The sequence below is a fragment of the Cellulophaga sp. F20128 genome (assembly GCF_023015805.1).
Taxonomy (GTDB): domain Bacteria; phylum Bacteroidota; class Bacteroidia; order Flavobacteriales; family Flavobacteriaceae; genus Cellulophaga.
This window is the reverse complement of the sequence record NZ_JALKBA010000006.1, coordinates 1-57,671: the sequence shown is the minus strand read 5'-3', so window position 1 is coordinate 57,671 and position 57,671 is coordinate 1. Positions and strand designations below refer to the sequence as shown.

Sequence of the window (57,671 nt, the reverse complement as noted above, 5' to 3'; positions counted from 1 at the left end):
TTTGGGAGGTTATTTTTTATACGGATGCCAATAATGGGGGGACACCTCAAAACTGGGATGCCTCTAAAGTGGCTGCATCAGTTAAGGCTACTGTTATAAAAATGCCTGTAAAAATTGAAACATTTACCATGACTTTTGACGATTTGGCTTCCGGTTCAGGTGTATTAGGAATTTTATGGGAAGACGTTTATGTAGGAGTAAAATTTGAAGTGCCAACAGACAAAAAAGTAGCTGCCGCTATTACTAAAACTATGAACGGACCTACTGCTAGTGATTATTATGCTTCTGCAGTGTATTATGCGCAAGAAGGAAAAGATATTAACCAAGCTAAAGTTTGGATGGAAAAAGCGATGAGTATGACCGAAAAACCAGCCTTTTACCAGCTGAGACAATTGTCATTAATTTACGCTAAATCTGGTGATACGAAAAAAGCGATCAAGACTGCTAAAGAATCTTTAGAGGCTTCTAAAGAAGCTAAAAATGCAGATTACGTTAAAATGAATGAAGACTCTTTAAAAGAGTGGGGGGCAAAGTAATTGCTGCTAGAATTATAAAAGCCCGTAACCTACAATTGTAGGTTACGGGCTTTTTTTATAAATTAGGATTTAATGGTAGCACCATTTTTCATCATTCTATCAAAACTTTCTAAAAAGATAGAGATGCCAATAACCAAAGCACAACCAAAAGCATTGAGCCATAGGTAAGACATCCAATCTAACCACCAGCCTATAATTACAATCCCTTGCGTAATTACAGCAGCGACAAAAACGGCATTGCCTTTAACATATTTAAAAAAGAAGGCCAATAAAAAGATCCCCAAGACATTACCATAAAAAATGGAACCAATGATGTTTACCAACTGAATTAAATTATCAAACAAGCTGGCTACACTAGCAATGGTGATGGCCACAATCCCCCAAATTAAAGTCAAGATCTTAGATGCTTTTACATAATGCTCGTCGGTTTCATTATTCTTAAAGTTTCTTTTGTAGATATCCAATGCGCTTATAGTACCTAATGCATTTAGTTCTGAGGCTGTTGAGGACATAGCAGCCGACAGGATAACGGCTAATAATAACCCTATAATTCCTTGTGGTAAATAATTTAATATAAAATGAATAAAGACGTAATCTTTATCATTGGTCTCTATACTACCATCGGCTTGGGTAATCATTACTTTTGCCGCATCTCTCCCTAACTTTTCCTTTTCATTTAAAGAAATAATCTCTTTTTTGGCGCTTGCAAGAGCTGCGGCATCATTAGCATCTAATGCTTCTGAGAACCTTGTTTGTACAATTTGTTTTTGGTCAGATATTTTTAAGTGTTCCTCTTGCAATAGTTTATAATCATCAGCATAGCTAGAATTGCTTACAACGGCCGTTGCTGCAGGATTAAAATTTAAAGGAGAGCTGTTGTACTGATAAAATACAAAAACCATAACCCCAACCAAAAGAATAAAAAACTGCATGGGTATTTTAAGGATACCATTAAAAATTAAGCCCAGTTGACTTTCTCTTACGCTTTTACCGGAAAGATAGCGCTGTACCTGACTTTGGTCAGTTCCAAAATAAGACATAAACAAAAAGAACCCACCGGTAAGTCCGCTCCAAACGGTATATCTACTTTGAGTGTTGAATTCAAAATCTAAAATATTTAGCTTGTCACTAGCTCCAGCTACTTTTAGCGCCTTACTAAATGTAATATCCGACGGTAAGTATCCTAAAATAAAGAAAAAAGCAACAAACATACCAATCATGATAATAAACATCTGTTGTTTTTGTGTAACACTCACTGCCTTGGTGCCGCCAGATACTGTATAGATAATCACCAAGATACCAATAAGGATATTAAGTATTCTAAGGTCCCATCCCAAAACGGCAGATAGGATGATAGAGGGCGCATAAATTGTTATACCCGCCGCCAGGCCACGTTGAATTAGGAAAAGGAAGGCCGCTAATGTTCTTGTCTTTACATCGAACCTATTTTCTAAAAACTCATAAGCGGTATAGACTTTTAGCTTGTGATACAAAGGAACAAATACAATGCAAATAACAATCATGGCAAGTGGGAGTCCAAAATAAAATTGCACAAATCCCATCCCGTCATGGTAGGCCTGACCAGGAGTGGATAAAAATGTAATGGCACTCGCTTGAGTAGCCATTACAGACAGCCCAATGGTCCACCATTTGGATTGGTTTCCTCCTAAGACATAATCATTAACATTTTTGCTTCCCCTTGTTTTCCATACACCATAACCTACAATAAAAAGTAAAGTTCCAATAAGTAAGTACCAATCTAATGTTGCCATACTATCCGTAGATTTTCATTAGTATATAAAAAGAAAGAGTATAAATTGCATTCAAAACTAATACCCAATTGTATTCTTTTTTCCAAATAAATTTTTCTTCCATTTTTCTAATTTTTAATTACTGCTTTTTAAAGATAGCATGTTTGCAAACAGTTTGTAAGCGCCGGGAACCCCTGCTGGTAGCTCTCTAAAAAAACTTAGTCCCGTGTAGATATAATTTCCTTTGCCATAAGGGGCTACAATTAGGCTGCCAGTTTTAGCAGATTCTCCCTTGTCTGCCATAGATAGGATAGGGGTAAACTCTGTACTCCATTCATTTGGAAAATACAAACCGCGTTCTTGGACCCAATTTTCAAAATCCTTTGTTGTTATTTTATTGGGAAAATTTACAAGTGGATGATTGGTTGCCAAGATTGAAACCGTTGCATTTTCATCCGTAACTCTGTCTCTTGATAATTGCATAGGGTAGGGAGATAGGTTTTCTACACCTACACCATTTCTACCAGCCGTATTGTATTGAATAATTAAGTTGCCACCATTTTTTACATAATCCAATAAAAAACGTTGTTTAAACTTTAGATCGTTTACCACATTGTACGCACGAATACCAACAACAATGGCATCAAAATTCTGTAGCAACTCCTCATTAATAGCACTAGGATCAATCAAAGATACTTGATAGCCTATTTGCTCTAAACTTTCAGGAACATTGTCGCCGGCACCTACAATATAGCCTATTTTCTCTCCTTCTTTTTTAATGTTAAGTCGCACTACCTTGGTTTCCGAAGGTAAAAGAAGGGATTGGGTTGGTATGTGATCATAGGCAATTTCTACCAGTTCCTTAGTGAGTTCCTTACCATTCACCTTCACTATTGGAGCAATGTAATTTTCTGCTTCATTTTGTGGAGGAGATAATTCAAAAAGTATGGTTTTGGTGTCTCCTTTTTTAGAAATATGAAACGATTTTGTATCCTCTTTTACCTGCCATTCTTGGGAGTAGCACAATTGAACCTCGCCCTTAACATTATCTTTTAAGGCTTTAATTGTTACAGGGATTTCCTTTGTCTTGCTATCAGAAAAAATAATAACCTTGTCTTTAATACTAACACTAGCATCAGGCAGAATTTCAAAAGGCCGGTACAACTCTCCTTTATCGGGCTCTGAGTAATGATATACCACAGGCTTTTTAATATGTAAGGTATACTTGTTAATCTGCAATTCAAAAATTGCCTGGTAGGCGCCTGGTGTTTCTGGTTTGCCAATTAGTGTTTTATCTGCTACAGTATACATCCCTAAACTTCCTTTTTCCATTAGCCAGTACGGACTTGTATATCCTATATTATTTGGCACAGAAACCTCTAAGTTTAAATTTTGTTTTATATTATTTTCCAGGGATAGGTTGGGGCTTAACTTGGTATTTCCAATCTGAACAGATTTTAACACAATGGCATTAGTGCTTCTGTTTAACACTTCAATATTTACTTTAAATTTTCCGTTAGGAGTACTATTGGTGCTATTGGCATTTGCTTCTAAATACAAGCCGCTAATGGCAGTTATAATGGATTTTAATTCTTCAGATTTCTGTTCTTTCCAATGCTTGTCAGTCGATTTTTGTAATAGTTGGTACGCCTCAATTAATTGCGGTAAATGAACTGATGGTTCTTTGAAATTAAAATTGGTTTCCACTTCATTTAGTAGTTTGCCAATTGCTTTACCACCTTGTATTCTTGTCCATGTGGTATTAATGCCTTCAAAAATATTAGTATTGGTGGGCATGTCACCCTTTAACAATTCTATATATTCACTCTGACTTCCTCGAGTTGCTATTCTTCCAAAACCTTGACATAAATGTTGACTACTAGCTAGGGATGCAATTTCATTATTAGAAACACCTAACATAGGGTAATAGACGCCAACGTCTAGTTTTAGCAAGTTGCTTTTATCTGCTTTGTTAAACGCTTCTTCACTGGCATAGAACCAAGAAGAGGTGTTAAAAAACAAACGTTTGGGTTGCCAAGTGTCAGTATAAGTTAACTGTTCTGGGTAGGCAGTACTATTGTTTACCAAATCAAAAGCTTCTATACTAAGCATGGCAGACGATGTATGGTGGCCGTGGGTAGAACCTGGGTTTTCGTGATTAAATCTATTGATAATTACATCTGGTTTAAACTGTCTAATAATTTGAACCACATCACCCAACACTTCTTTTTTATTCCATATGGCTAAAGTTTCATCGGGGTGTTTAGAATATCCAAAGTCGTTTGCTCTCGTAAAAAACTGTTCTCCTCCATCTATATTCCGTGCTGCTAGCAATTCTTGTGTTCGTAAAACCCCTAGTTGTTCGCGAATTTCTGGACCAATTAAATTCTGCCCTCCATCTCCTCGCGTTAATGATAAATAGGCAGTTTTAGCTTTGACCTCATTCGATAAATAAGAAATTAATCGTGTGTTTTCATCATCTGGGTGAGCGGCTATATAGAGCGCAGAACCTAAAAAATTTAATTTTTGTATGGAATGATAGATCTCTGATGATGATTTTTTTTTAGGAACTTGTGCAGTTCCTAGATTGAAGCATACAATAGAAAGTATGCAACAAACCAATACATGGCGCATAAATTTTAGTTTAGGTTGATAACCAAATATAAGAAGATAAGTGGCTTTCTTGTCAATTTTAAAGGTTCTTTAACATCTTTTAAATGAAATCACCTTCACCAAAATCATCTGCCTCCTTATTGATGATTACAACCCCTTTTTGCAACAATAAGTTGTTGGGGTAGGTAAGTAACTCACCTTTATCATTTTTTAGATAGATATGGTAAGCTTTAATGTCTAAGATATCTACTTCTTCTGAGAAATCTCCATCCAATATTTTTATGCGGTCCCCTATTTTAAAGGGAAAGGCAAAGAAGAGAATAACACCAGCAGTAATATTACTTAAAATAGACCAAGACGCAAATAAAGCAACGCCTATTACAGCAAATACGGAGGAGAAAATTAGTCCTAGATCTTTAAAATCTACGCGCCAAATATAGCTAATAACAAATACGCCTATAGCAGTGAGTGCAATGGATGCATATTTAACGATTAATTTTGTTCTAACCTTGTTGATGTCTCCAATTTTACCAATTTTTCGTATGGCTTTGGCGGTACTATACCTCAAGATAAAAAAGGCGGCCAAACAAATGGAAGTATTAATAATTTGGTCTGTGTTGTCCTGTATAAAATCTCTCATAATCCTAAACTATCCCTTAATGGTAAATGTTTGTTGCTGTTTTGTTGCCAATAAGCTGTGTTTATCCTATTAATTTTAGTAGCTGTGGTTGTTAAAACCTTGGCATCTTGTCCGTAACCACTTTTGTAGGTTTCGGTCCAGCCCTCTATGGTATGTGGAAAAAGTGTGGTGTATTTAATAGTTAAGCTACGTTCTAACTCAGGGTAATCTAAGCGGTAGGCCGTTAGGTCTCCTTGATTGGTAATCGTTGCATTAGCGGTATAGGCCTTTAGTTCATTATGGCTAAATCGAAGATATTCCAAAGCTGGAATTATCTGTAGTTCTCCCGTTGGCATATCCGATGGGTGGATGCGAATTTTACTCCAAATTTCATTTTCTAAGGTATTCTTTTTTAATGAAAATTGCTGATCTCCTTCACTTTCAAAATAAGAAAAAGTAGCGATTTCAAAATCTTCCTTATTATTTATCTGAGCAAATACTTGTCCGCACCATTCCTGAACAGAATTAGTAACTTTTAAGGCATTACTATTGTCTGCCACAGGGTAAAAAGTACTGGTCATTACACTGTAGGGGTAAATCCCTGTTAAGAAACTTTTGGTGGCATTTAATTTTAGTACCGATACATTGTCTGGGCTAGCGGCATCTGCTTTTACTTGTTTGCTGGCCTTAAAGGGCTCAGTAACATAAATTAACATGGCAGTTCCGTTGCGTAACTCGCCGTATCTTGCCTGTTCTAAGGAATACGAGGTGACTTCTGCTTGGCCAGCATACCAATATTTTTTAAACTCGGTCGGAAGCGGTTTTGCCTTTGGTTTCGCTGTTTTAACTTTGTTGTCTTGTATCTGGGATTCGTGTTTACAGGAAAACGCACAAAGCAGTAGCGAGAAAAGCGCTGTTTTAAATAGTATATGTTTCATATTGACCTAAATTTAGTAGTAAAATTGATACTAGTATTTGGGTATAAAAGTAAGGTTATTTTGTTTATATATTTATGGCTTTTGAAGTTGTATTTTTTAAATTAATCACATAATATGTAAGTAAATTCTTTAAAAATTTGTTTAATTAACGTTTTTTTTGTAACTTTTTGAAACCTAAATTTAGTAAAGAAAATAAAATAATATTTGTTTTAAAAGTAATTATAACAAATTTGATAATATCAAACTTTCAATTTTTATTTTGGTTCTATCTAGAAGTTGAAAGTTGATTTATTTTAATATGACATCAATCACTTTTAATAAGCTCTAATTCTTTAAGAGAAAAGTTTACAGACGACCAAATTTAAGTCAAAAAAATTGAAATCTAATTTCGAAATAAAAACTTTTAGAATCAAGTTTATATACTAAAAAGGAGTAGAATAAAATTAATTTGGATTGAATGAAAGCGTAATTTAAACTTAAACGTTATGGATATATAACAATTATTTAGACGACCTTATTTAGTAAGCTATTTAGCTTTTCTAATAATTTTAACTTCCTGTAATGGAGATGAATCAGTTTATGAAAATGAATTTGAAAATTTTACAAGTATTGATTACAAGGAGATGATAAATAACCTAAAGAATGATATTGATTTGGTAATTTTTGAAAGTCAACCTGAAGGCGTTTCATTGGAAGATTATAAAATTAAACTTTTAAATGGGGAATTAACTTTATCTGAGGATCAAACAAATAAAATTTTATTTATATCTAATAAGCTAAATGAGTATGGTAAATTCTTAGCACAAAAAAATAATATAGCAATTGATGTAAATGATGATAATGCAACAATTGCATTAGGTGGTCTATATGCACCTGAAGATAATTTAGATGATAAGTTCTCCAAATTTAACCCAAAAAATAGAGATAATATTTACTCTAAAATAGATGGTGGGGACCTTCTAGTTTGTGCCGCTGTTGCCATAGGTGCAGATGCTCTATGGGCATTAGGAGGCTCGTCTGTTTCAACTTGGAGTGTAGCGGCTATGACAAAAGCATTCTCTGCAGTTGCAAAAAGGTTTTTAGGCCCAATTGGTGTTGCAATAGCGGTGATTTCTTTTGGGATTTGTTTGTCACAATCAACTTCATAAGCTATGTATTTATATATTACCTTATTTCCGCTAGTTGCTTATGTGCTTCATCTTAGGATTAAAAATATTATGAAGGCCCTTAAAGACAATAAAAAAATAAAAAGTGAAATACTATTATTTACATTTACCCTTTTAATCATAGCATTTATTATTTATTTTGTTGAATTAAATGGTTTGTAAACTTACATAACTCAGTATTTAACCACAAAGGATAAGATCTTATTTTTTTAGATTTAATTCTTATCTTTTGTGGTTATTTTATAATAGTAAAATTTCACTTATACGGCCCCGCATAAATGACCAATTAAATAGATGCTAAGGTTTTATACACCAAATGCGTGGGTAACCCAACAACATTGGGGTAGGAACCTTGTATTTCTTCAATAGCAATTAATCCTATCCATTCTTGAATCCCATATGCACCAGCCTTATCTAGTGGTTTGTAGTTAGCTACGTAGTGTTTAATTTCATCTAAATGCAATGCTTTAAATTTCACTTTGGTGATGTGACGCACTATTTTTTGAGTGTTTGTTGTTGTAAAACAAACAGAAGTAATTACCCGATGCCAAGAATTGGATAGTTTCTGCAACATAGCAATAGCTTCTGCTTCATCCTTGGGCTTGCCCAGTTGTTCGTTATTGTGCCAAACGATGGTGTCTGATGTAATTAAAATATCATTTTCTACCAGTTCATTTTTAAAAGGTGCTGCCTTTAATAGCGCCAGATAATTGGTAATTTCCTCTTCTTGTAAATGGTTAGGGAATAGTTCTTTAACTGGTTTTAAAACAATTTTAAAATCCAATTCCAGCTCTTTAAAATACTGCTGTCTTCTCGGGGAAGCAGAGGCTAAAATAATCGTATGGTCTTTCAGTGTGTCTTTAAGCATCTATTAATCGTTTTTAGCACTAAAATTATCAAACCATTTTCCCTGTACTTTTAAAACTTGTTCAATGACATCCCTCACGCAACCATCGCCTCCGTTTTTATGGGAAATATATTTACTTATATTTTTTACTTCTGCCACAGCATTTTGCGGGCAGGTTGGCATTCCAATAAGTTCCATTGGAGGTATGTCAGGCAAGTCATCACCCATATACAAAACGTTTTCTGCCGCAATATTTTTGTTGTTTAAATACTCATTGAGCTGTATGGTTTTATGGTGTGCTCCCAAATAGATGTCAGTAACGCCTAAACCTTTAAATCGTGCCCGTACACCTTCACTTGTTCCTCCTGAAATAATACAAACATTAAATCCTTTGTCTATCGCCGTTTTTAAAGCATAACCATCTTTTACGCTCATTTTACGCAATAATTCGCCACTTTCCGTAATTAAAATGGAGTTGTCTGTGAAAACGCCATCTACATCAAAGACAAATGTGGTAATAGTATGCAAGTATTCTTTATAACTTTTTTTCATAGGTGTTGGTAATTGATTTGCTAATTGCAGTATATATTTCTTTGTAGCTCGTATTTGTTAATTCTTTTAAATGGCGATCTATGGTGCCAATATCATTGCGTTTTGCAGGTCCAGTTTGCGCGTTGTAAGGCGATAGGGAATCCAGTTTTTGTGCTGTTTCTTTAAGTAAAGGGGATAAAATGGTAAATGGTACATTATTTTCCTTACATATTTGCTCAGCAATATAATACATATGATTTGTAAAATTGTTTGCAAAAACAGCAGCTAAATGCATGGACTTACGTTGCTCTGAGGTGATATGAAAGACCTTGTTCGATAGTTTTTCAGCTAGGTTCTGAAGTACAAGCAAATCGGACGTATTTTGGGCCTCAATACAAATGGGTACTTCTTTAAAGTTTATAGGTGTATCGTTGCTAAAGGTTTGTAAGGGGTAGAAAGAACCTTTTCTATTTTTGTTCGCCAATGCATGTATAGGAACGCTTCCTGAGGTATGAACCACTAATTTATTAGTAAAAGGCAACGCAGATGATATGGTATCAATAGAATCGTCTGAAGTAGCGATAATATAAACATCAGCTTCAATTAGTTTTGAGAGGTCTGTTGTGCTATTTAGCGCTTTAGGAAAAGCGTTTAATTTGTTCTGTGTTCTATTGTATAACTGAGAAACGGTAAAGCCATCAGCACTATTAAAGGCTTTGTATAAATGGGTCCCTATATTACCTAATCCAATAATAACTATGCTAATCATACTGCAAAAGTACAGTTTATCTGCTTAATTTTTTATTCTGCACAAGCAATTGTAATTGCATGGGTGTGTCCAGCATCAGTTGTGGAGGCAATAACAATAGACAAGTTGATTTTTAAAGTTGTAAAATCTTCAGAAGTTAGGGTAACGCTATGTGCATGACCGGCAGTACCTTGAATGTCATACGTTTTACTTGTACCAGCAACTACCTCTGCTTTAGAAACAGTTAGTACATGTCCGTGATTGCCACTAATTGTACTTTTTGTGCCATTTTCCAAGCAATTTCCCTTGGGGACCGTAGTTTCATCTACAGGCGTATCAGAATTAGAACAACTAAAAAATAAGCATAAAAAAAGGCTTACAATAAAAGTGCCGAGGCCATTTTTAAGTACAATGTTGTTATTCATAATTCTGTGTTTAACTAGTGTTTATTAACTGTTGTTTCTTAATTTTACAATGTTATTACATTTATCAGTTAATTATACGAAGTTATACAATATTACATGAAAAAGAAGGAACTAACAAGCAGGGAGGATGTATACGAATTGGTAGCCACTTTTTACACTAAAGTAAGGGGAGACAAAGTTTTAGGTCCAATTTTTAATGGAATCATTACGGATTGGGAGCATCATTTGCAGCATTTGACTGACTTTTGGAGCAACCAATTGTTTATTGAACGAGGCACCTATAAGGGAAACCCTATAGCAGTACATCAAGAAGTAGATAACTATACAAATAACACCATTAACGAATTGCATTTTGGTATTTGGATAAACCATTGGTTTGCCACTCTAGATGAGCTTTTTGAAGGAGATAATGCTAATATCGCTAAAAACAGAGCTAGAAACATGGGCACAAACATTCATCTTCATATTTTTCAGGCCAGGAATAAAGAAAATTAAAAAACTAAAATATTGTATTTTCATTAACATTTTTAATAAGCTATGTCTTGTAAAAAGTCGTAAAAAGGACGTATTTTTGCGAACCGGATTCACTAAGTTTCAGTCAGAATGATAAATTTAATCAAGAAGTTCTTTTTCTCTACACGTTTAATGTCTTTTCTTTTTATTGCCTTTGCTGTTGCCTTGGCTTTTGGGACCTTTATAGAAAGTTGGTACAGTACAGCAACCGCGAGAATTTGGATCTACAACACGCTGTGGTTTGAAGCCATTATGCTATTTTTTGTTATCAACTTTATGGGTAATATGTTTAAGTATAGGCTCTTTAGAAAAGAAAAATGGGCTGTTTTACTTTTACACTTGTCTTGGATTTTTATTATTGTTGGTGCATTTGTAACCCGGTATATTAGCTTTGAAGGAATGATGCCTATTCGGGAAGGAGCAACAGAAAATGTTTTTTATTCCGATAAAACCTATTTCACTGCCTTGGTTTATGGCGATGCAGACGGTACTAGGATGCAAAAAGAAATTCAAGAACCTATTTTGGTGACATCCGAAGGTATCATGTCTAGTTTTCCTGTGGCTAATGAATTTAAAGGACAAGATTTTAGCATTTCTTATGCTGGTTTTATTGACGGGGCAAAAGAAGGTTTAATTATAGGGGAAGAAGGCAACCGGTTTTTAAAAATTGTTGAATCTGGTGAAGGTGGTAGACACGATCATTATTTAGAAGAAGGCGTTGTACAAAGTATACACAATGTTTTGTTTGCATTAAACAGGCCTACAGACGGAGCAATTAATATTACCGCAACCGATTCTGTTTATTCCATTTCATCTCCTTTTGAAGGGACCTATATGCGTATGGCGGATATGTTAGAAGGTACGGTTCAAAAAGACACCATACAGAAATTACAATTGCGTTCCCTATACCAAATGGCAAACATGCAATTTGTAATGCCCGATTCTTTGGTGCAAGGAAAAAATGGAATTATACGTATTCCGGACGAAGAACGTACAGAAAATATGGCCGATGCATTAATCGTAGATGTTACGTCTAATGGAGAAACGGTACAGAAAAAATTATTGGGCTCTAGAGGAATGGCAGTTTATTCTGATGAGTTTAATGTAGGGGGATTAGATTTTGTGTTGAGTTATGGTTCTAAGGTGTACACCCTGCCTTTTGGTATTAAATTGAATGATTTTATAGCCGAAAAATATCCAGGCACAGAAAGTGGCTATGCTTCTTTTATGAGTAGGGTTACGGTTGAAGACGAAAAATCATTTGATTATGATATTTTCATGAATAATATACTAGATCACAAAGGATATCGCTTTTTTCAATCTGGTTTTGATCCTGATGAAAAGGGAACAACACTTTCAGTTAATCACGATTTTTGGGGAACTAATATAACGTATTTAGGGTATTTTATGCTGTACGCTGGTTTAATGGGGATTATGTTTTTTGGAAAAACGAGATTTAAAGATTTAGGGGCTTCTCTTGAAAAAGTGAAAGCTAAAAAAGCAAAAATGACAGCGCTGTTATTTTTAATGTTTTTGTTTGGTATACAAGCCCAGGAAGTGGCAGACAGCCACTTGCACAATGATATTCCTACACAAGACCAAATAGATTCTATTATTTTAGCCTCAGCGGTATCCAAAGAGCACGCTGCAGCATTTGGAAAATTGGTTATTCAAGATGATGGTGGGCGAATGAAACCTATCAATACCTTTACCTCTGAATTACTCCGGAAATTAAGCCTTAAAAATGGGTATTTAGGACTAAATCCAGATCAGGTATTTTTATCGATGATGTCTAGTCCAATTTTGTGGTCTAATACCAATATTATTGCCTTAGATAAAAAGGGACAGAACGATAGTATTCGTCACGTTATAGGCGTGCCATTGGATCGGAAAACTGCCAAATTGATTGAATTCTTTGATGAAGAAGGAAACTACAAACTGTCGCCTTTTTTAACGGAGGCTACGTCTACCAATAACCCAAATAAGTTTCAGCAAGATTACAAGGATGCAAACATTCGTTTAGGACTTTTAAACAGGGCTTTAAGTGGTGAAATTGTAAAAATATTTCCGCTGTTAGACAATGAAAATAACAAATGGATTTCAGCTTTAGAATATCGAGGAGGACAATATCCTGTATCGGATTCATTGTATGGTAATTTTATTAAAAATTCTATTCCCTATTACATGATGACCTTGCAAAAGGCCAAAGAATCGGGCGATTATACAGAAGCAGATAAATTATTGGCAGCCTTTAAGAAAAACCAGGAAAATCACGGAAAAGAAGTGTTGCCTTCCGATAGAAAAATTGAAACAGAAGTTATTTATAATAAGCTAGACATTTTTAATATTCTCTACAAGAGTTATGCTATTTTTGGAATATTATTATTCTTTGTACTTATTTTTCAGATTTTTAAAGATCGCAGTATCTGGCGAGTGGCCATTTATTTCTTAAAAGGAACTATATTCTTATTATTTATTTGGCATACTGCAGGACTTGTATTGCGCTGGTATATTTCAGGTCATGCACCTTGGAGTGATGCTTATGAAAGTATTATCTATGTAGCCTGGGCAACCTTAGGTATGGGCTTATTATTTGCTCGAAAAAGTAACCTAACCATTGCAGCGGCAACTTTTGTAACGGCTATGCTGTTATGGATTGCACATCAAAACTGGGTAGATCCATCCATTTCTAATTTAGTACCCGTATTGGATAGTTATTGGTTAATGATACACGTATCAATCATAGTTGGAAGCTACGGGCCTTTGACCGTTGGAATGATATTGGGCGTGACCTCGCTTATTCTTATTATTTTAACCAATAAGAAAAACAAAGCTCGTATGGATATTAATCTTAAGGAGTTAACAATCATCAATGAACTGGTATTAACAGTTGGTTTGGTTATGCTTACCATAGGGAATTTTCTAGGAGGTATGTGGGCCAATGAAAGTTGGGGTCGTTACTGGGGTTGGGATCCTAAAGAAACATGGGCTTTGGTTTCTATTATGGTCTATGCCTTTGTTATTCATATGCGTTTGGTGCCTGGCTTACGGAGCCGCTGGTTGTTTAACTTTTTTAGTGTAATAGCCTTTGCCAGTATTATGATGACTTATTTTGGTGTGAATTTTTATTTGGTAGGCTTGCATAGTTATGCGAGTGGAGCACAGGTAATTACTCCGGTATTTATATATTATACTATTATTGGTGTTTTTGTACTTGGTGCAGTTAGTTATTGGAGGTATAAGGTAAATTACTCCAAATAATTACTATTTGCCACCATTGGCCTTTAGATCTGCAAGGCATTGTGCATCTAGAGTGGGGATTGTTCCGCCGCTAATGGAATTAAGGAGCCCTTCACCGGTTTCAGCTGTCCAATACATAAGGCAATCTGCTACGGAGCAGTGTTTGCTGTGTTCCTTATCTTGATGTGTAGTTTGCATGGGTGACCCTAGGTTTACTAAGCCCAATAAGTGAGCAAATTCATGGTTTAGTACCGTAGACGTTAGTGTAGTTGTACTTGGAGCCAATGGTTGGCGACTAAACCGCTTTACCGTGTTTTCAAAAACTACAAAAGAAGTATTGCGATAGGCAATTCCTAAGACTGAGCCATTTTCTGTGTTTCCGGAATAGTCACCATCTAAAAATAACCCAAAAACAGCAATTTCTTTTCCAAAATTATATTTGGTACGTATGTTGTCTTCTATGGCTTTAATCTCCGATACAGTATAGGTTTCCTTATAGGGAACTGTAATTTCTTCGAGTATTAATTCAGACCCTTTGGGTTTATTTAGTCTTTCTGTAATAAAAGTTTTAAAATTAGTGATGGTCTCTTCTGTTGGTTTAAACCCTTTCACATAAAAGAGCTCATACACAATCTTATCGTAATTTTCATCAGATAGCAGGTCGTTTGCAGCGCTTCCGGTTTCTTGTTTATTTAATGTTTTGTCCACTGCGGTAAAGGATTCCTCCGTTTCGCTTAAAGTATCAGTACCGGTTGTAGAACAGGCACTTAAAAGAAGGGAGAATAGGTATATTAGGGTGAATTTTATGTTGTTCATAGTCCCGGTTTTTAAGGATATCATCTATACGTATAACGTTTACTTGCGATGAATAGTACAGTTTGGATTTATTACCGTAGAATACCTACTAAATTTGTAACTTTGAAGGGAGACATAAACCATTCTGAAACTTAAAAACGAAGTTGAAATGCAGAACAATAAGCCAGGAATTAATACCATTTGTACACATTTTGGAGAACTAGAAGATACACAATTTAAAGGGGCGGTTTCTCCGCTCTATATGAGTTCTTCCTATGCTTTTGATGGGGTAGATGTAAAAAGGTACCCTCGATATTTTAATACCCCTAACCAAGAGGCATTATCAAAAAAAATAGCTGCCCTTGAAAAGTGTGAGGCTGTTTTAATTTTTGGTAGTGGTATGGCCGCAATAAGTACAGCTTTATTTGCTTTTTTAAAAGCGGGGGATCATGTGGTTTTGCAAAAAACCTTATACGGTGGCACCTATAATTTGGTGCAAGAGGAGTTTGAAAAATTCGGGATCGAATTTTCGTTTACGGACGGATTGCAGTCTTCAGATTTTGAAAAAAAAATACGATCTAATACCAAGGTACTTTATATAGAAACACCATCCAATCCTTTATTGACCATAACAGACCTGAGTGCTATTTCAGCCTTGGCTAAAAAGCATAATTTGGTATCTATGATAGACAATACATTTGCTAGTCCGGTGAATCAAAATCCGGCAGATTTTGGCATTGATGTAATTATTCATAGCGCAACCAAATACATGGGGGGGCATTCAGACATCTGTGCAGGGGCTGTTGCATCTACAAAGGAACACATAAATAGAATTTTTCAACTGGCTAAGAATTTTGGAGGCAGTTTAAGTGATTATACGGTGTGGTTGCTAGAAAGGAGTATAAAAACAATGGGGATACGGGTAAAAGCCCAAAATGAAAATGCCCAACGAATGGCCGAATATTTATACAATCATAGCGATATTTATAAAGTGTATTATCCAGGGTTGCCTTCGCATCCCGATCATGAATTGGCAAAATCTCAAATGCGTGGTTTTGGAGGGATGTTATCTTTTGAATTAAATACCGACATAGATGCTATGGACTTTCAAAGAGCCTTGGAATTAATTAAACCTTCCATGAGCTTGGCGGGTGTAGAAAGCACTATGCTGTCACCTACGCAAACATCTCATTCGTTATTGAGTCCCCAAGAAAGAGAAAAACAAGGTATTAAAGATGGCTTAATCCGGTTTTCAATAGGAATAGAAGAAGTAGAAGACCTTATTAAGGATATTGAACAAGCTTTAGAAAAAGTAAAATAAAATAAGCAGTATGAAATTAGATATATTGGTATTTGGAGCACACCCTGACGATGCAGAATTAGGAGCAGGAGCAACGGTAGCGAAAGAAATTGCCAAAGGAAAAAAAGTTGGATTTGTAGACTTAACTAAAGGAGAACTAGGTACTAGAGGTTCTGCAGAAAAACGAGATAAAGAAGCCAAAGCAGCAGCTGCAATTTTAGGAGTAGTTGTGCGTGAAAATTTAGAATTTGCAGATGGTTTTTTTAAGAATGATACGAAGCATCAATTGGAAGTGATAAAAATGATTCGTAAATATAAACCAGAAATTGTATTGTGTAATGCAATAGAGGATAGGCATATAGATCACGGTAAGGGGAGTAAATTGGTGAGTGATGCTTGTTTTTTAAGTGGATTGATGAAAATTACAACGGCTATCAATGGTGTGGCCCAAGAAAAATGGCGTCCAAAGCTGGTGTATCATTATATTCAATGGAAAAATATTGAACCCGATTTTGTAGTTGATGTTACGGGATATATTGAAACAAAATTAAAGGCTGTATTGGCGTATGATTCTCAATTTTTTGATGCCAAAAGCGATGCCCCGCAAACGCCTATAAGTAGTCCTAATTTTATAGATAGTGTAACCTATAGAGCTAGAGATTTGGGTAGATTAATAGGGGTAGAGCATGCCGAAGGATTTACAGTAGAACGATATGTAGCTGTAGAAAGTCTAGATGATTTAATCTAATCGTATTAACCCGCAATTTGTTGGTGGTAATTGTCCTGGCCTTTAGGAATGGTAAAATAAAAGCTAGTTCCTTTGCCAATTTTACTTTTTGCCCATAAATTGCCACCGTTGTTTTCTAGCATTTCTTTACATAACGAAATGCCTAAACCTGTACCTTTTTCATTGTTTGTGCCAAAGGTTGTATAGGTTCCGTTTTGCGCAAATACTTTGTTTAAGGCCTCATCACTCATGCCTATTCCTGTATCTTTTATAGTGACTTCTATAAATTGGTACTTTACTTGGGCATCAACCGTTATAACACCCCCTTTTGGTGTAAATTTTAACGCATTGCTAATGATGTTTCGAATCACAATATCTATTTGGTCTGGATCAGAGAAAATGTGAAGCCTTTCTGGCATTTCATTGACTAAAATTATGGACTTGTTTTTCGCCGTTTCAGCAAGTAAGTTAATATTGTTTTCAACTAAAGAGTTTAGTTCAACTGTAGTAGAATTGGTTGTGGCACCATTCATTTGTGTTTGCCCCCAAGAGAGCAGGTTGTTTAAGGTAAATGAAATATGGTCAACATCTTTTATCAACTTCGGAACAAAATCTCTAAATTCAGAGATTGCAATGTCTCCAGATTTCATCATATTAAGTACATCTAGTAATGCACCAATAGGACCTCTTAAATCATGGGCAATGATAGAAAACAACTTGTCTTTTGTTTGGTTTATTTCTTCTAATTCTTCCTCTCTGTTTTGCAGGACCACCTGCTTTAATTGCAATTCTGTGTTTAGTTTTTTATGTGCTTTTCTACTTTTAGACATCATAAAGGTAATTACACTCCAAATAAGTAAAATAGCAATTATAATATACACGAAACTCTGTTTTTTTGCAAGCTCTAACTTGCTCACAACAGCAGATGTCTCTTTTTGGCTATCTCTGTCCATTTTGGTTTTTAACATGCGTAGGCTATGCCCGTTTTCTGTTTTAGAGAGAGAATCTGTTACTTGTTTATAAACCTCTAGGTATGTCAGCGCGTTTTCATAGTCATGCTTTCTCTTTCCAATTTTATACAGGATATTGGACGCAATTTCAACATTTGATATGGAATTAATGTTTTGAGCTTTTGTATAGGCTTCTACAGCATAAACCTCAGATATACTATCCTTTTCAAGACCGTAGTAAGCGTAAGATAAACCATTTAGTAGTTCTATTTTACCTCTATTGTTTTTAATTTTATTGTAGAGTAGTGCGCTTTGATCGTACCAGCGAATTGCCCAATCGTATTTTTGTTGTTTCAGATAAATATCGCCCTTAATTCTATAAGAGTGTGCAATCCACCGGATATTATTATACTCTTCAAAAATTGTGATACTCTTGTTAATATTGAACATGGCGTGCTCAAAATTTCCGATCTCACCATATACTGAGGCAAAATTGCTATACGTTTTAGCAGAATTTAGATCATTGGCAATACTATCATTTAATTTTATGGATTTTTTTAAAAAGACGAGGGCTTGCTCATAATCTTTTTGAGCCTTGTATAAATTAGCAATGTTTTCATTCATAACAGCCAACATTTTTAAGTTGCCTGCATCAGTAGCCAATTCTACAGCTTCCAAATAAATGGAAAGCGATTTTGCATAGTTGCCATTATAGTAATAAGAACGCGCAAAACTATTCATAATAGCCAATTGAATATTTGAACCAGATATATTTTTGCTTTCAGTTAAAGCCTTCTTGTAATAGCTAATAGCCTCTTTGTTATTCCCATGATCTGAATGATAATTGGCAAGCAATAGAAGCGCATTACTTTTCCCAGCTGTATACTTAATTTCTTCACTTAGATGTAATGCTTTGTTTGCGAAAAATAAAAGACTATCCGTTTTGAAGTACCTTAGATGTAACGCTTTTTCATTGAGAGCCTTGATGTATGTTGTATCTTTTGCGGTTTCTGATTTTTTTGAGTTTAACTCAAATGTAAATGACGAACTCGATGTTATAGACGCATGCAGTACAGCAGCTTGTGTGTAGATGCTTATAATAGTTACAATAGCTAAAATTTTCTTTAGGTAGATGATTCGCAATTTATGGGCGCTTATTGAGAGCATTGAATTTTTAATAATTTCTGTGAATTTAAATAGAGGCTTGATGAATTACTAAATAATGTTGTGAAACACCATATTTTATGTGTTTGATGGTGTTTTTTGTGTGTTTCATCGATGTTATTAAAGGATTATACCAAGTATTCATTCTCATAACGAACAGTGTACAGTTTTATTTGTGTTTAATATGAAAATATTATCTATTTTTTTTGATAGATAAAGTAAAAAAAATTACCTTTGCAACCGCTTACAAATGGTGGTTGTAGCTCAGCTGGTTAGAGCATCGGTTTGTGGTACCGAGGGTCGCCGGTTCGAACCCGGTCTTCCACCCAAAAAGCAAAGCCTTATCAATTTTGATAAGGCTTTTTTGTTTCCTAAATATTGGAAAAAAGAAAAAGCCTTCGCGTTAACGAAGGCTTTACTTTTTATTGGTATTACAATTCTTTATTCAGCTTTATCAACCACAAGCCTTTCTGCGCGATTTGCAATTTCCCAAGCGGTATAGAAAACTAGTCTTGATCTATTTTCTAACAAGTCGTAATTTATCTTATCTGGAGTGTCACCAGGTTGGTGGTAATCATCATGAGTTCCGTTAAAATAGAAAATAATAGGAATGTTATTTTTAGCAAAGTTGTAGTGATCACTTCTGTAGTAAAAACGGTTTGGATCGTTTTCATCATTGTAGGTGTAATCTAACTCTATGTTCATATACTTTGTATTTACTTCTTCTGATAAGTTGTGTAATTCACTACTTAATTTATCAGCGCCAATAAGGTATATGTAATTTCTGTCGCCCTCACGTTTAGGATCTATTCTACCAACCATATCAATATTTAAATTGGCTACGGTTTGCTCTAGAGGAAAGATAGGGTCTACATCCGTATAGTGTTGTGATCCTAATAGTCCTTTTTCTTCAGCAGTAACATGTAAAAACACTACAGAACGTTTTGGTCCATTCCCAGCTAATTCTGCAGTTCTAAATGCTTGCGCTATCTCTAATAAAGCAACTGTACCAGAACCATCATCATCTGCACCATTATTTATTTCGCCATCTTTATTTATGCCTATATGGTCTAGGTGAGAAGAGATTACCAAATATTCGTTTGGTTTTTCAGAACCTTTAATAACGGCAACTACATTTTCAGATTTTACATCCGTGTTTCCACTTACTAAATTTAGTTTTAAATCGGTTGCAATTGATTTAGGGGTATGTGTAGATGCAATATCTTTAACTAGGGTACTTGCTAAATTAGAACCAACTAATAAGGTTGCAAAACTATTAGGAGTTGCAGGCTTTAAAGAAACTCTTTCTCTACCACTTTTCTGCATTCGTGCAAAAAACTGTTGGAATCTAGGAAATAAATTTTCATCATAAAAAATAATGCCATTTGCTCCTTTTTCTTGAGCAAGTTCAGCGCGTTTGCCCAAGGCATCTGATTCTTTACTCCAATCCGATTGCTCGGTTGAACCAGATAATACATACGTACCATCGGCCTTTTTAGGCTCTCCTGTTTTTGCGAATACTATTTTACCCTTAACATCTAAGTTACTGTAATCAGAATAGGAACCTTCTTCGATGCCGTACCCCACATATACAATGGCATCATAATTGCCTATGGCTGCTGTAGTGGATACATAATCTTCTCCTAAAACATAATCTTTACCGTTAACAGTTAATGTGCCTGTTGGTAGTTTAGAAATTTCTAAAGGAACATCTTGGAAATAGTCTCCATCTGCCTTGGCAGCCTGTATTCCTAGTTTTTTATACTCATTTCTTAAGTATTCTATCGCTTTTTTCTGTCCTGGTTTTCCAGCCTCACGACCTTCAAATTCATCAGAAGCATAGATGTATAGGTGCGTTTTTAATTCCCCTTCTGTAATTGTTTGTGCATATGTAGTTGGATTTACTGCTACAGTTTTGCTAATTTTTGAGTCGCTTGTTGTCTTCTGTGTAGAATTACAGCTTACAGCCAATGCTAAGGCTATAAATGCTATTTTTTTCATATTAAATAATTTATTTGTTCTTGTCTTTGGAAAAGTACTAAAAAAATGGGAATTAATATACTACTAGGGTGTAGACTAAGGATAAATTATACATCTTTCAATTTTATTGAACTATTGTTTGAAATTGACATTTTAATCCGCTATTTATGTAATGATAAGAATTAATTTATGGCAATTAAATAGTGTGAAAAACCGATTATAAGGTTAAAATTGTAGTCTGTTTCCATTATATTTATCCTATAGCTTTAAAATGACGCAATAAAACACACAATTATCCTCTTTTTTAAATGTTTTTTATGTTGTTATTTTAAGGATTAATTAAACCTAAACTTTATGAAATTAAAAAATTCTACCACCATCATTTACACCGCGGTTTTTTTGCTGCTCTTTAGTGTGAAAATTATGGCTCAAAAAACCACCGACAGACCAAACATATTATTTATTTTTTCGGATGATCATACGTCGCAATCTTGGGGGATTTACGGCGGAATCTTAGAAGACTATGTTCAGAATACAAACATAAAACGAATCGCAAATGAAGGTGCTATTTTAGAAAATGTATTTTGCACCAACTCTATATGTACGCCTAGTAGAGCCAGTGTTTTAACCGGACAGTACAGCCACATGAATGAAGTGTATACCCTTAGCGAACCTTTACCTACTGGTCATCCTAATATAGCCAGAGAGCTTACTGAAAGTGGTTATCAAACCGCCTTAATTGGTAAGTGGCATTTAGTAAAACAGCCAGAGGGATTTGATTATTTTAATGTGCTACCGGGGCAAGGTAGATATTGGGATCCTATCTTAAAGGAAAAAGAAAATTGGGAAGATGGTTATAGTAGTGCCAAAGGAAAAGTATATAAAGGATTTTCTACGGATGTGATTACAGAGTTAACAATAAACCATCTTAAAGAAAGAGATAAGAGCAAGCCTTTTATGATGATGTGTAATTTTAAGGCAACCCATGAGCCTTTTGAATATCCTGAAAGATTAGCACATTTGTACAAAGACCAAGACCTACCAGAACCAGCTTCTTTATTCGATTTTGATAAAAGTGTGACAGGAAGAACTTTTAAAGGCCAAAAATTAGAGAATTTAGCCGAACGATGGAAACAAGCTACGGAGAATCCTGATAAATTTTGGACTTCATACCCTGGGTTGCCTTATCCTTTAGACGGATTAGATAGTATAGCAAAACGCAAAAAGATTTATCAAAAATTTGTAAAAGATTTTTTACGTTGTGGGGCTGCCATTGATGATAATATTGGTAAACTTTTAGATTATTTAGAAGAAGAAGGTATCGCTGACAATACGGTGGTTGTCTATACGGCCGATCAAGGTTATTTTTTAGGGGAACACGGTTTTTTTGATAAGCGGTTAATTTATGAAGAGTCATTACAAATGCCTTTTGTTATCCGATATCCCAAGGAAATTAAAGGAGGAAAACGAATTGATGATATTATTTTAAATATTGATTTTGCAGCGCTATTGGCTGACTATGCAGGTATTAAAAAGCCGAAATTTGTACAAGGCGAGAGTTTTAGAGAGAATTTAAAGGGAAATACTCCTCAAAACTGGAGAACGCAAATGTATTACAGATACTGGTTGCACACCCCAGACAGACCCGCACATTTTGGCATTCGAAATGAACGTTACAAATTAGCATTGTTTTATGGTCAGCCTTTAGGAAAGAAAGGTACGTCTATGGAAACGACAGCTCCTCAATGGGAATTTTATGATTTGGAAAAGGATCCTAAAGAAGGCTATAATGCAATTCATGAAGCAGAATATGCCCTCATCATTAAGAAAATGAAAAAAGAACTTGTTAAAGAGCGAAAAAAATATAAAGATTTAGATAAGGAATATCCAGAAATGCAAGCTATTATTGAATCAGAACTTTAGTACAGCTAACCAACCTCAAACGGTATAATTTACTACAAATAGTATGGCAAATAAGTATGTGCAACTCGATCGTAAAGATACTGTAATAGTAGCTTTACAGGATATGTTTGCGGGAGAAGAAGTAACTGTTAAGGGAGAGCTATTTTTTTTAAAGGAAGATATTAAAGCCAAACATAAATTTGCTTTGGTTGATTTTAAGATAGGGGATGAAATTTATATGTATGGTGTGCTTGTGGGCAAGGCAACAGCATTCATAGCCAAGGGATCTACCATAACAACCACAAATGTGGTCCATGCATCTACCTCCTATGAAGTGGAAAAAAGCGGATTTAATTGGAGCGCACCAGCCATAACAAAATATAAAGACAAAACTTTTAATGGGTACCATCGGGAAGACGGAAGTGTAGGTACAGCCAATTATTGGCTTGTTATTCCAATGGTTTTTTGTGAAAACAGAAACTTAGATGTCATTGAAAGCGCCATGTCTGAAGCCTTGGGGTATATTGTAAATAAGGATTTTAATGTAGATACACAGGCCTTAATTAATCACTACAAAAATGGGGCAAGCACCCAAGAATTATTAGACTTATCTATTGTACAAACCAAAGAAGAGGAACAAAAAAATAGAGTATTCCCTAATGTAGACGGTATTAAATTTTTAAGACACAATGGCGGTTGTGGGGGTACCAGAGATGATGCCACTACCTTATGCAATTTACTGGCAGGCTACATTACAAATGCCAATGTTGCGGGAGCAACCATTTTAAGTTTAGGTTGCCAAAATGCAGAAACTTCAATTTTACAAAAAGCCATTGCGCAAAGGGATCCTAATTTTTCGAAACCGATACATTATTTAGAGCAACAGCAAAGCAAAAACGAACGTTCTTTTATTGAAGATGCTGTTAAACTTACATTTACAGGTTTAATACAAGCCAATGAAATAACCCGGAAACCAGCCCCTTTATCAAAACTAATTTTAGGCTTGGAATGTGGTGCATCCGACGGGTTTTCTGGAATTTCAGCAAATCCTGCTTTGGGCTACGCTTCGGACCTATTAGTAGCCTTAGGAGGTTCCCCCGTATTATCAGAATTTCCGGAATTAAATGGGGTGGAACAAGAATTGTTAAATCGATGTGCTTCAAAGCCTTTAGCTGAAAAATTTTCAAGCTTAATGAGAGCCTATTCAAAAAAGGCCATTGCCGTTGGTTCGGGCTTTGATAAAAATCCGTCACCGGGGAATATAAAAGACGGCTTAATTACGGATGCTATGAAATCTGCTGGTGCAGCCAAAAAAGGAGGTACCTCTCCAATTGTAGATGTTTTGGATTATACAGAGAAAGTCGCCACGGGAGGTTTAAATCTACTTTGTACACCAGGTAATGATGTAGAGAGCACTACGGGCTTGGTGGGTTCTGGATGTACTGTGGTGGTCTTTACCACTGGTTTGGGTACACCCACTGGAAACCCTATTGCACCCGTAATTAAATTATCTAGTAATACGGCCCTGTTTAACAAGATGAATGATATTATAGATATCAATGCCGGTACTGTAATAAGTGGTGAAGATTCTATACAAAGTATGGGAGAGAAAGTGTTAGATCACCTTATAGACATCGCTAGTGGAAAAACAATGGCAAAAGCAGTTTTAAAAGGTAACAATGATTTTATTCCTTGGAAAAGAGGGGTATCACTATAAAAAAACAAATGAGTACAAACACCCCATACCCTTTGCTAAATAGGAAACAAGTAGTTGCAAAAAGCTATCCCATTAAAATTTTACAATATGGCGATGGAAATTTTCTTCGTGCCTTTATCGATTGGATGATCCAGGAGATGAACAAGACGGTAGCTTTCAATGCTGGCATTCTTATGCTTAAAGCGAGAAAAGGTGCAGGACAAATCCCCCTCTTTAAATCACAAGATTCATTGTATACGGTATGCCTGAACGGAATAAAAAAAGGAGCTGTACTAAGTAACAATGTCCTTATAGATGCTGTTCAAGATACACTAAGCCCTTATAGTGATTTTTCAACCTATTTTGAGCAAGCAAAAAATCCTGATTTGCGTTTTGTGTTCTCGAACACTACAGAAGCAGGAATTGTGTATACCAAAACCGATCAATTAACAGATACGCCACAAGAAAGCTTTCCAGGGAAACTAACCGCCCTTTTGTACAAGCGTTATCAGTTTTTCAATGGACAAGCAGATAAGGGGCTTATTGTTATTCCCTGTGAGTTGGTGGAGGACAATGGCAGCCAGTTGCAAAATATCGTTTTAAAACACGCCAAGAACTGGAAGTTAGAGGAAAATTTTATAGTGTGGATCACCACAGCTAATGTGTTTTGTAATACCTTGGTAGATCGAATTGTCCCGGGATATCCAGCGAATAGAAGTGCTGAAATCACTAAAGCATTGGGGTATAAGGATCAATTGCTTGTTGAAGGGGAACAGTTTCATTTGCTGGTGATAGAAGGACCAGATTTCGTTGAAAATGAATTTCCGGCGAAGGCGGCTGACTTAAATGTGATTTTTACAAAAAATTTGCAACCGTACCGGACACAAAAAGTGAAAATATTAAATGGCGCCCATACATCTTTGGTACCAGTAGGTTATTTGGCTGGTATAGACTATGTGCGACAAAGTGTTGAAAATAAAGTTGTTGGTGAGTTTTTAAGACAGGCTATGTTTCAGGAAATTTGCCCTACACTAGATTTACCACAAGCAGCCGTTCTAGATTTCGCTAATGACGTGTTAGACCGTTTTAAAAACCCATTTTTAGAACATAAACTTTTAAGTATTTCCTTAAACTCAATTTCAAAATACAAAACTAGGGTATTGCCTTCGGTGCTAGATTACCTAAAAAACACTGGAGAATTGCCCAAACGATTAACCTTTTCCTTGGCAGCTTTGATTCGTTTTTACAAAGGGGATAGAAACGGAGTCCCAATTCCATTACAAGATGATAGCTCTGTTTTGACCTTCTTTACGGAAGCTTGGTCTACATACGCAGGAACAGAGGAAAGCATGTTTGTTTTGGTTACTGCAGTATTGTCTAACACTAGTTTTTGGGGACAAGATTTAACAGAAGTTGAGGGATTAGCTGCCCAAGTAACTTCCTATTTGTTTCAGATTGAAAAAGAAGGAATTAACAATGCAATTTTACAGTTTTAACAGTGGCACTAGGAAGAATTAAATGTATGAAGAAAAGAATAGGTGTTGTACTACTTATAAGCGTGGTACTATGGAGTTGTTCTCCTAAAAAGAATAACAACAAAAATGAAGGAGTTGTCGGTAATCTCGCTACCATGTCGGTACAAGGTGAAGGAGCATGGTGGCTTGCGAGACACGAGGCAATTCTAAGTAATTTGAAGAAAAACCCAGAGCTAATTTTATTGGGAAATTCTATCTTTCATTCTTTAGATAACGAAGATCGTACTCCAGTATGGGAGCGGTACTTAAATAAATACAGCACCGTAAATATGGGCATTTCTGGGGATCGGACAGAAAACTTGATTTGGAGGTTAAACAATGGGTTACTAGAGGATATTAACCCAAAAGTAGCCGTCTTGTTAATTGGAACTAATAATACAGATGGCAATCATTATTTAACGATTAGTACTCCAGAAGAATTGGCAGATGGTATTTCTACAATATGTGAGATTGTAACTGAAAAACTGCCAAATACTAAAATTGTGATTATGGGCATTTTGCCCTATGGCTATAAACCAAACCATAGAAATACGGTGAATAAGGAAACAAACGCCCTTATTTCTAAATTTCCTAAAAAGAACAAAAACTTGACCTATATTGATATTAGTTCGACCTTTACAGATAGTCTTGGGAACGTTAAAAGAGTGTTGATGCCAGATTATCTACATCCTAACGCAGAAGGTCATATGCAGATGTTTACGGCTTTAGACAGCATCATTAGCGGTTTAATGGTTGCTAAGTAGTACAGGTCCCTTGTTAGTAATCACTATAAATACGACTTAGTGCACTAAAGTAAGGAAATTTATAAATTAGCCGACTGTTACAGCGGATTCCTAAGGATTGACAATTTATAATGGAAAAATATAGTGAAGCTTTTACGAATGCATTTGTAGGCACCATAAATTGGACGTGGAAGTCTATTGTTTTTGATGTGCCGTGGTATACCAATTACTTTTGGGGACTTATTCTTATTTCACTGTTTGTTTGGGGCTTAGAAATAGGATTTCCTTGGCGCAAACAACAGGCTATATTTCGCAAAGATTTTTGGTTGGATTTTTTCTATATGTTCTTTAATTTCTTTCTGTTTTCTATTGTAATCAGTGGTTTTTATAAAATTTTAGCTGTGTTCTTCACAGATATCAGCATTACAGCAAAAAGTCTAGCGTTGATCAATATTTCGGAATGGAATGCATGGTTGCAATTGTTGGTTTTCTTTATTGTCTTAGACTTTGTACAGTGGTTTACCCATGTGTTATTGCATAAATTTCCATTTTTATGGAATTTTCATAAAGTGCATCACAGTGTTAAAGAAATGGGATTTGCCGCACATTTACGGTACCATTGGATGGAGAATATCCTTTACAAACCTTTGAAAACATTTGGCGTTATGATCTTAGGCGGATTTGAACCAGAACAGGCATATATTGTTCACTTTTTTGCGATTGCCATCGGCCATTTTAACCATTCCAACATCAAAATAACATGGGGCCCTTTAAAATACATCTTAAATAACCCGGTGATGCACTTATACCATCATGCGTATACCTTGCCAGAAGGCAAATACGGTGTTAATTTTGGAATTAGTTTAAGCCTGTGGGACTATATATTTAAAACCAATTACATTCCAGAAGATAGTGGAACCATAGCGTTAGGGTTTGAAGGCGACGAACAATTTCCAAAAGATTTTGTACATCAAAATATATATGGCTTTGGCCGTTATAAAAAGGGGGAATAACAATATTTAGTGCAGCTCTGTAGTATCTTTTAAAACTTTATAGGAAATATTGATTTTTTTTACACCCCATTTTTTTGCTTTTTTTACATCAACACCCATATAAATGTCTATTCTGTTTCGCCATTTGGAATGCATTTTATCTTTCACCAAAAAAATACCAGTAAAGCCGGCTAATTTTACCTCTGTATTTCGTTCAAGTCCCAAAGCCAATAAGTCTCTAGAAACTGCAATGCATTGCATTCCAGGTTTAAGACTATCTCCCCAAGCGGCAATTTGTGGCTGTGATGATGTTTGGTAGGCCAAGGAGTTATAGGCCGTTGCTCTAACCTTTATTGTTTTCCAAATATAGGGGCTATTTTTCTCCTCCTTGTTTTTAGTAGTACAAGAGAAAAGAATGCAACAAAAGAGTATAAAAAATAGTTTTTTTATCATTAAATAACGTAAAGGTTGACAAATAAATATACGTTATTTTTTACAATGTGGTTAATCTGAAACAATTGGAAGAAAATAAACCCACAGCAATTACTGTGGGTTTGGGTGCAATAAAAATGCCGTTTTTAAAAAGTAACGGAAACTTTGGCTTTTATAAAGAATGGAGTTCCTGGTGTAAAATGAATTTCGTCTACCGCATTGTCTTCATCAAACAACCTTGTTTCAGTAGCAAACTGACTTTCGTTCCACTCCGTATCAAACATATTCTCTACTATAACTCCATAAGTCCAGTTTTTAGTATTGTAGTTGATATTAAAATCTGTTAAAAAATAGCCAGAAGCCACAATAGAATTGTCTTCATTAGCAGGTCTATCCTTCACATACCTGTAGCTTAAGGCACCAGAAAATTTGGATAAATTTTTAAAAGTAATACCTCCTACGGAAGTTAAAGACGGTGCTAACGGAATATAATTTTCTCCATCTGGGTCTTCTGTACTTCGGGCATGGGCGTAATTAAGATCACTAAACAAATAAAAATGATCGGATAGATTGTATCTAAATCCTACATCTATCCCATAACGTTGTGTTTTACCACTGGGTTCTACAATTCCTGCATCACCTACATAGACAAACTCCTGCTCTAAGAACAAACTCCATAAGGAGGCATTAATCAATAAGTTAGATGATGGTTTCAAAAGTACACCTAGATCATTACCAAAAGCAGCGGGTAATATTTCCCTGCCAGTATTGGCTGTAACCACCCGGGTATCATTAGAATGAAATCCAATACCAGATTTTAAGAATAACTGCACCTTATGAGAAGCTGCATAAATAAAATTTAACTTGGGACTAACAAAAGCTTTGTCTTCACTTTTACTGGTATAAACCTCAGGGATTTTATCAACATAATCATTCTTAAAATAATCGATGCGAACACCAGGGTTAATGGTCCATTTGTTTCTTTTGTAGGTAGCATTGATAAAACCATACATATTTACTTCATCAATATCTCCTAAGGCAAAGGTTTCAAGGGTTGTTTTTCTGTTTAGGGTATGTGATAGTTCTACATCAGTTATAGCATCATATCGAAACCCAGAACCGGCCTCTAGTTTTAATTGGGAGTTGTGATCACCAATATGAAAGCTGCGTGCATAAACAGATTCTGCTCCAAAAATACTACGCGCTTCCTTTTGTTTGATCTGATCACCGTTTATGGGGTCTTCCAAGAAGAAAGTAAAGTTAGAGAACAACTCAAAATTATAATTAGAAACATAGGCTTTAGAACTTAAGGACTCGTGCTTGTTATACTGCTTCGTATGATTAAACCATAGGTTAGACCTACTTGTTTTACCGCCCTCGGTATCGTCTATAGCTCCAAACCTGCCAATAAGACCTTGGTCCACAGCTCGCTGAGGTATTTGTCCGGAAGCGTCCCATTTGCTTTGAAAATGACTGGCAGTAATAGTGAATTCTTGGTCTTTATAATTGTTAAAATTGTAACGCCCCATTAGGTTTATCCTATTAAAATTTTGGGGTGATTCAAAAACACCATCCGTTAACACCAACTCAGACGCTAGGTAGGCATTGTTTTGATCTTCTTCCAGTAATTTTAACATGCTTACCGCACGTAAGCTGTTAAATTGACCCGCTTCTACAGAAATCAAGTTTTTGTCTAGTTTTTTCATTGTTTTTAGGTTCACGTATCCCGCGGTGTTAAAGTTGCCAATATTGGCATAATAGGGACCTTTTCCAAAATCTATATTGTCTACTGTTTCTGGAATTATAAAGTGCATATCGGCATACCCCTGTCCGTGCGCATGCGATACCATATTTACAGGCAAACCGTCTACGCTTATGGCAATGTCTGTACCATGATCAATATCGAAACCTCGTAAAAATATTTGTTCAGCCTTGCCACCACCGGCATGTTGACCAATAATTAGCCCAGGTACTTTACGCAATATTTCTTGTGAAGATTTCACCGGATTTGCCTTGACATCAACATTTAAAAAGGTACTCAGAGTATTTACTTTAGAAACCAAAACTACTTGATCTAAAGACACCTCCGTTTCTTGCATTTGTATTGATATGGTACTATTTAAATCGCGCTCTGAAATTGTAATTTGTTTGGTAGCATAACCAAGATTGTAAAAGAAGATGGTATCATTTTCTGAAATATCATCCAATTCAAAATAACCAGATACATTGGAGTAAGTGTAGCTACCTGTTGTTTTATTATAGACACCAACACCTTCTAATGGTGTGCTTTTATCTGAAATTATGGTGCCGTTTAATTCATGAGCCTGTAGGCTAATAAAAGTGGCAAGAAATAGATATAATAGGATATAATTTTTCATTTATTCGTTTTTTTATAAGCGTATGCCGCTATATACACTTTAGATATAAAGCATATCAGGATACTGAGAAATAAAGAATGTTAATGAGCTATAGGCATACATAAGCCTACATTATAATAGCATTCTTTTTTAAACTAATTGTTTTTCTGTTTTTTAAATTAAAAACAGCTGTTAGGCGTCTATGCTTTGTGGAGGTTTATCCAGAGATGTCAAATAACCGTTAGAGGTTTTATCTGGACTTCTATAAAAAAAGGAAATTGTTGGCGTAGTGTGTTTTATTACTGTAAAATAGAACTGATTTACAATGTGTTTATCAATAGAATTGTCATAAACGAATGTCGCTGTACCACTTGTATCAGAAGCTCCAAAAAGATCGTTAAAAAAGGTGATAAACTGGTGTTCGTGTGTGCCTTCACTTAAATGAGAATGAAGGGTTGTTGAATTTGTATGTGTATGCGAGTGATGATGGTTAATCGTCGTTGAGGTATCTATAACATGAGCAATGGCGTGTAGTCCACTTTGTATTTGGTTTTGCAGCGGATGAAGCACATACAATAAGCCAATGCCAATGGCTATGGATTTGATGATATGTAGTTTTATGCTTCTCATTTTTTGCTTTTCAGCTCTTAAATCTATTATTTATAAATGTGTAATTCTGCAGGAATCAAAACTATAAAAACTTATACATTCTTACCGTACTAACGAGAAAATCTTTCTTAGGGTTTTAAAAAAGTTTAAAAGAGTATCAATTTTAATGGGGGTTATTTCTAAAATAGGTTGTTAATAAGGGGTTTCGGCCATAAAAAGGATGCTGTAAAAGTCAGAAAAGGGGTCTAATAAACTTATCTTGCGCAATATTTTGAAAGCATTCGCAAATTATTTATAGCTGAAATGTCTGACAATATGGTGAGGCATTAACTTAAAAAACACAATGTTTAAATTAATTTTAAAAAGAACAATGATTACAATTATTGCTATAGTTTGTTTGCTCATAATTGCGTATTTTCTATTTACCAGTTTCTATCCAAGTTTTGGGGGTTCTATTTCCATAGAACGTCAACTTACATACCAACATTCAAAACAATTTGACAATGGAAAATTTAATAATACAAAACCAGTTCCAAAGGACCTGAGTTTTAAGGAAACCTTAAATGTTGCCTATGCATTTTTTACAACCAAAGTACCCAACGCTAGGCCAAAAGAAGATTTAAAAGTCACAAAAATAGACACTAGTAATTTGGCAAATTATTCGGGGAAAACGCGATTGGTTTGGTTTGGACATTCATCTTTTTTATTGCAAATAGAAGGGAAGACTATTTTGTTAGATCCAATGTTTGGCAAGGTCGCAGCCCCACATCCGTTGTTGGGGGGTAATCGGTTTAATACAGAATTTCCCATTGCAATAGCAGCCTTACCTCAAATTGATGCGGTAATCTTTTCACATGATCATTACGACCATCTAGACTATGAGACCATTGTAAAAATAAAGGATAAAGTGGGGCACTATTAAGTACCGTTGGGATTGGGAGTGCATTTAGAGGCTTGGGGCATATCTGCCACTAAAATAACAGAATTGGATTGGTGGCAAGAAACACAGTTTAAAGACATCACCCTAGTATGTACCCCTGCGCAACATTTTTCAGGAAGAAGTTTTAGTAGTGGTCAAAGTACGCTATGGAGTTCTTGGGTGATACAATCTAAGAACGATAATATCTATTTTAGCGGTGATAGTGGCTATGCACCACACTTTAAAGAAATTGGGGATGCCTATGGTCCTTTTGATATTGCCTTGCTAGAATGCGGACAATACAACCAAATGTGGTCAGATATTCACATGATGCCAGAAGAAACCGCACAGGCAGGCATTGATGTACAGGCAAAGAAAATAATGCCTATACATTGGGCGGGATTTAAATTGGCTTTGCATGAATGGACAGATCCTATAACTCGTGTACAGGCAAAAGCGAGCGAATTGAATCTAGAAGTAATTACCCCAGAAATTGGAGCAGAAATAGTTGTAAAAGACACAATAACTACCTTTTCTCCGTGGTGGAAAGGGCTGTAATTACGTTTTATAGGGATTAAAAGGATTCAGCACACTAAATGATATCGTGTGAATTTAAGAATTAGAAGAAATAGGGTATGGCAAAGACAGGAAGAGAAAAAAACACCTCTAATAAGGCAAAGCATTCTAAGTTAATGGCACAGAAGATTAATAAAAAGAAAAAAGAAGAAGCTTTACGGAAAGAACGCCTTAAAGCTATTATTAAAAAAGCACAAGAGAAAGGGGAGTGAAAGCATAAGGTAAAGGCTGTACGTCTAAAGTAGGGTGGTTTCCAAAGCACCTATAATAGAACAACGAGCTCTTCGCTAAAGGCCAAAGGTGGCTGCCTCAGCACAGCGCTCACCATCCATAGCAGCTGAAATTATACCACCAGCATAGCCTCCGCCTTCGCCACAAGGGAATAAACCTTTAATTTCTGGATGCTCTAATTTTTCATTTCGAGGAATATTTACTGGCGATGAGGTTCTAGATTCCACTCCTATAATATTCGCTTCAGCCGTATAATACCCATTCATTTTATCCCCAAAAGCTTTAAAACCGCCTCGCAATCTACTTCCTATTAGTTTTGGCAATAGGGAGTGTAGGGGAGCCGACTTTAGGCCAGGTTGGTAGGAGGTTTCATTTAAATTGGTTGATAACTTACCATCTACAAAATCGGTTAAACGTTGTGCTGGAGCAACTTGACTTCTTCCTCCAGCCGTAAAGGCCAAACGTTCCAAATCCTTTTGATACTCCAATCCCTTTAAAGCTCCAAAGTGGTTGTATTTGGGGATATCTTCATCAATATTAATTTCTACGACAATCCCAGAATTTGCAAAGAGGTTATTGCGCCTTGAAGGTGACATTCCGTTTACAACGACCTCTCCTGGAGCAGTTGCTGCCGGTACTATAAAACCGCCGGGACACATGCAAAAAGAATACACCCCTCTATCTTTTACCTGTTCTACCAAACTATAAGCAGCTGCAGGCAATAATTCATTACGATCCCCGCTGCAATGGTATTGTATACTGTCTATAATGTGTTGTGGATGTTCTATCCGTACCCCCATAGCAAACGATTTTGCCTGTAAGGCAATCTCTTTTTTATGCAATAGGTAATAAATATCTCTGGCAGAATGTCCAGTGGCCAGAATAACGCTGTTTACCGCCATTTCATTACCATTTTCCAAGACAATGGCTTTTAGGGTGTTGTTTTTGATGTCGAAATCGACCACCTTGGTATCAAAATGTACTTCACCACCATGTTTTATAATGTTTTCCCGAATGTTTTGCACCAATTTTGGTAGTTTGTTGGTGCCAATATGTGGGTGGGCATCTACTAAAATTTGTTCTGTGGCGCCGTGATACACCAAGTTTTCAAAAATCTTGCGTACATCCCCGCGTTTAAGACTCCGAGTGTATAGTTTCCCATCCGAATAGGTGCCGGCACCACCTTCACCAAAACAGTAATTAGAATCTTCGTTTACAATATGCTCTTGGTTAATGGCTTTTAAATCGCGCCTTCTATCTTGTACGTTTTTACCGCGTTCTAATACTATGGGTCTAAATCCTAATTCTAAGCAGCGTAAGGCGGCATACATACCGGCAGGACCAAATCCTATGATATGTATTTCTTTGGCATTGGAAACATCCTTATACTCAAACGAATATTTGTTGCTTTCTGGTGCAGGTTCTTTGATGTATACAGATACTTTATAGTTAAAATAAATGGTAGACTTACGGGCGTCAATAGATTTACGGGCTACTTTTACAGCTGTAATTTCTTCAATTGGAATGCCTAAATATTTTGCAGCTTTGCGTTTTAGAATTCCTTCTACCGGCTCTTCTAATAATGTTGTTCTAAGCTGAATGTTTCTTACCATACTGCAAAAATAGTCGATTTAATAGAACTTCTATTTTCTGTCTTTAAATAAATTACAATATCTTTAGCTACAGCTAGTATAAAGTTGCTTTTTATGTACGCAGTAGTAGATATAGAAACCACAGGATTGCGTGGTGATGATAATAAAATAACCGAAATTTCCATTTTTGTTTTTGATGGCGAAAAGGTGGTAAAGGAATTTACTTCCTTGGTAAACCCTGAGGTTTCTATTAATTATAGAATTTCTCAACTTACGGGGATTACGGACAATATGGTGCGTACCGCTCCTAAATTTTATGAAATAGCACAAGAAGTTTTAGAATATACGGAGGGTTGTATTTTTGTAGCCCACAATGTTAATTTCGATTATAATATTATAAAAGAAGAATTAACGTCTTTAGGAGCGGAGTTTAAACGCAAAAAACTTTGTACCGTTCGTTTGTCTAGAAAGTTAATTCAAGGCCAGCAAAGTTATAGTCTAGGTGCATTGTGTACGAGTTTAGGAATCACCATTCATGGCAGGCATAGGGCTAGGGGAGATGCAGAAGCTACTGTTATCTTACTTAAAAAATTGTTGGATTTAGACAAGGATGGTATTTTTGAATCTTTTTTAAATCCAAAATCTAGACAGGCAACCTTACCACCACTGCTGCCAAAAGCTGTTATTGATGCCTTACCAAATACTACAGGGGTGTATTATTTTAAAGATGTAAATGGTAAAATAATATATGTGGGTAAAGCAAAGGACATTAAACAACGGGTGCTAAGTCATATATACAGTAAAACAAACAAAGAACAAAAGCTTTGCTTTGAAACGGCAGACATTGTATATACAGAAACGGGTAGTGAACTCGTAGCCTTGTTATTAGAGTCTGATGAAATTAAAAAGCAGTACCCAAAACACAATAGAGCCCAAAAAAGAGTGCGTTACAGTTATGGTGTTGGTACTTATATAGATCGTAAAGGTATACTGCATATTGTGTATAATAAACTTACAGCATTGCAAAACCCTTTATTTAAATTTTACAATCAGACAGAATGCAGGGCCTTCTTAGAGAAATTATGCGAAGAATATGAGCTTTGCCCTAGGTATTGCAATTTGCAACAAATTACGGGGGCTTGTTTTCATTATCATATTAAAAGCTGTAAAGGTGTTTGCAGGGATTTAGAAAGCGTAAGCTCCTATAACGAAAGGGCTTTAGAGGCCTTACGCTTAACGTCTGGTAATATTACAACATACCTAATTAAAGACATTGGAAGGGATAAAGATGAACGAGCTATCGTTTTAATAGAAAATGGAATTTACCAAGGTTTTGGATATGTAAAGGCTAAAAAACGAATAGCAACCTTAGAAGAATACGCCGCTCATATTACTCCAAAACAAGACAATACGGATGTACAAAAAATCATTAAAAGTTATTTAAGGCAAAATAAAGATAATGAGAGCGTCAGTATTGAAAATTGAAATATATAACGTTGAGCATATATTTTAAATTATATGCAATTTTGAATATATTTGCAAATATATGCATAAAGACATATATTTGATAAAAACAACACTATGGTTGCAATAATTACTGGCGATATCATCAATTCTAGGTTAGAAGATGTGGCGCTTTGGATGCCTGTACTTAAACAAGAGTTAGATCAGATTGGGAGCCAACCAAAAGATTGGGAAATTTATAGGGGCGATAGTTTTCAAATAAAAACCACACCCAAACAAGCGCTAATCACAGTATTGCATATTAAGTCGGCCTTAAAGCAATTTAAAAATTTAGATGTTAGAATGGCCATTGGAATTGGAGAAGAAGACTACCAAGCAGAGAAAGTAACAGAATCTAATGGTACGGCCTATGTAAATTCAGGCGAATGTTTTGAAGGGTTAAAAAAACAAACCCTAGCTATAAAAACACCTTGGAACGACTTTAATGTGGTGATTAACTTATTACTAGATGTCGCCGGACTTACCATTAACAACTGGACGCCAAACTATGCACTCATCATAAAGGAAAGCTTAGCAAATCCAAACACTACACAAAAAGACCTCGCTAAAAAATTAGCTAAAAAGCAGAGCAATATAAGTGCCGGCTTAAAAAGAGCAGGTTTTGATGAAATAGAAAAAATACTAGATTACTACAACCAACAAATACAAAAGTTATGTTAGTACTTGCCCTAAAATTTATTCTAGCACACCTACTAGGAGATTTTGTTTTACAACCGAATAAATGGATAAAAGACAAACAAAAAAAGAAATATAAATCGCCCTATTTGTATTGGCATATGTTAATACATTTGTTGGCGTTATTGGTACTTTTAAAATTTAATTCCGCCTATTTTTTAGGTATTGGCGTGGTTGTCATATCGCATTTTTTTATCGATTTAGGAAAATTAATTATCCATAAAAAAAACAATGCAAGGGTGCTGTTTTTTACAGACCAACTACTGCATTTATTGGTATTATTTGGAGTAGTGTCTTATTACATACCTTTTAATTTTACGTTTGCTTCTCTTTTTTCTCCTGAAATTTTACTTTTTACAATTGCTATCCTACTGGTTACTAGTGTGTCATCAATTTTAATGAAAGTAATAGTTTCTCGGTGGAAATTGGAAAACAGTGATAAAAAATCATTAAAAAATGCTGGTGCCTACATCGGTGTACTGGAACGCTTGTTTATTTTTATGTTTATTGTTTTAGGACAGTGGAGTGGCATTGGGTTTTTATTAACTGCAAAATCTGTATTTCGATTTGGGGATTTATCAAAAGCAAACGACCGCAAGCTCACGGAATACATTTTAATAGGCACCCTCTTAAGTTTTGGCTTGGCCATAGGTATTGCCTTGTGCTATACCTATGTACGTACCTTATTGCCAGAAACGATGTAATAGACCCTTGTTATGGAACAAAAAAAAACAGCAACCTCTAAAGTAAATAGTCTTTTAAAAATAGATTATAAGAGCGATGATGATATTTGGTTAACCAATACCCAAACCTTACGGAAGTTAATAGGTGTATTGGGGGTTTTATTGCCCATTTCACTTTTTATTTTTCTTTGGGTGTCTTCAGGACATACAAGCCCTTTAGAATCTATAAGCCATTATTATTACACCCGGGCAAACCCAATTTTTATTATAGTAGTTAGTATTCTGGCAATATTTCTAATGGTTTATAAAGGGAAAGAACCTATAGATTTCTACGTTTCTTTTACCGCTGGTTTGTTTGCTATAGTACTACTGCTATTTCCTACTGATAATATTGCACTTACATGTTGTGATGCAGATGCCGCCTATAGTGTAACTTATATACAAGATAATACTTGGCGCGTACGGTTTCATTACTTTGCAGCCGCGGTATTTTTATTGAGTTTAAATTATATGGCATTTTTTATTTTTACCAGATCAGATAAACCCAAGGAAAAACGGACCAAAGAGAAAAATATCCGTAATATTATTTATAAATTTTGTGGTGTGGTGATGGTATTGGCGCTTTTAATTATTTTATTGGGTTTAGTAAATGTGATTCCTGAGGATGTATATCGAGATAACCACATAACCTTTTGGATGGAAACACTTGCTATAGAGTGTTTTGGGATATCTTGGTTGGTAAAGGGTGAAACCATATTTAAAGATTAAGAAAGACAAAACCCCTGAAAAAAAATAATCAATTTCAAGGGCTTTGATGGTAAAAATGGGCAATCAAAAATAAGTTGTACACCAATTATTCCATAGTATAGGAAACCATAAGCGGTACGTCGTTGTTAAGCTAGCCCATTTGCTACGCACAATCTAAAAGTCTTAGTTTTTCAAGTGCTTCAGACTTTGAGTTAACATCTAATTTTAAATAAATATTCTGAATGTGAAAATTTACGGCACTGGGGGTTACAAATAATTTATCGGCAATGGTTTTATAGGTTTCACCCTCACATAAATAATCTATAATTTGATTTTCCCTCTTAGAAAAAGCACTGTATGATTTTCTTTGAAACATAGCAATTACTTTTTTTGCAATATCATTGCTCATAGCAACACCTTCGTCCTTTATAGAGTTTAAAGCATCATACAATCGGTCTTTATTTATGGGTTTGGTTAAATAACCATTGGATCCATTTTTAAAAGCCCTTTTAATTAGTGTAAATTCGCTTTGAGCACTTACAACTAAAATTTTAATGTTTGCAGCTTTTTTCCGAAACAAACGAACACCTTCAACTCCTCCAAGTTCAGAAATAGAAACTTCAGAAATAATAATATCGGGCTGAATATTATCAAAGGCTTGTAAAGCCTCTTTGGCATTTTTAAATATGCCTTTTAAATCATAATCTACATACCTGCTAAAGTAATTGCGGTAGGTTTCGTGAAATTTTGGATCGTTGTCTATAACGATAATTTTTAAAATAGTAGGTTTCATAAGTAAATGGGGTTTTGTGACACACAATTGTTTTTAGCAATGTATGGACACGGTTAAAATTAGGGGTAAAATTTGGGGTTTAGTAATGCTTTCTCTTTAAAAATAAGGCATAACAAGGCTTGGCTCAATTATCAATAGAAATAATTAAGTAGGTTTTACCCACTATATGAACTAGAATTAAGGCACTAAAAGGTCACTACCAAAAAATCTTAGTATGTATAGAAAGGTATGTTTTGTCTTATTTTTTAATAAAAAGGAATCACTAATTTAAAAGAGAAATATTCCCTTGGATAATTGGAAATATTTTGTGGTGTGTACGTGAAGTTCGGTACCTTTTTTGTTCTTTTGTAGGGAGTAATTTTTTTTCATAAGATTGGGATTTTGGGGTGTTGATAAAACAGCGTTTTAGGCTATTTTTTTCTAATTTATTAATATGGTTTTTAAACTATTTATAATAAAGATATAAAAATAGAGTTACCAAACAAACATTATTTGTAGGAAAATTCCCCACAAATAGATTTATGAAACAAAATTTATTTATTTTTATATATTAATTCATTAGATATCAAATACTTACTACAAGTTTGTTTTTTGTTTTAAAGTGTAGTCCTAAAAATTGTAAAAAAGCATTTTTTAGATGAACTACATCATTGTGTTAAAATTAATAGCCCAAAAGACACGTATAAAGAACATTTATATACAGTATCTTTTAGGACTATCCGCAACCCCCGATGCGATTTACTTATGAAAACCAATTTTTCCTCCTGGCAGAGGTATTAAATCTTTAATCCTCGTAGATATTAGAAGCTGTTGCCGTTGTTGAAGGTCTAGCAACAGAAATCTTATCTACTTTTAGGATCCATTTTTCGTCTTGATATTTACCATCTAAATTTGTAGCATATGCAGACTCTGCATCTTTTATATAGTTGTAATCGGCTAAGTATACATAGTACAAACCATTTTCTTTATTGTAAAATTGTTTTGCTTGTACTCCCTGTTCCTTTAGGTTTTTCATGAAAGCGTCCAAATACTTTTTAGTTTTATAAACATTGGCAATAACATAATAACCTGCTTCTACACCGCTTTCCTCAGATTGATTGATAACCTTTAAAGGAAGTTTTAAGAATTTTTGATGCGCTATACCACTTACGGTCTTAGCCTTTGTAGGTACCGCCGTATTGTCTGCCACTTCCGTATTTTGAACCGCATTTGGTTCTTGCGTATTACTATTTGCCTTTACTTCATTTCTTAATATTCGTACAATGGTTTCAAACTTTTTTTCTAATTCTGAACTACGTGCGTTTTCAATAGAATCTTGTCTTAAAATAAGCTCGTCTAGAATAAGTCTATTTTCATATGCCAAAGCGGCAATATCTTCCTTATAGCTAGTTTCAGCAGCAGACATGTCTGTAACCTTCTCTTTTTTAGCTGATTTGTTGCTGCGTTTAGAATTTTTCTTCTTTGTATTTAAGGTGACACTATGGGATTCAAAATTTTCAACTATGTCATTGAACTTATCTTCTATTTTGTTTGTGGAAGGCACTGTCTTATGGCTATATGCAAAGTGTTCTGGACTATCTATACTAGTTTTCTTGGTGGTTGTGAAGTTATTTTTAGTTGTATTCGGTTTAGAAGTATTTAAGGCCGATATCTGGGTTTCATACTTTTCTATAATAGCATCTATTTGCGATTTATTCTCATTAGATGACTTTTTTTGATTAGCGATAAGTGCTAAAATCTGCTCTTCATAATTTTTAATGATTCCGTCTATTTTGCTGTCTTGAGACTTTTCAGTACTAGTGGCAAAAGCCGGACCATTATTTTTAAAGGTATAGGCCAATGATAACTCGTGGTTCCACCCTAAATCTGTATTATCTTGCATCACATCTTTTTCTAACAAATACCCTAAAGACATTTTGTTACTAAGGTTAAATCCAAGTCCCATAGACAAACCGTAATTATCATCTATGGTAGACTGTATCCAACCATATTGTGGTAAATCGATTAAAATAGATCCAACATAGGAAACACTTCCATTTTCATTTTGTCCAATTTGTACAAGTGGCATTAGTCTTGCGTCTTCAAACAAGCCTCTAGCCGATTCAAAGGTATGTGTATATTGTAACGAAGCCTTGATACTTTTTCCATTAAAATTGGTAGAAAAAGCATCTGTTGTTTGGTTGTATTTCACCAAATCTTTTGCATAAATACCAAAATCAAATTTCCCTAAGGTTAAGGTTACAGCAGGCTGTATTGCTATTTTACTTTCTTTGCGTGCATCTTGTAACTCCGTATCGTTATCCTCTGCAACAATTCTATTTTTATCTAATCCTTCATTAAAGTAGGTAACATTAGCACCAAAGGTTAGTTTGCTTTTTTCGCCTAACTTAACCGCAGTTGCATAATTGGCATTAAACCCAAATTCTTGTACAACACCTGCCCATTGACTATAAATACCGATACCAAAGGCAGTATTGTCATTAATTCTATTACTAAAACCTATAAAGTAGTTTTGAATGTTATCATCAAAAGTAGCGTACTGGTTTCTGTGTAAAATGTTCAAGTAAGATTTATCCTCCCTTACTAATGAAAATGTAGGATTAATCAAAAACCTGTTGAAAAATAACTGATTGTGGTAGGTGTTATTTGAACTTGTTTCTGATATTTTTGTCTCCTGTGCATCCATTGTTTGTACAAATGGCAGTACACATAAAGCAATTAGGATATAGGTTTTTTTTGAAACTGTAATTTTACTTTTCATAATAGTAAAAATTAAGGGGTGTTTACTGGGGGTAATGGTGTTCAAGAATTTTAAATTTATTCTTGGTTACAATACTAGGCACTAAAGGATTGTTGTTTCGCAAAGGACTTTTACAAGCCTTTAGTGCCTAGTTTGTTAGTTCTTATTTATCTTCAAAAACAGAAGTGGAATAATCAGTTTTAGCATCTTCATTAAATATTTCCAATGAATTAAACTCTTTTACAGTACTTCTTTTGGGATTGGTATAGGTAAACGCCACTCTTTGAACGTTACCTTTCCCACGGTTAGACATGACGTACCCCGTGCCTTTATCAGCCATTAAATCAATTGAAAAATCGTCTTCTATACTATTGATTTGACTACCCAAATTGGCAGCAAAGCCAACTTTCTTTGGTCCCACTTCAACCATATATACATCCAATCCACCATAACCCTTATGGCCATTTGAAGCAAAAAACAAGGAGGTTCCATTGACAATGTTAGGGTATAAATCGTTTTTCTCAGTATTTACTTTTTTACCTAGATTTTTGGCGACACCAATGGTTCCGTTGGTGCTAATTTCAGCGACATAAATGTCGAATTTACCAAAGGTTCCAGGCATATTGGAAGCAAAGAATAAGCGCTTACCATCGTCAGAAATTGTTGGATGCATGGCCGAATAATTTTTAGGTGTTAACGTAACCTCCTGGATGTTTTTCCATTCACCGTCTTTTTTATCTGCCTTGTATATTTTATGAACCAATTCTTTCTTGGAAAAAATACCATAGGCTGGCTTTACATAGTCACTTTTACTAAAATAAGCTGTTTGGCCATCTGTTGTAATGGCAACAGGAGTTTTATAGGCATTTTGGTGACTGTTCTTTTCAGCATAACTGGCTTCAACGATACTGTTATCTCCTTGAGAAAGCTTTTCCAAGGTAGAAAGGCTACCTTTTGGATTAAAGACATACTCTCCGTATTTACCGGTATAGGATGTATTGTTTGTTTGCTCTTTCTTCACTTTATAATCAGATGCCACAGCGGCAAGCCAATCGGTCGTAGTGGAGTTAGAAATATCTTGCACGCCCATTTTTTGTAGGGAAAACTGGTAGCGCTCTTGATAACTCGCAGTAAGCATACCATTTTGACTTTGATCTTTTAGTTTTTTATACCAATATAAGGCTGTTTCATATTTTTCTAATAAGAAATTGGCATTGCCTAAATCTTCAAAAATCTCTTTTTCTTGGTAGCCTAACTCTTTAAGTTTACTGTAATTGGCTGTCCTTTTTTGAATCTCTACAGGGTTTAATTCTACAGAGGAACTAGAACCATTTTGTGCAGGTAGGGCATAGCAAAAGAGTGTTGTAATACATCCAATGGCTATTTTGTAGGGTATAGCATTTTTCATAAGATTGGGGTTTTAAACATTATAGTACAAATATCAGCATACAACATGAACTCATTATTAACAATATTTCATAGGTTTTTACTTTTTTTTAATGCTTAACCTACTAGTACCTACTAGTTGGTTGTTTAAAATATTAGAATATATTTGTGGTGTGGGAATTGTAGACATAACCAAAGAATCTAACTTGCCAAAATATCGGCAGATAGTAGCTTCCATTGAAGCTGCTGTTGGGAGTGGTGCCTTAAAAAAAGGCGATAAATTACCTTCTCTAAACAGTATAAAAAATCAGCATTCCCTTTCTAGAGATACCGTATTAATGGCTTTTAACGAGTTAAAAACCCGTGGCATCATTCAGTCTATAGTAGGGAAGGGGTATTATGTGAGCAGCGAAGACGTACAAGTGACTCAAAAAATATTTTTGTTGTTTGATGAGTTTAATTCCTTTAAGGAAGACTTGTATAACTCTTTTTTAAATAGTTTGGGTCCTACGGTTCAGGTAGATCTTTTTTTTCATCATTTCAATCCCGAAATGTTTCGTAAGTTAATTTCTGACAGTGCAGGAAACTATAGCTTCTATGTGCTAATGCCAGCCAATCTTCCAGAAACCAAAAAAAGTATTGAGCAATTACCTGTAGACAAGGTATATATCCTAGACCAAAAGTATGTTTCCCTTTCAGAATATCCTGCTGTCTTTCAAAATTTTGAAAAAAATATCATAGAAGGACTCCAAAATGTTTTGTTGTTACTTTTGAAGTATACTAAGATTTTTCTTGTTTTTCCTCCAGCGAAACAACCCATAGGTATTCTTAAAGGTTTTGAATTATTCTGTACGCAAAATAATATGGCTTCGGAAGTTATTGCGACCATAGCCGAGCGAAAACCACAAAAGGGAGAGGTGTATATTGTCCTGGATGATAGGAGTTTGCTTCAAATCGTAAAAAAGATATCTGAAGAAAATTGGGTATTGGCAAAAGATTTTGGAGTTATTGCTTACAATGATACGCTATTGAAAGAAATTGTTGCAGGAGGAATTACGACCATATCAACAGATTTTAATGCTATGGGAGCAAGATTGGCGCAAATGATTATCGCAAACGAAAAGGGCCAAGTAGAGAACCCCAATAGGCTTATTATTCGGAAGTCAATATAAATATAATACGATTTAAATTAGTGAGACATTTACACAATGAATAAAAAATTAATAAAAAAGGTAAGGCGTAGTTTTAAAGAGCATTTTAAAACAAAGGCGCTTCAAGTGTTTTCGCCGGGTAGAATAAATCTAATAGGCGAGCATACTGATTACAATGAAGGTTTTGTTTTTCCTGCCGCCATTAATAAGGGTATTGCCTTATCTATTCAACAATCAGAGGCAAATAAGTGTCAAGTATTTGCCTTGGACAAGGAAGTGATGTACGAGTTTACCCTCTCGGAAAATGAACCTATTGTGAATGGGGGGTGGCGGAATTATATTTTAGGTGTCGTTTCAGAACTTGAAAAGTTAGGCCTCAAATTGGGAAACTTTAATGCTGTGTTTGCGGGTAATATACCGTCGGGTGCCGGTTTGTCATCTTCCGCCGCCTTAGAAAATGCATTTGTTTATGGATTAAATGAACTTTTTGCATTGAGACTCTCCAAGAAGGATATGATTTTAATATCTCAAAAGGCAGAGCATAATTTCGCCGGGGTTCAATGTGGAATTATGGATCAATATGCCAGTATGTTTGGTGTAAAAAATAGTGCATTATTGTTAGATTGCAGAACGGTAACTGCCAAAACATACCGCATAGATTTTAAAAAATACAAGTTGCTATTATTTAATACCAATGTAGCACATGAGCTTTCAGAAAGCGCTTATAACGACAGGCGTACGGTATGTGAATCAATTTCAAAGCACCTCAATATAAAGGCGTTACGAGATGCAACCCATAAAGACCTTGAAGGTATTCAAAAGGAGGTGTCGGCAGAAGATTTCCAAAAAGCACTTTATATTATTGAAGAAAACCAAAGGGTACACGCTTTTGCGAAGGCAATTAAAAAAAATAAATTAAAAAAATTAGGCAAGCTTATGTATGCCTCTCATGCTGGTCTAAGCGAGCAATATAAAGTAAGTTGCCCTGAATTAGACTTTTTGGTACATAGGGCCAAAGAAAATCCGAATGTCCTTGGGGCTAGAATGATGGGTGGCGGGTTTGGAGGCTGCACTATTAATTTGGTACTCAAGGGTGCTGCAGAAGAGTTTGAAAACGAAATAACTTCCAAGTTTTTAAATGAATTTGGAATGGAATGCACTGTGTATCAGGTAGAACTATCCAAAGGCACTCACATTATTAAATAAAACGAATACCAATGAATACGGACTTACAAGATTTTTCACATAATCGTTTTAATATTCTTACAGGAGAATGGATCCTTGTATCGCCACATAGGGCTAAACGACCTTGGCAGGGGCAAAAAGAAGCTGTTGTAAATGGGCAACGCCCATCTCATGACTCTAGTTGCTATTTGTGTGCGGGCAATACTAGAATTAACGGAGAAATTAATCCGGACTATCCAGATGTCTATGTTTTTACGAACGATTTTGCAGCCCTGCAGTCAGATTCAAAGACTTTTTCAGTGGATGACGGATTGTTTAAAGCAAAAAGCGAGCAAGGAATATGTAAGGTTATTTGTTTTAGTCCAGACCACTCAAAAAGTTTGGCAGGTATGGAGGTTTCAGATATAGATAAAGTAATACAAGTATGGCAAAAGGAATATGTTTCTTTAGGCGAGAATGACACTATTAATTACGTTCAGATTTTTGAAAATAAAGGGGCAGTTATGGGTTGTAGTAACCCGCATCCCCACGGCCAGATATGGAGTCAGTCTAATTTACCTAATGAAGTAGTTAAAAAGGATAAACATCAAAAAGAGTACTACGAAAAAAATAAAAGGAGTTTGTTGGGCGACTATTTAGCGCAAGAAATTAAGGCGGAAGAACGTATCATTTATAAAAATGATCATTTTGTAGTGCTTACCCCGTTTTGGGCGGTTTGGCCTTTTGAAACCATGATCGTACCTAAGAATAACCAGTCAGACATTGCTCAAATGAATTCTCAAGAAAGTATGGCATTTGCAGATGCCATATCTGCAATTACAAGGGCCTATGATGTATTGTTTGACTGTTCATTTCCGTATTCTAGTGGTATTCATCAGGCGCCAACAAATGGGGAGTCTAATGAACATTGGCATTGGCATATGAGTTTTTATCCACCCTTATTGCGCAGTGCAACCGTTAAAAAATTTATGGTGGGGTATGAGATGTTTGGTTCTCCACAGCGTGATATTACGGCAGAACAGGCGGCTGATAGGTTGAGAGAATTGATATAATATTATTATTTTTAGATGCAATTTAGGAACCAAGGAAGATGCATAGAAAAGGGAATGCTTTGATTTATTTTGGTTCCATTATAATTTTTAAAAAACACATATATTCATATACTATGAAAACTATAATAACTAGATTATTCCTTTTCGCTACTATGGTGATATTGGGATCATGTAACACTCAAAAAGAGTTGTTTGTAGCTAATACGGGCAGTGATACATCTGGTGATGGGTCTTTTAAAGCCCCTTTTGCTACCCTAGAACGGGCAAGAGAAGAAATTAAGATTCTTAAAAAGGAGAATGCTACTATTGGGTTTGTGGTTCAAATACGAGGAGGTACCTATTATAGAACAACCTCTTTTGAACTTAATGAGGAGGATTCGGGTACCCAAAAACATCCTATTATTTATAAGGGGTATAACAACGAAAACGTAAGTATACATGGTGGAGTTAAAATTGAAATTGCAAAGGCTGAAAAAATTAAAGATGCCGCAGTATTACAAAGGTTTGATCCATCAATAGCAGATAAAATTGTTGTTATTGATCTTTCAACTCTGAATTTAAATGATCTCGGTACTATGCGCCCTGTTGGTTTTTCTAGACCATATGGACCTGCTTGGGCAGAATTGTTTGTGAATAGCAAGCCCTTTCAATTGGCACGTTGGCCCAACAATGCAACTATTCCTATGGGAGAAGTATTGGATACTGGATCGGTACCTCGAGATGGTGATTTTGGGGGCAAGGGAGCCACCTTTAAATTTGATACCGATAGGCCTACACTTTGGAAAAATAAAAAGGATATTTGGATTTCGGGATATTTCTTTAGAGGTTGGGCAGAGGATGCCGTTGAATTGGCAGAAATAGATACCATAAATAAGGTATTTAAAACAAAGGGCCCTTCCATGTATGGATTTGGTTCGGGTTTAAAATTTCAACGTTGGTATGTATATAACATCCTAGAAGAAGTTGATGAGCCGGGAGAATATTATATAGATCGCACCACTAAAAAATTATACTTCTATCCTTCAGAGGATATTAAGGTTTTGGAATTATCGGTTTTAGAAAAACCGTTGGTTAGTATTAAAGGTGCTTCAAATATTGAGCTCAGCGGACTCCAATTTGAGTGTTCAAGAGGGATGGGTGTTTATATGGAACGCACTCAAAATAACCGTATTCAAGATTGTACGTTCAAAAACCTGGGTATTGTAGGTGTGTCTATTGGTAAAGGAATAGCACCTTTTAAAAATTTGTCGCACGAAGGGGATGGTGTAGCGGTTTCCGATAAAATAGGAAGTTATTTGCAGCATGTTTATGCAAATCCTGTTTTTAATAGGGAGGCAGGCAACAACAATGGCGTAATAAATTGTACAATTTACAATACGGGAGCTGGAGGAATTCATTTAAGTGGGGGTGACCGTTTAACCCTGGAGCCTGGGAACAATTATGTAGAAAATACTACAATTCACGATTTTAATCGCCTTGAAAAGTCGTACCGAGCAGGAATAGATATCAGTGGTGTTGGAAATAGAATTTCAAACTGTGAAGTATACAACGCCCCAAGTATGGCTATTCTTATGCGGGGTAATGATCATTTGTTTGAGTATAATGAAATTCACAATGTTTGTCAGGAAGTACATGATCAAGGTGCGTTGTACTACGGTCGTGATCCTTCGGAAAGAGGCCATATTGTGCGGTATAACTATTTTCATCACCTCAACAGTCCACATGCAACCTCTGCAGTTTACCATGATGATGGTGCTTGTGGAATGGAAGTTTATGGCAATATTTTTTACAAACCAGGAAATATACCTGTACTTATAGGAGGTGGACAGGATAACCCCTATACCAATAATATTTTTATAGATGCCGAATTGGGGATCCACATTGATAACCGAAATCAGGGCTGGTCTAAATTCCTACTTGATAAAGGTGGGATTTATGATCAACGCTTAAAAATGGTAAATTTAAAAACCCCTCCCTACAGCACAAGGTATCCTAATTTGGTAAACTATTGGGAAGATGAGCCGGCACTTCCTAAACGAAATCCTGTTTCAAAAAATATTTTTTATAAGGTAACAACACCCATTGATGGTTCTAAAGATTGGTTGCCATTTTTGGAAGACAACTGGATTACAGAAGAGGACCCAGGATTTGTAGATATAGAAAATGGTGATTTTATGCTCAAAGAAACAGCCAAAGCCTTTGAAAAGGTTCCTGGATTTAAAGCTATTCCCTTTGATAAGATTGGGGTGAATAAAAATAGAAAGTAGGGTTTTAAAACAGTAAAAGAAAACGCTGAAAATTCACCCAATAACTTAAGTTTGGTCAAGCGGTATATGTTATCGTTTTTATATAAAATAAATGAAAAAAAGATTCACATATACAACCCCAATAACGGCGCTCTTAATTTTAGTATTGATTTTAGGTTGTAAAAGTACATCTACGGCACAAGAGACCAATGATCTGGCTACATTAAAAGTAATGACATGGAACATTTGGGGGAAGCTTAATTTGGAACCACGCTACACAATAGCAGGTAAAACAGCCAGACAAAGAGTAATAGACATTATTAAGGATAGTAAAGCCGATATTATAACAATGACTGAGACTTATGGTTCTGCAAAAGCAATTTCAGAGGCATTAAATTACTACTATTATACGCCTTCACCTGATGCCAACCTAACTATTTTTAGCAGATATCCCTTAGAGAATTTTGGTAATATAGAAGGCTTATCTCCTTTTTCTTTTATTGTTGCTACTGCTATTTTACCGAGTAATCAAAAAGTACGAGTTTATAATATATGGCTCACCAGTGGTGGTAGACATATTGTAGCGATCAAAGATGAAAATCTTTCTGATGCAGCATTTAATAACGGAGATGAAAATCGTTATGAGCATATTCAGCAACTGCTTCAACATAAAGATTTTAAAAAAGATTTTGCGAATAGAGATCAAATACCAGTAATCGTTGCAGGAGATTTTAACTGTGTTTCTCATTTAGATTTTACCAAGGAGACAAAAAAGGATGGATTGAATTTTGATAGACTGTTAGCAAACAAAACTGCTATAGCAATGGCCAATGCAGGTTTTACGGATACTTATAGGGCAACGAACACTCAAATAACCAAAGAAACTTTAGGGTATACGTGGACCACAGTAGGGCTAGAATACACCTATGAATCAGGTATGGGCTTTGTTCCTATTACAACAGCAACACATCCTGAACCGGAATACCGAAACCCTTTTGCCAGAATTGATTTTATTTACAGTATAGGAAAAAGTATAATACCTATAAATTCAAAAACTATTATGCATCACAAAGCCAATTTAAATAGAAGTTTTCCTGAATTTCCATCGGATCATGGTGCAGTATTAACGACTTTCAAATTGAACGGAAATCAATTCAATTTAAAGTTAAAAAAATAAAAGAGACCAATGAAAAAAGTAATTTTAAGTGCAATATTGTTCATTTCCTTTTTGAATAACCACTGGATTAGCGCACAAGAAAAGCAACCCTTAAAAGTGATTAGTTATAACATTTGGAATGGTTTTGATTGGGGTAAAGATATGGATCGTAAAAGTCAATTTATAGCGTGGGTAAATTTTCAAAAACCAGATGTATTTGCTTTACAGGAATTGTGTGGTTATACGCAAGAAAAATTGCTAGCAGATGCTAAAAAATGGGGACATAATTATGCGGAAATTCTTAAAACCTCTGGTTATCCAGTGGGCATTACATCCAAAAAGCCCATAGAAGTAAAAGAAAAAATATTGGAAGGGATGCATCACGGAGCATTGCATTGTAAAGTTGATGGTATTGATATTTTTGTGATTCATTTTTCACCATTTAGCCATCAAAAAAGGCAAAGTGAAGCAAAAATTGTAGCAGACAAATTAGCCGAAGTTTCTAAAGAACAAAACAAATATTTGGTTTTAGGCGATTTTAATGCCTTGTCACCTTTTGATGCCCATTTGTATAAAGATAAAACGTGGCTTTTAGATGATCTGAGAGCTTCTGAAAAAGAACACGATCACGTTCAGAACTTACTAAATGACGAGTTAGAATACGGTGTAATTGGTTCTCTTTTAGGGATTCCTCTAATTGATGTTACTCAAAAGTTTACGGTTACATGGGAAGATAGGTTAAGTTGTCCAACCCAGGTTTTTGCAGAAGAAAAAGGAAAAGGACCCCATAAAAATTCTACACGAATAGACTATATTTTAAGTTCTCCTTTTTTAGCAAAAAAGTGTGTAAATGCTAAAGTCTTAAACACAGAAGAAACCTATTATTTATCAGACCATTATCCGGTCTTGGCAGAATTTGAAAGATAGATTTAAAAAACTAAACGAAGCCTAGTTCTTAAAATTACTGAATTAGAATTTATTTCTAAAGACTTATTAATCAATTTGAATAGCAATGTATTTAACTGAAGTAGTAGTCAATGAAATTTAAAATAAAGACCTTTAATTTTTAGATACTATTAATATTCCATTTGCAAACGACAATAGGTTTTAGGCGTATACCCCGTAAATTTTTTAAAGGTAGTCGCAAAATATTGAGATGAACTAAACCCAAGATCAAAAGCCACTTTGGTAACGGCCCTATTTTTTAGTAAATCTATTTTACCTTGTTCTATCTTAGACCTATTAATATATTCCTTAGGTGGCATACCGGTTTGTAACTTAAACCACGCTTTAAAATATCCTGTAGACATTCCCGACAAATTTGCCATTTCATCAACATAAATAATCCGATGCAAGTTTTGCTGTATATAGTTGTCCAGTTGATTTAATTTTATGGTAGGCGCTGTTTGTTGTGGCTTTTTGGAAAGCATAACCGTTTCCAATAGTAATTGTTTTATTAATTGATCTGCCATAATTTCGGAATAGATAGAATCCCATTTTTCAAAATGGCTAACTAATTTTTCTAAAATAAATTTAAGTTGAAACGCTCCATTAAAAATTACAGCTGATTTTTTTTGTAATGCTTCAAGGAGATAATCGGAATGTTTTTTTGGCAAATTACAAAGTTTGCCTGTAGAATTGTTCAATAGTATTTGAATCCAAAATAATTCTCCTTTATCTTCTGGAAACTCTCCGGTGCTGTGCATGGTATCTGGCGGCACTACAAAAATATCGTTCCCATTTAATTCATATAATTGACCACCAACCTTATAATGCTGTTGTCCTTTCATACAAAAACAAATTTCCAAAGTCTCTTCATGACGGTGACTATCAAGGCCAGGTTTCACCTCTTTATATTTGTAGTGACCAAAGGATAAACCTCTTCTTATCCCGTATTCCTGAAGATTAAAAACCTTTCTTTCTTGTGTTGAAGTTTCCATAGTAAAATGTATAAAAAAGTAATATAATACAAAAACGATAGACTTTTAATTAAAATAACAGCAAATTTGAAAACTATAAAATGTTTCAATGGATAACAGTCAATTAAGATTTAAACAAGATGGATATTTAAAAGTAGGAGCCCTACTGTCCATGGATGAAGTTGGTGCGCTACGCACTATTTACGATACACTTTTGCAGGATAAGGTAAATACTGCTCATTTACGTAGCGATTTGGCTGGTGTAGATACCCAAACAAATAAAAAGGAGGAACGCATTACACAAATAATGCGACCCAGTAGTATAGTTCCAGAATTGCTACATAATAGTGCTTACCAAAAAGTAGAAAGATGGGCAAAGGAGCTTTTAGGGGAAGATATGGAACTAGATTTCGACATGATGATCAATAAGGCACCAAAGAATAATACCGCAACCCCATGGCACCAAGATGCGGCCTATTGGATAGCAATGCCCGATAAGCGATCGGTAAGTTGTTGGATAGCCCTAGATGAAGTTTTTGAGGAAAATGGATGTATGTGGTTTATTTCTAGGGAAGACCAACAGGTTCTTCCTCATAAAAACCTTCCAAACGGTGGGGCATTGTATTGTGAAACGGAAACTAGTACGGCGCAAAGTGTTCCGCTCCATCCTGGTGGCTGTACATTTCATGATGGTTTTACCTTGCATTTTAGTCAAGGGAATAGTACAGAAACACAACGCAGGGCTTTGATCTTAAATTTTAGACCCAAAGCGATGATAGCTTATGAACGAGAGCAAGGAGTAGATCATACCGGGGAAAGAAAACAAAGGAATAAATAGAAATCTATAATAGCTAAACAAATGTGCCAATGAAAATAAGTTAATGAAAAAATTAGGGAAATGCACTAACATTTCCCTAATACCTAGAAAACTAGGGTAATATATTGAACTAAAATTAATTCATTTAAAATTATGAAAAAAATAACCAATTCCATTTATTTAAAACCAATAAATGACAATAAAAAATATTTACTTTTAATAAAATTTTGCTTCCTCTTTATATCAAGCTCAATTGTATCTGCTAATGTCTTTAATAGAACACATATAGATAATGAGAGAAATATTTATATGCAATTTGCTCTTCAAGGGACTGTTACTACCGAAAACGGAACTCCCTTGCTAGGGGCAAGTATAATCGAAAAAGGCACCTCTAATGGTACACAAACCGATTTTGATGGAAGGTTTTCTTTGGAAACAAGAACTGGAAATTCAACTCTTATTGTATCCTATGTTGGGTATGTGACCCAAGAAATTGTAGTTAATAATAAAACAAGTATTAAAATTCAATTAATAGAAAATACCAACGCATTAGATGAAGTAGTGCTAGTTGGTTATGGTACTAAAAAATTAACAAGTGTTACAACAGCAGTATCATCTGTAAATATAGAGGAACTTGGCAATGTTACTACCCAAAATATTGCATCTGCTCTTCAAGGAAGAGTTCCTGGTTTATTTATAAGAGATGCTGGGTATAACAAAGGCTTGTCTGTATTGGTTAGAGGTGCTACAACTATTGGAAATAATAGTCCTTTATATATTGTTGATGGTATACCGCAAGACTTATTAAAAGTAGACCCCAATGATATTGAGGCAGTTTCAGTTTTGAAAGGTGGTGCGGCTTCTGCTATTTATGGGGCTAGAGCAGCAGCAGGTGTCATTTTGGTAACTACTAAATCTGGTGCTAACAAAAAGGCAACTTTTAACTTTGAAACATTTACGAGCTGGGGAGAATTAACAACTGTACAAAAAGGAGCAAACTCCTTAGATTCAGCAGATATTATGAATGTAGCGTCCATTAATTCAAATGGTAATCCTGCTTTTACTGCTGCAGATATTGCTAAGTTTAGTGGTGCATATGATCCAAACTATGCCAATACCAATTGGCAAGATGAAATACTTAAAACAGAAGTAACTAATCGTTATTTTTTAAGTGCAACTGCTGGAGGTGAAAAGACTTCATATTATTTCTCTTTAGGGCACAGAGCATCTGATGGAATAATGAAAACGGGTATAGATAGAAAACAATATAATTTAAGAACTAATTTAAAAACTGAATTAAGAGATAATATTGATTTAGGTGTAAATTTAAGTTACAACATTACAAATAATACTTCTCCTAGCTTAAGTATAGATGCCATTTATAACCATATGAATGTTATTGCTCCGTGGGCAGGGGTTCGAGAGAGTTTAGAACCAGGAGCAAAATATAATCATTTTGCAAATTCGGGGACATACGCAAGAGGATTTTGGAATCCTTTATGGGAATTAGAAGCAGGAACCTCAAATACTAAAACGAAAACATTTACAGCAAATACGAGTCTTACATGGGAAATTATTAACGGCTTAAAGGCTATTGGTCGTTATTCACTAATCTCTAATACAAGCAGGGGTGTATCAAGTACATTCAAAGGTTCTACAACAGGTGGTGCACCATGGGTGTCAGATGTGAACAGCCAAAGTCAAACATGGAGCGATAACAATCAGTACAATGCTCAAACTTTATTAACATATGATAAAACCTTCGGAATACATAACTTAAGTGTCTTGGCAGGTTGGGATGTACAGTTTAATAAAGATTCATGGATTTCAGGATCAAGAAGAAATTTTCAATTTGATAATTTATTAACAGAATTGAGTGCTCCAAATTCTGGTGACAATGATGATATCACTGGTTTAGGTAGTAATACTGGTGAAAGTGCATTGCAATCTGCTTTAGGTAGGTTTAACTACGATTTTGATGAAAAGTACTTTCTTGAGCTTTCGGCTAGATATGATGGTTCATCTAATTTTGCACCTGAGACAAGATATGGATTTTTCCCTTCTGCCTCTGCAGCATGGATGATAAGTAAAGAAGACTTCTTTACTTCAAACGCTATAGATAATCTTAAATTTAGAGCCTCTATTGGGCAGATTGGTAACAACAGAGTAAATGGTAGCTATTTTTCAAATATTTCGTTTGGCTCCTATTATTTCGGTGCCGGAGATATTGTTGGTTCAACCGCATCAGAAGGAGGAATACCATTTAGAAATTTGAAGTGGGAAACTACTACTACTACGAATTTTGGTGTAGATTTCTCAGTAGACAATGGAATTATTGCTGGATCATTAGATTATTATATTAAAAATACTGACGATATATTATTAGGAAGTCCAGTTCCTGGAACGGTAGGAACTTATAGATCTGGGCCGGCAATAAATGCAGGTTCTGTTAAAAATAATGGTGTAGAATTGGTTATAAGCCATCGTAATACACTTTCCAATGGTTTAAATTATGGTGTTTCATTTAATGGTACCTATAACAAAAATGAGATTACTGAATTAACTGATGCTTTCTCTGAGTTTAATACCTCTTACAGAGTTGGTGATGCGCTAGGAACGGTGTATGGTTATCAAGCAGATGGGTTGTTAACATCGCAAACAGAGGTGGATGCTTATAAAGCAGCAATAACATCGGGAATTAGTGGGTCTACCGCAATGGGAGACATTAAGTATATAGATCAAAATGGTGATAATAAGTTAGATTTTGAGGATAGAATTGCAATTGCAGAAACCATTCCTAAAATTACATATGGTATGAACTTAAATGCGAATTGGAAAAATTTTGATTTCCAAATGTTCTTCCAAGGAACAGGTAAGTCTAGGGAACATAAAATTAACGATTTATTTGGTAATTTTAGTTGGATTCCGGAAGAAGCTGGTGATGCTTGGAGTGCTGATAATGTAGATGGATCCTATCCAAGGTTGTTTCTTTTTGGACAACAAACATATAACCAGAACTTTAGTACTACCTCTAGCTTTTGGACATTTAATTCATCTTATTTAAGATTAAAGAATTTACAATTAGGATATACTATTCCTATTAAAGAGAATAATTACATTAATAAAGCAAGAATCTATTTTGCTGGCACAAATTTATTGACTTGGTCCGATTTTAGACCTGGTTTTGATCCAGAATCTCAAGGTTTAGATATTCCACCTGTGAAGACATTTTCGTTGGGTGTAAATATTAACTTTTAAAAAAATAATACTATGAAAATTTATATAAAAATTATATGCTTACTAATTGTTTCTTTTGGCATCTTTCAAAGTTGTTCAGAGGAAGACATTACTAAACTACCTGTTACGGCTTTATCAGAAGATGCTTTTTGGACTAGCGAGAGTGATGTTTCTCAAGCTGCAAATGCGCTTTATGGTTCATTGAATAATGTAGGGCAGATTGAATGGGATGCTTTAACAGACATCATGTTTAGCCAATATGGTACTTCATCAATTGCTACAGGTGGGCTTAGCGCTGGAACTGGCCTTGTTAATGATTTATGGACGGGGCAATATGGGACAATTAGAGACGCCAACTGGTTTTTACAAAATATTGATAAAGCACCTTTAACTAAATCAGAACAAGCTAAGTACAAAGGGCAAGTTCGTTTTTTTAGAGCTTGGGCCCATTATAAATTACTATATCAATTTGGTCCTATTCCAGTGGTAACTACTGTCTTAGAAGTTAACGAAGGTCAAGTAGAGCCTAGTACTCGAGCCCAAGCCTTGAGTGCTGTCTTAACCGATTTGGATTTGGCAATTACAGAATTATCTGCTGCAGATTATACGCCTGAATATGGTAGAATTACCAAATGGGCTGCTATGGCTCTAAAATCTAGAATTTTGTTATATGAAGGAACTTTAGCGGAAGATAACACCTTATTATCAGAAAGCGCAAATATAGCTTCACAAATAATGGGAGGCGGTTTTAGTTTACATAATAACTATACCGAATTATTTAGACCTGAAGGAGACGGTAGCAATGAAATAATATTGGCTAGAGTTAATGCTGATTTGGAAGGACGTTATCATGCCCTAAACCAATGGTTATCACCCATAAGTTTTCATGCATCTTGGTCTACTATTACACCTACGATGGCGCTAGTTGAAAAATACCCAGACATTAACGGAGAAGATATTTCAACTAGTCCTTTATACAATCCAGCTACCCCCTTTGTGGATAGAGACCCACGTTTAAATCAAACTATTTTTGATTGGAATGAGGATGTTGATTACGAGGGCGCAATGTTTGTAAATAATGGTACTTGGTTAAACTTGAGAAAGTTTATTAACCCTGCAGAAACAACAGAACAAAGAAGTCATAACGATTTTATTGTTTTTAGACTAGGAGAAGTACACTTAAACTATGTTGAAGCTTTGAATGAGGTTAATGGCCCATCTCAAGAATTGTTAGACATTATTAATGATTTAAGAACTAGGGGTGGTCAAGGTGCTGGTATTGGAGGTGCAGATATAGTGGTGCCGCCAATTGCTCTTGCTGGCTTAACAAAAGATACGTTTCGAGAAATTGTCCGACGTGAAAGAATTATTGAATTAGCTGCAGAAGGTATTCTTTATTACGATTACCACAGGTGGAGATTGTTGGAAACAACAATGAACCAACCGGCAGTAGGAATTATTCCATTAGATGTTAGATCGTTTACAGCACCTAGAGATTATACATGGCCTTATCCAGATTTTGAACAAATTAATAACCCCAAATTAATACCTCATTCTGGATGGTAATAATTTAATAACATAAGTAAAACCTCGCTTCAAAGAGTTAGTTTAGTTAGTTTTTTGAGTTGCGAGGTTTTTCCTCTTACTCGTTTTATGGTTTTTAGATTAAAAAAAGGAATAATAGTATGGAACTAAAGTTTATATACCCTAGATGGGGGAGTGCTGAGATGCCTTGGCCCGTTTTTTTAAAAAAGGTAAAAGAAGCTGGTTATGATGGGGTAGAAATAGATCTTCCTCTAGACAAATTCAGAAAGAAAGAAATCTGTGCTATGCTGACAGATTTCGAATTGGAATTTGTAGCCCAACATTGGGAAACCAAGGAGGTGGACTTTAAAAAGCATAAGGAGGTCTATAAAAAGCATTTGTATAATTTAGCAGAGGCCAAGCCTATTTT

The 57,671-nt window shown here is 35.3% G+C and carries 44 protein-coding genes, 1 tRNA gene and 2 pseudogenes (1 of these 47 running past the window's edge); 28 read left to right on the top strand and 19 right to left on the bottom strand.

Annotated elements, in window-relative coordinates:
• On the top strand, positions 1–536 hold the 3' portion of the coding sequence (locus MWU65_RS07860) for a DUF2911 domain-containing protein (protein ID WP_247076739.1). 310 nt of this gene lie to the left of the window's left edge; the window shows 536 of its 846 coding nt (coding positions 311–846); its start codon lies off the left edge, out of view; the stop codon is at positions 534–536.
• Positions 537–598: 62 nt separating this feature from the next.
• Here MWU65_RS07860 and MWU65_RS07855 read toward each other — a convergent pair whose 3' ends face one another.
• The 4 genes from MWU65_RS07855 to MWU65_RS07840 form a co-directional block, all read right to left on the bottom strand.
• The gene (locus tag MWU65_RS07855) at positions 599–2,308 is read right to left on the bottom strand and encodes a sodium:solute symporter (protein WP_247076737.1); all 1,710 of its coding nucleotides are present in this window, start codon (positions 2,306–2,308) and stop codon (positions 599–601) included.
• A 114-nt stretch (positions 2,309–2,422) separates the two neighbouring features.
• Positions 2,423–4,921, bottom strand: a complete 2,499-nt coding sequence (locus tag MWU65_RS07850; RefSeq protein ID WP_247076735.1) for a PIG-L family deacetylase — start codon at positions 4,919–4,921, stop codon at positions 2,423–2,425.
• 79 nt (positions 4,922–5,000) lie between these two features.
• On the bottom strand, positions 5,001–5,540 hold the full coding sequence (locus MWU65_RS07845) for a mechanosensitive ion channel domain-containing protein (RefSeq protein ID WP_247076733.1): 540 nt from the start codon (positions 5,538–5,540) through the stop codon (positions 5,001–5,003).
• On the bottom strand, positions 5,537–6,457 hold the full coding sequence (locus MWU65_RS07840; RefSeq protein ID WP_247076731.1) for a septum formation inhibitor Maf: 921 nt from the start codon (positions 6,455–6,457) through the stop codon (positions 5,537–5,539). Before MWU65_RS07840 ends, MWU65_RS07845 begins: the two co-directional genes overlap by 4 nt.
• Positions 6,458–7,080: 623 nt before the next feature.
• On the opposite strand from MWU65_RS07840, the gene MWU65_RS07835 reads away from it, so the two are divergent.
• On the top strand, positions 7,081–7,605 hold the full coding sequence (locus MWU65_RS07835; protein ID WP_247076729.1) for a hypothetical protein: 525 nt from the start codon (positions 7,081–7,083) through the stop codon (positions 7,603–7,605).
• 304 nt (positions 7,606–7,909) lie between these two features.
• Here MWU65_RS07835 and MWU65_RS07830 read toward each other — a convergent pair whose 3' ends face one another.
• The 4 genes from MWU65_RS07830 to MWU65_RS07815 are packed head-to-tail and all read right to left on the bottom strand — an operon-like array spanning position 7,910 to position 10,174.
• Complete coding sequence (locus MWU65_RS07830) at positions 7,910–8,491, bottom strand: Maf family nucleotide pyrophosphatase (protein ID WP_247076727.1); 582 nt, start codon at positions 8,489–8,491, stop codon at positions 7,910–7,912.
• 3 nt (positions 8,492–8,494) lie between these two features.
• On the bottom strand, positions 8,495–9,022 hold the full coding sequence (locus MWU65_RS07825; protein ID WP_247076725.1) for an HAD hydrolase family protein: 528 nt from the start codon (positions 9,020–9,022) through the stop codon (positions 8,495–8,497).
• Complete coding sequence (locus MWU65_RS07820; protein ID WP_247076723.1) at positions 9,006–9,770, bottom strand: Rossmann-like and DUF2520 domain-containing protein; 765 nt, start codon at positions 9,768–9,770, stop codon at positions 9,006–9,008. Before MWU65_RS07820 ends, MWU65_RS07825 begins: the two co-directional genes overlap by 17 nt.
• Before the next feature lie 32 nt (positions 9,771–9,802).
• Complete coding sequence (locus MWU65_RS07815; protein ID WP_247076721.1) at positions 9,803–10,174, bottom strand: hypothetical protein; 372 nt, start codon at positions 10,172–10,174, stop codon at positions 9,803–9,805.
• Between the two features lie 96 nt (positions 10,175–10,270).
• On the opposite strand from MWU65_RS07815, the gene MWU65_RS07810 reads away from it, so the two are divergent.
• A complete protein-coding gene (locus tag MWU65_RS07810; protein ID WP_247076720.1) occupies positions 10,271–10,669 on the top strand; it encodes a group III truncated hemoglobin in 399 nt (132 codons plus the stop codon).
• 108 nt (positions 10,670–10,777) lie between these two features.
• A complete protein-coding gene (gene ccsA, locus MWU65_RS07805) occupies positions 10,778–13,948 on the top strand; it encodes a cytochrome c biogenesis protein CcsA (protein WP_247076718.1) in 3,171 nt (1,056 codons plus the stop codon).
• 3 nt (positions 13,949–13,951) lie between these two features.
• Here the strand turns inward: ccsA and MWU65_RS07800 are convergent, their stop codons facing one another.
• The gene (locus tag MWU65_RS07800; protein WP_247076716.1) at positions 13,952–14,743 is read right to left on the bottom strand and encodes a membrane metalloprotease; all 792 of its coding nucleotides are present in this window, start codon (positions 14,741–14,743) and stop codon (positions 13,952–13,954) included.
• A 148-nt stretch (positions 14,744–14,891) separates the two neighbouring features.
• Here MWU65_RS07800 and MWU65_RS07795 point away from each other — a divergent pair, with 148 nt between their 5' ends.
• Both MWU65_RS07795 and bshB1 read left to right on the top strand, forming a co-directional pair.
• On the top strand, positions 14,892–16,043 hold the full coding sequence (locus tag MWU65_RS07795) for a PLP-dependent aspartate aminotransferase family protein (RefSeq protein ID WP_247076714.1): 1,152 nt from the start codon (positions 14,892–14,894) through the stop codon (positions 16,041–16,043).
• Positions 16,044–16,053: 10 nt separating this feature from the next.
• On the top strand, positions 16,054–16,770 hold the full coding sequence (gene bshB1 / locus MWU65_RS07790) for a bacillithiol biosynthesis deacetylase BshB1 (protein WP_247076712.1): 717 nt from the start codon (positions 16,054–16,056) through the stop codon (positions 16,768–16,770).
• A 5-nt stretch (positions 16,771–16,775) separates the two neighbouring features.
• Here the strand turns inward: bshB1 and MWU65_RS07785 are convergent, their stop codons facing one another.
• The gene (locus MWU65_RS07785) at positions 16,776–18,866 is read right to left on the bottom strand and encodes a HAMP domain-containing sensor histidine kinase (RefSeq protein ID WP_247076710.1); all 2,091 of its coding nucleotides are present in this window, start codon (positions 18,864–18,866) and stop codon (positions 16,776–16,778) included.
• A 249-nt stretch (positions 18,867–19,115) separates the two neighbouring features.
• On the opposite strand from MWU65_RS07785, the gene MWU65_RS07780 reads away from it, so the two are divergent.
• Positions 19,116–19,191: transfer RNA gene (locus MWU65_RS07780), tRNA-His, on the top strand.
• A gap of 113 nt (positions 19,192–19,304) precedes the next feature.
• Here the strand turns inward: MWU65_RS07780 and MWU65_RS07775 are convergent.
• Positions 19,305–20,864 (bottom strand): M28 family peptidase, encoded by a 1,560-nt coding sequence (locus tag MWU65_RS07775; protein ID WP_247076708.1) that lies wholly within the window; start codon positions 20,862–20,864, stop codon positions 19,305–19,307.
• A gap of 333 nt (positions 20,865–21,197) precedes the next feature.
• On the opposite strand from MWU65_RS07775, the gene MWU65_RS07770 reads away from it, so the two are divergent.
• The 5 genes from MWU65_RS07770 to MWU65_RS07750 all read left to right on the top strand — a co-directional run bounded on the left by MWU65_RS07770 (position 21,198) and on the right by MWU65_RS07750 (position 27,711).
• Complete coding sequence (locus tag MWU65_RS07770) at positions 21,198–22,766, top strand: sulfatase (RefSeq protein WP_247076706.1); 1,569 nt, start codon at positions 21,198–21,200, stop codon at positions 22,764–22,766.
• Positions 22,767–22,809: 43 nt separating this feature from the next.
• Positions 22,810–24,462, top strand: a complete 1,653-nt coding sequence (locus tag MWU65_RS07765) for an altronate dehydratase family protein (RefSeq protein WP_247076704.1) — start codon at positions 22,810–22,812, stop codon at positions 24,460–24,462.
• Between the two features lie 8 nt (positions 24,463–24,470).
• Positions 24,471–25,937, top strand: coding sequence for a tagaturonate reductase (locus tag MWU65_RS07760; protein WP_247076702.1), 1,467 nt, complete (start codon positions 24,471–24,473; stop codon positions 25,935–25,937).
• A 26-nt stretch (positions 25,938–25,963) separates the two neighbouring features.
• A complete protein-coding gene (locus MWU65_RS07755; protein ID WP_247076700.1) occupies positions 25,964–26,719 on the top strand; it encodes a GDSL-type esterase/lipase family protein in 756 nt (251 codons plus the stop codon).
• A gap of 110 nt (positions 26,720–26,829) precedes the next feature.
• The gene (locus MWU65_RS07750) at positions 26,830–27,711 is read left to right on the top strand and encodes a sterol desaturase family protein (protein WP_247076698.1); all 882 of its coding nucleotides are present in this window, start codon (positions 26,830–26,832) and stop codon (positions 27,709–27,711) included.
• Positions 27,712–27,717: 6 nt separating this feature from the next.
• On the opposite strand, the gene MWU65_RS07745 is transcribed toward MWU65_RS07750, so the two are convergent.
• From MWU65_RS07745 to MWU65_RS07735, 3 genes are all read right to left on the bottom strand, one after another.
• A complete protein-coding gene (locus MWU65_RS07745; RefSeq protein ID WP_247076696.1) occupies positions 27,718–28,143 on the bottom strand; it encodes a 3D domain-containing protein in 426 nt (141 codons plus the stop codon).
• Positions 28,144–28,268: 125 nt separating this feature from the next.
• Complete coding sequence (locus tag MWU65_RS07740) at positions 28,269–30,500, bottom strand: TonB-dependent receptor plug domain-containing protein (protein ID WP_247076694.1); 2,232 nt, start codon at positions 30,498–30,500, stop codon at positions 28,269–28,271.
• 171 nt (positions 30,501–30,671) lie between these two features.
• Positions 30,672–31,109 (bottom strand): hypothetical protein, encoded by a 438-nt coding sequence (locus MWU65_RS07735; RefSeq protein ID WP_247076692.1) that lies wholly within the window; start codon positions 31,107–31,109, stop codon positions 30,672–30,674.
• 322 nt (positions 31,110–31,431) lie between these two features.
• On the opposite strand from MWU65_RS07735, the pseudogene MWU65_RS07730 reads away from it, so the two are divergent.
• A pseudogene (locus MWU65_RS07730) lies at positions 31,432–32,565 on the top strand (MBL fold metallo-hydrolase).
• A 77-nt stretch (positions 32,566–32,642) separates the two neighbouring features.
• Positions 32,643–32,795 carry a hypothetical protein gene (locus MWU65_RS07725; protein WP_247076690.1) on the top strand — a complete coding sequence of 51 codons (153 nt, stop codon included), beginning with the start codon at positions 32,643–32,645 and terminating at the stop codon, positions 32,793–32,795.
• Positions 32,796–32,870: 75 nt separating this feature from the next.
• Here MWU65_RS07725 and MWU65_RS07720 read toward each other — a convergent pair whose 3' ends face one another.
• Positions 32,871–34,427: an FAD-dependent protein gene (locus tag MWU65_RS07720; protein WP_247076688.1), complete on the bottom strand. Its 1,557-nt coding sequence runs from the start codon at positions 34,425–34,427 to the stop codon at positions 32,871–32,873.
• Positions 34,428–34,520: 93 nt separating this feature from the next.
• Between MWU65_RS07720 and MWU65_RS07715 the strand changes: the two genes are divergently transcribed.
• From MWU65_RS07715 to MWU65_RS07700, 4 genes are all read left to right on the top strand, one after another.
• Positions 34,521–35,891, top strand: coding sequence for an exonuclease domain-containing protein (locus MWU65_RS07715; RefSeq protein WP_247076686.1), 1,371 nt, complete (start codon positions 34,521–34,523; stop codon positions 35,889–35,891).
• A gap of 96 nt (positions 35,892–35,987) precedes the next feature.
• Positions 35,988–36,590: a SatD family protein gene (locus MWU65_RS07710; protein WP_247076684.1), complete on the top strand. Its 603-nt coding sequence runs from the start codon at positions 35,988–35,990 to the stop codon at positions 36,588–36,590.
• Positions 36,584–37,309: a DUF3307 domain-containing protein gene (locus tag MWU65_RS07705; protein ID WP_247076682.1), complete on the top strand. Its 726-nt coding sequence runs from the start codon at positions 36,584–36,586 to the stop codon at positions 37,307–37,309. Before MWU65_RS07710 ends, MWU65_RS07705 begins: the two co-directional genes overlap by 7 nt.
• 12 nt (positions 37,310–37,321) lie before the next feature.
• Entirely contained in the window at positions 37,322–38,056 is a 735-nt protein-coding gene (locus MWU65_RS07700) for a hypothetical protein (RefSeq protein WP_247076680.1), read from the top strand.
• A gap of 142 nt (positions 38,057–38,198) precedes the next feature.
• Here MWU65_RS07700 and MWU65_RS07695 read toward each other — a convergent pair whose 3' ends face one another.
• The 3 genes from MWU65_RS07695 to MWU65_RS07685 all read right to left on the bottom strand — a co-directional run bounded on the left by MWU65_RS07695 (position 38,199) and on the right by MWU65_RS07685 (position 42,976).
• Complete coding sequence (locus MWU65_RS07695) at positions 38,199–38,828, bottom strand: response regulator transcription factor (RefSeq protein ID WP_247076678.1); 630 nt, start codon at positions 38,826–38,828, stop codon at positions 38,199–38,201.
• 784 nt (positions 38,829–39,612) lie between these two features.
• The gene (locus MWU65_RS07690; protein ID WP_247076676.1) at positions 39,613–41,589 is read right to left on the bottom strand and encodes a type IX secretion system membrane protein PorP/SprF; all 1,977 of its coding nucleotides are present in this window, start codon (positions 41,587–41,589) and stop codon (positions 39,613–39,615) included.
• Between the two features lie 142 nt (positions 41,590–41,731).
• Positions 41,732–42,976, bottom strand: a complete 1,245-nt coding sequence (locus MWU65_RS07685; RefSeq protein WP_247076674.1) for a cell envelope biogenesis protein OmpA — start codon at positions 42,974–42,976, stop codon at positions 41,732–41,734.
• A 91-nt stretch (positions 42,977–43,067) separates the two neighbouring features.
• On the opposite strand from MWU65_RS07685, the gene MWU65_RS07680 reads away from it, so the two are divergent.
• The 6 genes from MWU65_RS07680 (at position 43,068) to MWU65_RS07655 (ending at position 50,671) form a co-directional block, all read left to right on the top strand.
• A complete protein-coding gene (locus MWU65_RS07680; protein WP_247076672.1) occupies positions 43,068–44,126 on the top strand; it encodes a GntR family transcriptional regulator in 1,059 nt (352 codons plus the stop codon).
• 36 nt (positions 44,127–44,162) lie between these two features.
• A complete protein-coding gene (gene galK / locus MWU65_RS07675) occupies positions 44,163–45,311 on the top strand; it encodes a galactokinase (protein ID WP_247076670.1) in 1,149 nt (382 codons plus the stop codon).
• Positions 45,312–45,322: 11 nt separating this feature from the next.
• Positions 45,323–46,342 carry a UDP-glucose--hexose-1-phosphate uridylyltransferase gene (locus MWU65_RS07670; protein ID WP_247076668.1) on the top strand — a complete coding sequence of 340 codons (1,020 nt, stop codon included), beginning with the start codon at positions 45,323–45,325 and terminating at the stop codon, positions 46,340–46,342.
• Between the two features lie 113 nt (positions 46,343–46,455).
• Positions 46,456–48,609: a right-handed parallel beta-helix repeat-containing protein gene (locus MWU65_RS07665; RefSeq protein ID WP_247076666.1), complete on the top strand. Its 2,154-nt coding sequence runs from the start codon at positions 46,456–46,458 to the stop codon at positions 48,607–48,609.
• A 91-nt stretch (positions 48,610–48,700) separates the two neighbouring features.
• Positions 48,701–49,765, top strand: a complete 1,065-nt coding sequence (locus MWU65_RS07660) for an endonuclease/exonuclease/phosphatase family protein (RefSeq protein WP_247076664.1) — start codon at positions 48,701–48,703, stop codon at positions 49,763–49,765.
• Positions 49,766–49,774: 9 nt separating this feature from the next.
• Positions 49,775–50,671, top strand: a complete 897-nt coding sequence (locus MWU65_RS07655; protein ID WP_247076662.1) for an endonuclease/exonuclease/phosphatase family protein — start codon at positions 49,775–49,777, stop codon at positions 50,669–50,671.
• 149 nt (positions 50,672–50,820) lie between these two features.
• Here MWU65_RS07655 and MWU65_RS07650 read toward each other — a convergent pair whose 3' ends face one another.
• Entirely contained in the window at positions 50,821–51,684 is an 864-nt protein-coding gene (locus MWU65_RS07650; RefSeq protein WP_247076660.1) for an AraC family transcriptional regulator, read from the bottom strand.
• An 88-nt stretch (positions 51,685–51,772) separates the two neighbouring features.
• Here MWU65_RS07650 and MWU65_RS07645 point away from each other — a divergent pair, with 88 nt between their 5' ends.
• The 4 genes and pseudogenes from MWU65_RS07645 to MWU65_RS07630 all read left to right on the top strand — a co-directional run.
• A complete protein-coding gene (locus MWU65_RS07645) occupies positions 51,773–52,501 on the top strand; it encodes a phytanoyl-CoA dioxygenase family protein (protein WP_247076658.1) in 729 nt (242 codons plus the stop codon).
• Positions 52,502–52,633: 132 nt separating this feature from the next.
• Complete coding sequence (locus MWU65_RS07640) at positions 52,634–55,738, top strand: TonB-dependent receptor (RefSeq protein ID WP_247076657.1); 3,105 nt, start codon at positions 52,634–52,636, stop codon at positions 55,736–55,738.
• 12 nt (positions 55,739–55,750) lie between these two features.
• A complete protein-coding gene (locus tag MWU65_RS07635; RefSeq protein WP_247076656.1) occupies positions 55,751–57,283 on the top strand; it encodes a RagB/SusD family nutrient uptake outer membrane protein in 1,533 nt (510 codons plus the stop codon).
• A 119-nt stretch (positions 57,284–57,402) separates the two neighbouring features.
• A pseudogene (locus MWU65_RS07630) lies at positions 57,403–57,671 on the top strand (sugar phosphate isomerase/epimerase); the annotation flags it as partial.

What these genes read in the sequence shown, in the direction of transcription:
- MWU65_RS07795 (WP_247076714.1), top strand. Translation starts at nt 14,892, where the DNA reads ATGCAGAACAATAAGCCAGGAATTAATACCATTTGTACACATTTTGGA.
- MWU65_RS07855 (WP_247076737.1), bottom strand. Translation starts at nt 2,308, where the DNA reads ATGGCAACATTAGATTGGTACTTACTTATTGGAACTTTACTTTTTATT.
- MWU65_RS07775 (WP_247076708.1), bottom strand. Translation starts at nt 20,864, where the DNA reads ATGAAAAAAATAGCATTTATAGCCTTAGCATTGGCTGTAAGCTGTAAT.
- MWU65_RS07705 (WP_247076682.1), top strand. Translation starts at nt 36,584, where the DNA reads ATGTTAGTACTTGCCCTAAAATTTATTCTAGCACACCTACTAGGAGAT.
- MWU65_RS07770 (WP_247076706.1), top strand. Translation starts at nt 21,198, where the DNA reads ATGAAATTAAAAAATTCTACCACCATCATTTACACCGCGGTTTTTTTG.
- MWU65_RS07685 (WP_247076674.1), bottom strand. Translation starts at nt 42,976, where the DNA reads ATGAAAAATGCTATACCCTACAAAATAGCCATTGGATGTATTACAACA.
- MWU65_RS07635 (WP_247076656.1), top strand. Translation starts at nt 55,751, where the DNA reads ATGAAAATTTATATAAAAATTATATGCTTACTAATTGTTTCTTTTGGC.
- MWU65_RS07670 (WP_247076668.1), top strand. Translation starts at nt 45,323, where the DNA reads ATGAATACGGACTTACAAGATTTTTCACATAATCGTTTTAATATTCTT.
- MWU65_RS07835 (WP_247076729.1), top strand. Translation starts at nt 7,081, where the DNA reads ATGATAAATAACCTAAAGAATGATATTGATTTGGTAATTTTTGAAAGT.
- MWU65_RS07655 (WP_247076662.1), top strand. Translation starts at nt 49,775, where the DNA reads ATGAAAAAAGTAATTTTAAGTGCAATATTGTTCATTTCCTTTTTGAAT.
- MWU65_RS07645 (WP_247076658.1), top strand. Translation starts at nt 51,773, where the DNA reads ATGGATAACAGTCAATTAAGATTTAAACAAGATGGATATTTAAAAGTA.
- MWU65_RS07660 (WP_247076664.1), top strand. Translation starts at nt 48,701, where the DNA reads ATGAAAAAAAGATTCACATATACAACCCCAATAACGGCGCTCTTAATT.
- MWU65_RS07820 (WP_247076723.1), bottom strand. Translation starts at nt 9,770, where the DNA reads ATGATTAGCATAGTTATTATTGGATTAGGTAATATAGGGACCCATTTA.
- MWU65_RS07845 (WP_247076733.1), bottom strand. Translation starts at nt 5,540, where the DNA reads ATGAGAGATTTTATACAGGACAACACAGACCAAATTATTAATACTTCC.
- MWU65_RS07825 (WP_247076725.1), bottom strand. Translation starts at nt 9,022, where the DNA reads ATGAAAAAAAGTTATAAAGAATACTTGCATACTATTACCACATTTGTC.
- MWU65_RS07810 (WP_247076720.1), top strand. Translation starts at nt 10,271, where the DNA reads ATGAAAAAGAAGGAACTAACAAGCAGGGAGGATGTATACGAATTGGTA.
- MWU65_RS07755 (WP_247076700.1), top strand. Translation starts at nt 25,964, where the DNA reads ATGAAGAAAAGAATAGGTGTTGTACTACTTATAAGCGTGGTACTATGG.
- MWU65_RS07690 (WP_247076676.1), bottom strand. Translation starts at nt 41,589, where the DNA reads ATGAAAAGTAAAATTACAGTTTCAAAAAAAACCTATATCCTAATTGCT.
- MWU65_RS07745 (WP_247076696.1), bottom strand. Translation starts at nt 28,143, where the DNA reads ATGATAAAAAAACTATTTTTTATACTCTTTTGTTGCATTCTTTTCTCT.
- bshB1 (WP_247076712.1), top strand. Translation starts at nt 16,054, where the DNA reads ATGAAATTAGATATATTGGTATTTGGAGCACACCCTGACGATGCAGAA.
- MWU65_RS07680 (WP_247076672.1), top strand. Translation starts at nt 43,068, where the DNA reads ATGCTTAACCTACTAGTACCTACTAGTTGGTTGTTTAAAATATTAGAA.
- MWU65_RS07725 (WP_247076690.1), top strand. Translation starts at nt 32,643, where the DNA reads ATGGCAAAGACAGGAAGAGAAAAAAACACCTCTAATAAGGCAAAGCAT.
- MWU65_RS07765 (WP_247076704.1), top strand. Translation starts at nt 22,810, where the DNA reads ATGGCAAATAAGTATGTGCAACTCGATCGTAAAGATACTGTAATAGTA.
- MWU65_RS07720 (WP_247076688.1), bottom strand. Translation starts at nt 34,427, where the DNA reads ATGGTAAGAAACATTCAGCTTAGAACAACATTATTAGAAGAGCCGGTA.
- MWU65_RS07740 (WP_247076694.1), bottom strand. Translation starts at nt 30,500, where the DNA reads ATGAAAAATTATATCCTATTATATCTATTTCTTGCCACTTTTATTAGC.
- galK (WP_247076670.1), top strand. Translation starts at nt 44,163, where the DNA reads ATGAATAAAAAATTAATAAAAAAGGTAAGGCGTAGTTTTAAAGAGCAT.
- MWU65_RS07830 (WP_247076727.1), bottom strand. Translation starts at nt 8,491, where the DNA reads ATGCTTAAAGACACACTGAAAGACCATACGATTATTTTAGCCTCTGCT.
- MWU65_RS07650 (WP_247076660.1), bottom strand. Translation starts at nt 51,684, where the DNA reads ATGGAAACTTCAACACAAGAAAGAAAGGTTTTTAATCTTCAGGAATAC.
- MWU65_RS07840 (WP_247076731.1), bottom strand. Translation starts at nt 6,457, where the DNA reads ATGAAACATATACTATTTAAAACAGCGCTTTTCTCGCTACTGCTTTGT.
- MWU65_RS07760 (WP_247076702.1), top strand. Translation starts at nt 24,471, where the DNA reads ATGAGTACAAACACCCCATACCCTTTGCTAAATAGGAAACAAGTAGTT.
- MWU65_RS07815 (WP_247076721.1), bottom strand. Translation starts at nt 10,174, where the DNA reads ATGAATAACAACATTGTACTTAAAAATGGCCTCGGCACTTTTATTGTA.
- MWU65_RS07850 (WP_247076735.1), bottom strand. Translation starts at nt 4,921, where the DNA reads ATGCGCCATGTATTGGTTTGTTGCATACTTTCTATTGTATGCTTCAAT.
- MWU65_RS07640 (WP_247076657.1), top strand. Translation starts at nt 52,634, where the DNA reads ATGAAAAAAATAACCAATTCCATTTATTTAAAACCAATAAATGACAAT.
- MWU65_RS07750 (WP_247076698.1), top strand. Translation starts at nt 26,830, where the DNA reads ATGGAAAAATATAGTGAAGCTTTTACGAATGCATTTGTAGGCACCATA.
- MWU65_RS07800 (WP_247076716.1), bottom strand. Translation starts at nt 14,743, where the DNA reads ATGAACAACATAAAATTCACCCTAATATACCTATTCTCCCTTCTTTTA.
- MWU65_RS07715 (WP_247076686.1), top strand. Translation starts at nt 34,521, where the DNA reads ATGTACGCAGTAGTAGATATAGAAACCACAGGATTGCGTGGTGATGAT.
- MWU65_RS07710 (WP_247076684.1), top strand. Translation starts at nt 35,988, where the DNA reads ATGGTTGCAATAATTACTGGCGATATCATCAATTCTAGGTTAGAAGAT.
- MWU65_RS07700 (WP_247076680.1), top strand. Translation starts at nt 37,322, where the DNA reads ATGGAACAAAAAAAAACAGCAACCTCTAAAGTAAATAGTCTTTTAAAA.
- MWU65_RS07735 (WP_247076692.1), bottom strand. Translation starts at nt 31,109, where the DNA reads ATGAGAAGCATAAAACTACATATCATCAAATCCATAGCCATTGGCATT.
- MWU65_RS07785 (WP_247076710.1), bottom strand. Translation starts at nt 18,866, where the DNA reads ATGCTCTCAATAAGCGCCCATAAATTGCGAATCATCTACCTAAAGAAA.
- MWU65_RS07695 (WP_247076678.1), bottom strand. Translation starts at nt 38,828, where the DNA reads ATGAAACCTACTATTTTAAAAATTATCGTTATAGACAACGATCCAAAA.
- MWU65_RS07665 (WP_247076666.1), top strand. Translation starts at nt 46,456, where the DNA reads ATGAAAACTATAATAACTAGATTATTCCTTTTCGCTACTATGGTGATA.
- ccsA (WP_247076718.1), top strand. Translation starts at nt 10,778, where the DNA reads ATGATAAATTTAATCAAGAAGTTCTTTTTCTCTACACGTTTAATGTCT.